The sequence below is a fragment of the Pseudoalteromonas sp. NC201 genome (assembly GCF_002850255.1).
Lineage (GTDB): Bacteria > Pseudomonadota > Gammaproteobacteria > Enterobacterales > Alteromonadaceae > Pseudoalteromonas.
Window position 1 is genome coordinate 746,886 of record NZ_CP022522.1, and the last position, 57,671, is coordinate 804,556.

At 43.8% G+C, this 57,671-nt stretch carries 57 protein-coding genes and 1 tRNA gene (2 of these 58 cut by a window edge); 28 read left to right on the plus strand and 30 right to left on the minus strand.

What is annotated here, in order from left to right:
- Both hflC and PNC201_RS23605 read left to right on the plus strand, forming a co-directional pair.
- Window positions 1–285, plus strand: partial view of a protease modulator HflC gene (gene hflC / locus PNC201_RS03210; RefSeq protein ID WP_010377388.1) — the final stretch only. 594 nt of this gene lie to the left of the window's left edge; the window shows 285 of its 879 coding nt (coding positions 595–879); the start codon falls outside the window, past its left edge; its stop codon occupies window positions 283–285.
- 62 nt (window positions 286–347) lie between these two features.
- On the plus strand, window positions 348–473 hold the full coding sequence (locus tag PNC201_RS23605; protein WP_267895181.1) for a hypothetical protein: 126 nt from the start codon (window positions 348–350) through the stop codon (window positions 471–473).
- A gap of 230 nt (window positions 474–703) precedes the next feature.
- Here the strand turns inward: PNC201_RS23605 and PNC201_RS03215 are convergent, their stop codons facing one another.
- Entirely contained in the window at window positions 704–1,864 is a 1,161-nt protein-coding gene (locus PNC201_RS03215; protein ID WP_102056154.1) for a DcaP family trimeric outer membrane transporter, read from the minus strand.
- Window positions 1,865–2,178: 314 nt separating this feature from the next.
- Between PNC201_RS03215 and acs the strand changes: the two genes are divergently transcribed.
- Together acs and PNC201_RS03225 are read left to right on the plus strand one after the other, a co-directional pair.
- Window positions 2,179–4,119 carry an acetate--CoA ligase gene (gene acs, locus PNC201_RS03220; RefSeq protein WP_102056155.1) on the plus strand — a complete coding sequence of 647 codons (1,941 nt, stop codon included), beginning with the start codon at window positions 2,179–2,181 and terminating at the stop codon, window positions 4,117–4,119.
- 86 nt (window positions 4,120–4,205) lie between these two features.
- Window positions 4,206–4,859: a response regulator transcription factor gene (locus PNC201_RS03225; protein ID WP_010605647.1), complete on the plus strand. Its 654-nt coding sequence runs from the start codon at window positions 4,206–4,208 to the stop codon at window positions 4,857–4,859.
- A gap of 47 nt (window positions 4,860–4,906) precedes the next feature.
- Here the strand turns inward: PNC201_RS03225 and PNC201_RS03230 are convergent, their stop codons facing one another.
- The 3 genes from PNC201_RS03230 to PNC201_RS03240 are packed head-to-tail and all read right to left on the minus strand — an operon-like array spanning window position 4,907 to window position 7,210.
- Window positions 4,907–6,091, minus strand: coding sequence for a vWA domain-containing protein (locus tag PNC201_RS03230; protein ID WP_102056156.1), 1,185 nt, complete (start codon window positions 6,089–6,091; stop codon window positions 4,907–4,909).
- Between the two features lie 2 nt (window positions 6,092–6,093).
- On the minus strand, window positions 6,094–6,927 hold the full coding sequence (locus PNC201_RS03235; RefSeq protein ID WP_010605645.1) for an AAA family ATPase: 834 nt from the start codon (window positions 6,925–6,927) through the stop codon (window positions 6,094–6,096).
- Window positions 6,928–6,973: 46 nt separating this feature from the next.
- Entirely contained in the window at window positions 6,974–7,210 is a 237-nt protein-coding gene (locus PNC201_RS03240) for a DUF1653 domain-containing protein (protein WP_010377401.1), read from the minus strand.
- Between the two features lie 84 nt (window positions 7,211–7,294).
- On the opposite strand from PNC201_RS03240, the gene PNC201_RS03245 reads away from it, so the two are divergent.
- The 10 genes from PNC201_RS03245 to rpoS all read left to right on the plus strand — a co-directional run bounded on the left by PNC201_RS03245 (window position 7,295) and on the right by rpoS (window position 14,418).
- Window positions 7,295–7,765 carry a DUF2947 domain-containing protein gene (locus PNC201_RS03245; RefSeq protein WP_045962078.1) on the plus strand — a complete coding sequence of 157 codons (471 nt, stop codon included), beginning with the start codon at window positions 7,295–7,297 and terminating at the stop codon, window positions 7,763–7,765.
- 84 nt (window positions 7,766–7,849) lie between these two features.
- A complete protein-coding gene (locus PNC201_RS03250) occupies window positions 7,850–8,494 on the plus strand; it encodes a hypothetical protein (RefSeq protein ID WP_199539680.1) in 645 nt (214 codons plus the stop codon).
- A gap of 32 nt (window positions 8,495–8,526) precedes the next feature.
- Complete coding sequence (ftsB, locus tag PNC201_RS03255; protein ID WP_010605642.1) at window positions 8,527–8,820, plus strand: cell division protein FtsB; 294 nt, start codon at window positions 8,527–8,529, stop codon at window positions 8,818–8,820.
- Window positions 8,804–9,502 carry a 2-C-methyl-D-erythritol 4-phosphate cytidylyltransferase gene (ispD, locus tag PNC201_RS03260; RefSeq protein WP_102056157.1) on the plus strand — a complete coding sequence of 233 codons (699 nt, stop codon included), beginning with the start codon at window positions 8,804–8,806 and terminating at the stop codon, window positions 9,500–9,502. Before ftsB ends, ispD begins: the two co-directional genes overlap by 17 nt.
- Window positions 9,495–9,971, plus strand: coding sequence for a 2-C-methyl-D-erythritol 2,4-cyclodiphosphate synthase (ispF, locus tag PNC201_RS03265; RefSeq protein ID WP_102056158.1), 477 nt, complete (start codon window positions 9,495–9,497; stop codon window positions 9,969–9,971). The genes ispD and ispF overlap by 8 nt, the downstream gene beginning before the upstream one ends.
- The gene (gene truD, locus PNC201_RS03270) at window positions 9,968–11,005 is read left to right on the plus strand and encodes a tRNA pseudouridine(13) synthase TruD (protein ID WP_010605638.1); all 1,038 of its coding nucleotides are present in this window, start codon (window positions 9,968–9,970) and stop codon (window positions 11,003–11,005) included. The genes ispF and truD overlap by 4 nt, the downstream gene beginning before the upstream one ends.
- Before the next feature lie 35 nt (window positions 11,006–11,040).
- Complete coding sequence (gene surE, locus PNC201_RS03275; protein WP_010377409.1) at window positions 11,041–11,781, plus strand: 5'/3'-nucleotidase SurE; 741 nt, start codon at window positions 11,041–11,043, stop codon at window positions 11,779–11,781.
- Between the two features lie 9 nt (window positions 11,782–11,790).
- The gene (locus tag PNC201_RS03280) at window positions 11,791–12,429 is read left to right on the plus strand and encodes a protein-L-isoaspartate(D-aspartate) O-methyltransferase (protein WP_010605637.1); all 639 of its coding nucleotides are present in this window, start codon (window positions 11,791–11,793) and stop codon (window positions 12,427–12,429) included.
- A 123-nt stretch (window positions 12,430–12,552) separates the two neighbouring features.
- Window positions 12,553–13,374, plus strand: coding sequence for a peptidoglycan DD-metalloendopeptidase family protein (locus PNC201_RS03285; protein ID WP_102056159.1), 822 nt, complete (start codon window positions 12,553–12,555; stop codon window positions 13,372–13,374).
- A 63-nt stretch (window positions 13,375–13,437) separates the two neighbouring features.
- Window positions 13,438–14,418, plus strand: a complete 981-nt coding sequence (gene rpoS, locus PNC201_RS03290) for an RNA polymerase sigma factor RpoS (RefSeq protein WP_010605635.1) — start codon at window positions 13,438–13,440, stop codon at window positions 14,416–14,418.
- 85 nt (window positions 14,419–14,503) lie between these two features.
- Here the strand turns inward: rpoS and PNC201_RS03295 are convergent, their stop codons facing one another.
- The 3 genes from PNC201_RS03295 to pepA all read right to left on the minus strand — a co-directional run bounded on the left by PNC201_RS03295 (window position 14,504) and on the right by pepA (window position 19,829).
- Window positions 14,504–17,353, minus strand: coding sequence for a valine--tRNA ligase (locus PNC201_RS03295; RefSeq protein ID WP_102056160.1), 2,850 nt, complete (start codon window positions 17,351–17,353; stop codon window positions 14,504–14,506).
- 20 nt (window positions 17,354–17,373) lie between these two features.
- Complete coding sequence (locus PNC201_RS03300) at window positions 17,374–17,820, minus strand: DNA polymerase III subunit chi (protein ID WP_010377414.1); 447 nt, start codon at window positions 17,818–17,820, stop codon at window positions 17,374–17,376.
- 497 nt (window positions 17,821–18,317) lie between these two features.
- Window positions 18,318–19,829 (minus strand): leucyl aminopeptidase, encoded by a 1,512-nt coding sequence (gene pepA / locus PNC201_RS03305; RefSeq protein WP_010605633.1) that lies wholly within the window; start codon window positions 19,827–19,829, stop codon window positions 18,318–18,320.
- Between the two features lie 196 nt (window positions 19,830–20,025).
- Between pepA and lptF the strand changes: the two genes are divergently transcribed.
- Both lptF and lptG read left to right on the plus strand, forming a co-directional pair.
- On the plus strand, window positions 20,026–21,138 hold the full coding sequence (gene lptF / locus PNC201_RS03310; RefSeq protein WP_102056161.1) for an LPS export ABC transporter permease LptF: 1,113 nt from the start codon (window positions 20,026–20,028) through the stop codon (window positions 21,136–21,138).
- Window positions 21,135–22,202, plus strand: a complete 1,068-nt coding sequence (gene lptG / locus PNC201_RS03315; protein WP_102056162.1) for an LPS export ABC transporter permease LptG — start codon at window positions 21,135–21,137, stop codon at window positions 22,200–22,202. Before lptF ends, lptG begins: the two co-directional genes overlap by 4 nt.
- A gap of 93 nt (window positions 22,203–22,295) precedes the next feature.
- Here the strand turns inward: lptG and PNC201_RS03320 are convergent, their stop codons facing one another.
- The gene (locus tag PNC201_RS03320; RefSeq protein WP_102056163.1) at window positions 22,296–22,793 is read right to left on the minus strand and encodes an RDD family protein; all 498 of its coding nucleotides are present in this window, start codon (window positions 22,791–22,793) and stop codon (window positions 22,296–22,298) included.
- Between the two features lie 317 nt (window positions 22,794–23,110).
- On the opposite strand from PNC201_RS03320, the gene PNC201_RS03325 reads away from it, so the two are divergent.
- Window positions 23,111–23,195: transfer RNA gene (locus tag PNC201_RS03325), tRNA-Leu, on the plus strand.
- Between the two features lie 916 nt (window positions 23,196–24,111).
- Here PNC201_RS03325 and PNC201_RS03330 read toward each other — a convergent pair.
- The 6 genes from PNC201_RS03330 to PNC201_RS23445 form a co-directional block, all read right to left on the minus strand.
- A complete protein-coding gene (locus PNC201_RS03330) occupies window positions 24,112–25,719 on the minus strand; it encodes a methyl-accepting chemotaxis protein (RefSeq protein ID WP_102056164.1) in 1,608 nt (535 codons plus the stop codon).
- Window positions 25,720–26,117: 398 nt separating this feature from the next.
- The gene (locus PNC201_RS23440) at window positions 26,118–26,285 is read right to left on the minus strand and encodes a PoNe immunity protein domain-containing protein (RefSeq protein ID WP_233525206.1); all 168 of its coding nucleotides are present in this window, start codon (window positions 26,283–26,285) and stop codon (window positions 26,118–26,120) included.
- Between the two features lie 81 nt (window positions 26,286–26,366).
- A complete protein-coding gene (locus PNC201_RS23610) occupies window positions 26,367–26,492 on the minus strand; it encodes a hypothetical protein (protein WP_267895182.1) in 126 nt (41 codons plus the stop codon).
- Between the two features lie 1,280 nt (window positions 26,493–27,772).
- The gene (locus PNC201_RS03340) at window positions 27,773–28,258 is read right to left on the minus strand and encodes a hypothetical protein (protein ID WP_233525207.1); all 486 of its coding nucleotides are present in this window, start codon (window positions 28,256–28,258) and stop codon (window positions 27,773–27,775) included.
- Between the two features lie 117 nt (window positions 28,259–28,375).
- A complete protein-coding gene (locus tag PNC201_RS03345) occupies window positions 28,376–28,618 on the minus strand; it encodes a hypothetical protein (RefSeq protein WP_102056166.1) in 243 nt (80 codons plus the stop codon).
- Between the two features lie 104 nt (window positions 28,619–28,722).
- Window positions 28,723–28,872, minus strand: a complete 150-nt coding sequence (locus PNC201_RS23445; RefSeq protein WP_233525208.1) for a helix-turn-helix domain-containing protein — start codon at window positions 28,870–28,872, stop codon at window positions 28,723–28,725.
- Between the two features lie 1,214 nt (window positions 28,873–30,086).
- Between PNC201_RS23445 and PNC201_RS03365 the strand changes: the two genes are divergently transcribed.
- Window positions 30,087–31,475 carry a diguanylate cyclase domain-containing protein gene (locus PNC201_RS03365; protein WP_102056168.1) on the plus strand — a complete coding sequence of 463 codons (1,389 nt, stop codon included), beginning with the start codon at window positions 30,087–30,089 and terminating at the stop codon, window positions 31,473–31,475.
- A 44-nt stretch (window positions 31,476–31,519) separates the two neighbouring features.
- Window positions 31,520–33,322, plus strand: a complete 1,803-nt coding sequence (locus tag PNC201_RS03370) for a sensor histidine kinase (RefSeq protein ID WP_102056169.1) — start codon at window positions 31,520–31,522, stop codon at window positions 33,320–33,322.
- A 151-nt stretch (window positions 33,323–33,473) separates the two neighbouring features.
- Here PNC201_RS03370 and PNC201_RS03375 read toward each other — a convergent pair whose 3' ends face one another.
- From PNC201_RS03375 to PNC201_RS03405, 7 genes are all read right to left on the minus strand, one after another.
- On the minus strand, window positions 33,474–35,306 hold the full coding sequence (locus PNC201_RS03375; protein ID WP_102056170.1) for a DUF885 domain-containing protein: 1,833 nt from the start codon (window positions 35,304–35,306) through the stop codon (window positions 33,474–33,476).
- Window positions 35,307–35,385: 79 nt separating this feature from the next.
- On the minus strand, window positions 35,386–36,522 hold the full coding sequence (hemW, locus tag PNC201_RS03380; RefSeq protein WP_102056171.1) for a radical SAM family heme chaperone HemW: 1,137 nt from the start codon (window positions 36,520–36,522) through the stop codon (window positions 35,386–35,388).
- Window positions 36,519–37,112: an XTP/dITP diphosphatase gene (locus PNC201_RS03385; RefSeq protein ID WP_102056172.1), complete on the minus strand. Its 594-nt coding sequence runs from the start codon at window positions 37,110–37,112 to the stop codon at window positions 36,519–36,521. The genes hemW and PNC201_RS03385 overlap by 4 nt, the downstream gene beginning before the upstream one ends.
- Before the next feature lie 7 nt (window positions 37,113–37,119).
- Window positions 37,120–37,554, minus strand: a complete 435-nt coding sequence (locus PNC201_RS03390; protein WP_010607717.1) for a DUF4426 domain-containing protein — start codon at window positions 37,552–37,554, stop codon at window positions 37,120–37,122.
- Between the two features lie 10 nt (window positions 37,555–37,564).
- Complete coding sequence (locus PNC201_RS03395; protein WP_102056173.1) at window positions 37,565–38,098, minus strand: YggT family protein; 534 nt, start codon at window positions 38,096–38,098, stop codon at window positions 37,565–37,567.
- Window positions 38,099–38,107: 9 nt separating this feature from the next.
- Complete coding sequence (gene proC, locus PNC201_RS03400; RefSeq protein WP_010607715.1) at window positions 38,108–38,929, minus strand: pyrroline-5-carboxylate reductase; 822 nt, start codon at window positions 38,927–38,929, stop codon at window positions 38,108–38,110.
- A gap of 13 nt (window positions 38,930–38,942) precedes the next feature.
- Window positions 38,943–39,626: a YggS family pyridoxal phosphate-dependent enzyme gene (locus PNC201_RS03405; RefSeq protein WP_010607714.1), complete on the minus strand. Its 684-nt coding sequence runs from the start codon at window positions 39,624–39,626 to the stop codon at window positions 38,943–38,945.
- A 30-nt stretch (window positions 39,627–39,656) separates the two neighbouring features.
- Between PNC201_RS03405 and PNC201_RS03410 the strand changes: the two genes are divergently transcribed.
- The 3 genes from PNC201_RS03410 to PNC201_RS03420 are packed head-to-tail and all read left to right on the plus strand — an operon-like array spanning window position 39,657 to window position 42,704.
- Window positions 39,657–40,703 carry a type IV pilus twitching motility protein PilT gene (locus PNC201_RS03410; protein ID WP_010379026.1) on the plus strand — a complete coding sequence of 349 codons (1,047 nt, stop codon included), beginning with the start codon at window positions 39,657–39,659 and terminating at the stop codon, window positions 40,701–40,703.
- A 14-nt stretch (window positions 40,704–40,717) separates the two neighbouring features.
- Window positions 40,718–41,839, plus strand: a complete 1,122-nt coding sequence (locus PNC201_RS03415) for a PilT/PilU family type 4a pilus ATPase (RefSeq protein WP_010607713.1) — start codon at window positions 40,718–40,720, stop codon at window positions 41,837–41,839.
- Complete coding sequence (locus tag PNC201_RS03420; protein WP_102056174.1) at window positions 41,817–42,704, plus strand: hypothetical protein; 888 nt, start codon at window positions 41,817–41,819, stop codon at window positions 42,702–42,704. The genes PNC201_RS03415 and PNC201_RS03420 overlap by 23 nt, the downstream gene beginning before the upstream one ends.
- Window positions 42,705–43,012: 308 nt before the next feature.
- Here the strand turns inward: PNC201_RS03420 and ruvX are convergent, their stop codons facing one another.
- The 6 genes from ruvX to PNC201_RS03450 all read right to left on the minus strand — a co-directional run bounded on the left by ruvX (window position 43,013) and on the right by PNC201_RS03450 (window position 47,298).
- Window positions 43,013–43,462, minus strand: coding sequence for a Holliday junction resolvase RuvX (gene ruvX, locus PNC201_RS03425; RefSeq protein WP_102056175.1), 450 nt, complete (start codon window positions 43,460–43,462; stop codon window positions 43,013–43,015).
- Between the two features lie 42 nt (window positions 43,463–43,504).
- Window positions 43,505–44,062 carry a YqgE/AlgH family protein gene (locus PNC201_RS03430; RefSeq protein WP_010607710.1) on the minus strand — a complete coding sequence of 186 codons (558 nt, stop codon included), beginning with the start codon at window positions 44,060–44,062 and terminating at the stop codon, window positions 43,505–43,507.
- Window positions 44,063–44,081: 19 nt separating this feature from the next.
- Window positions 44,082–45,041: a glutathione synthase gene (gshB, locus tag PNC201_RS03435; protein WP_102056176.1), complete on the minus strand. Its 960-nt coding sequence runs from the start codon at window positions 45,039–45,041 to the stop codon at window positions 44,082–44,084.
- 57 nt (window positions 45,042–45,098) lie between these two features.
- The gene (rsmE, locus tag PNC201_RS03440) at window positions 45,099–45,833 is read right to left on the minus strand and encodes a 16S rRNA (uracil(1498)-N(3))-methyltransferase (RefSeq protein WP_102056177.1); all 735 of its coding nucleotides are present in this window, start codon (window positions 45,831–45,833) and stop codon (window positions 45,099–45,101) included.
- Between the two features lie 62 nt (window positions 45,834–45,895).
- Window positions 45,896–46,393, minus strand: a complete 498-nt coding sequence (locus PNC201_RS03445; RefSeq protein WP_010607708.1) for a hypothetical protein — start codon at window positions 46,391–46,393, stop codon at window positions 45,896–45,898.
- 11 nt (window positions 46,394–46,404) lie between these two features.
- A complete protein-coding gene (locus PNC201_RS03450; RefSeq protein ID WP_029215930.1) occupies window positions 46,405–47,298 on the minus strand; it encodes a DUF350 domain-containing protein in 894 nt (297 codons plus the stop codon).
- Window positions 47,299–47,377: 79 nt separating this feature from the next.
- Here PNC201_RS03450 and glnE point away from each other — a divergent pair, with 79 nt between their 5' ends.
- Window positions 47,378–50,173 (plus strand): bifunctional [glutamate--ammonia ligase]-adenylyl-L-tyrosine phosphorylase/[glutamate--ammonia-ligase] adenylyltransferase, encoded by a 2,796-nt coding sequence (glnE, locus tag PNC201_RS03455; protein ID WP_102056178.1) that lies wholly within the window; start codon window positions 47,378–47,380, stop codon window positions 50,171–50,173.
- Here the strand turns inward: glnE and PNC201_RS03460 are convergent.
- From PNC201_RS03460 to tolC, 3 genes are all read right to left on the minus strand, one after another.
- Entirely contained in the window at window positions 50,170–50,778 is a 609-nt protein-coding gene (locus PNC201_RS03460) for a TcpQ domain-containing protein (RefSeq protein WP_017217000.1), read from the minus strand. The two genes, glnE and PNC201_RS03460, sit on opposite strands and share 4 nt — an antisense overlap.
- Window positions 50,779–50,804: 26 nt before the next feature.
- A complete protein-coding gene (lpxL, locus tag PNC201_RS03465; protein WP_102056179.1) occupies window positions 50,805–51,728 on the minus strand; it encodes an LpxL/LpxP family Kdo(2)-lipid IV(A) lauroyl/palmitoleoyl acyltransferase in 924 nt (307 codons plus the stop codon).
- Window positions 51,729–51,833: 105 nt separating this feature from the next.
- Window positions 51,834–53,180: an outer membrane channel protein TolC gene (tolC, locus tag PNC201_RS03470; protein WP_010607703.1), complete on the minus strand. Its 1,347-nt coding sequence runs from the start codon at window positions 53,178–53,180 to the stop codon at window positions 51,834–51,836.
- A gap of 247 nt (window positions 53,181–53,427) precedes the next feature.
- Between tolC and PNC201_RS03475 the strand changes: the two genes are divergently transcribed.
- From PNC201_RS03475 to parE, 5 genes are all read left to right on the plus strand, one after another.
- Window positions 53,428–54,030, plus strand: coding sequence for an NUDIX domain-containing protein (locus PNC201_RS03475; RefSeq protein WP_102056180.1), 603 nt, complete (start codon window positions 53,428–53,430; stop codon window positions 54,028–54,030).
- Window positions 54,031–54,052: 22 nt separating this feature from the next.
- Window positions 54,053–54,508, plus strand: coding sequence for a DUF1249 domain-containing protein (locus PNC201_RS03480; RefSeq protein ID WP_010379051.1), 456 nt, complete (start codon window positions 54,053–54,055; stop codon window positions 54,506–54,508).
- Window positions 54,495–55,271, plus strand: a complete 777-nt coding sequence (locus PNC201_RS03485) for a metallophosphoesterase (RefSeq protein ID WP_102056181.1) — start codon at window positions 54,495–54,497, stop codon at window positions 55,269–55,271. The genes PNC201_RS03480 and PNC201_RS03485 overlap by 14 nt, the downstream gene beginning before the upstream one ends.
- Window positions 55,256–55,819 (plus strand): YqiA/YcfP family alpha/beta fold hydrolase, encoded by a 564-nt coding sequence (locus tag PNC201_RS03490; RefSeq protein WP_102056182.1) that lies wholly within the window; start codon window positions 55,256–55,258, stop codon window positions 55,817–55,819. The genes PNC201_RS03485 and PNC201_RS03490 overlap by 16 nt, the downstream gene beginning before the upstream one ends.
- A gap of 77 nt (window positions 55,820–55,896) precedes the next feature.
- Window positions 55,897–57,671, plus strand: the 5' portion of a protein-coding gene (parE, locus tag PNC201_RS03495) for a DNA topoisomerase IV subunit B (protein ID WP_010607699.1). 115 nt of this gene lie beyond the right edge of the window; the window shows 1,775 of its 1,890 coding nt (coding positions 1–1,775); it begins with the start codon at window positions 55,897–55,899; its stop codon lies beyond the right edge, outside the window.

The window sequence follows — 57,671 nt, forward strand, 5'->3', positions numbered from 1 at the left end:
CGTTCTGAGGGTCAAGAGAAGGCGGAGACCATCCGTGCTAATGTTGATCGTCGAGTGACAGTAATGCTTGCAGATGCTGAGCGTAATGCTCGCGCGGTTCGCGGTCAAGGTGATGCAACGGCGGCAAACATTTACGCTAAAGCATATAATAAAGACCCTGAGTTTTTCGGGTTTGTTCGTTCGCTTGAAGCATATAAAAATACCTTTAAAGATAAGAATGACGTTATGGTGTTATCACCGGATAGCAAGTTCTTTGATTATATGAAGGATGCAAAAGCTCAATAAGATGATGCTTTTGAGATGATTGTAAAACCCCGCCAGCCAGCGGGGTTTTTTATTGGCGCGATATGGTCACAACGTTAGACGATGAAATCCCACGTTTTATGCCGCAAAAACACACTGTAGCAGCGACTTTATGTCGCGAAGAAACACACCGTAGCAGCGACTTTATGTCGCGAAGAAACACATCGTAGCAGCGACTTTATGTCGCGAAGAAACACATCGTAGCAGCGGATTTTATGTAGCGGAAAAACACATCGTAGCAGCGACTTTATGTCGCGAAGAAACACACCGTAGCAGCGACTTTATATCGCGAAAAAATACATCGTAGCAGCGACTTTATGTCGCGACCAACAATAAAAAAGCGGCCAATAGGCCGCAGTTAGGAAGTGAATTGGTACTAGCCTATTAAAATTACAAAACCTTAAAACACGTACTTCACTGAAAGTTGCAGTCTGTCTAAATCACCTTCGAGGCCACTTTCTGTTTCCCGAGTGCCCATCTTATATTCAGCACCAAAGGTAAGCTTTTTAACGGGTGAATAAAGTAGGTTTGCGCTGTAACTCATACTTGATTTTGTCGGATCGCCAGTTACCGCCAGCAAATCGCTTTCGTTATCAGCATTAAAGAATGAGTATAAGAATGTTGAGCGGAACTGATCATTCCAGCTATGTTGGTAAGCAATAAAGCCCGACGTCGAGTCAATTGCATGTAACGAGTTACCGTCGTATACCGCACCATTAGCAACGTTCAGTCCTACATAACGACCAAGCCCTTGACCTTGGGTCAGCATAAACTTCAAGTTATTGTTGCCAAAATTAACACGACCAGATGCACTGACCCCAAATGAGCTTTCAGACTCATCAGCTCCACCGACTTTATAGGTTATTTGGCGCGCAAGTGCCGCTACCGCAATATGACCCCAATCTGCATTGTGTGTGTAACGTGCAGTGAAATCAGGCATGCTAGCGTCATCAGTGACGACACGGCCACTATCTGCAGTGGTAACCGTGCTTTCTGGGTTTTCAATAGAGAAAGACCAGTTTCCCGTGGTGTATTTAGCCATGGCTTGGCGCACGAAAACGGTACCTTCAGCTGGGCCGACGAAGTCTAGAGTCTCTGGTAGCGCACTAACATTTTGGAAGTTTGACCAAGCCTGACCGAACAAGAAGCCCTTGTAGCTCACAAAGGCTTGGCGAATACGAGGTGAGTAGGAGTTACTAACACGCTCATTGCCTCCAGATGTAGAAATAAAGTCTAGCTCGATTTTAGTTTTGATACTGCTGCCATCATCAAGCTTAGTATCGGTCCCGAAGCTAAAGCGAGATTGACGAGTGTGCATATCAAATACAGCGTCGCTATCTGAGTTAACCCCGACAGGAGTCGTACCAGGAACGTAAAAATCTCGACCTATATTTTGTGCACCCAACGCGCCGTCAGAAAAGTCACTCCAAATGGCATCAAGCTTGATATAACCACCATAGTTAACTTTAGTATCGCCAATCTCAGCCGCAGTGGCAGGGAGAGCGCAGAGGCTACTGATAGCAACTGCGAGCAGTTTTTTATTAATGTTATTCGTTGTCATAATCCAGTTCCTCAATAGCTGTGCTTTGCAGTTGGCAGCAGCCGATATTCATATTAATCATCACTAACTGTTGTTTAAGGTTGGTTTTTACTCAATTACCTATTGGTCTATTAGACTAAGGTGGCATACAGTAAATGAGCGGAGGATAAGGCGATCATAACGTTTGAATTAGGTACAGTCGGTAAGTTGTATGAAACTTTTACGTTTGCAGCTGTTCTACAACTAAGGTCTAATACTTAAACACCCAAGGCTGGGTGATCCTTAGGAAAAGCGTGTCTAGCAGACCTAGACCTCTAAATATAATGGAGATGACTATGTCACAGAGCATTTATCCAGTTCCTGAAAAAATCAAGAACGCAGCATTAATCAACGACGAGCAATATCAAGAACTATATCAAAAGTCGATTGATGACCCCGCAGAGTTTTGGAAAGAGCACGGTCAACGTTTAGATTGGTTCAAACCTTATAGTAAAGTTAAAAATACCTCATTTGATAAAGGCCATATCAATATTAAATGGTATGAAGACGGCGTACTAAATGCCTCTTATAACTGTATCGATAGACACCTCGAAAAGCGCGCCGATAAAGTTGCGTTGATTTGGGAAGGTGATAACCCAGAACAAACGGAAAATATTACCTACCAACAACTACACGATGAAGTCGCAAAGCTTGCCAATGGCCTCAAGAGCCTAGGAGTTGCAAAGGGTGACCGCGTCGCTATCTACATGCCGATGACTCCACAAGCAATTTATGCCATGCAGGCCTGTGCAAGAATTGGTGCTATCCATTCCGTTGTGTTTGGGGGCTTTTCACCTTCTGCGATTGCAGACCGTATTAAAGATTCTGGCGCCAAAGTTGTCATCACCTCAGATGAAGGTCGTCGCGGTGGTAATTGTGTGCCGCTTAAGGCAAATGTTGATGAAGCGGTAGCGCAAGCAGGCGTCACCACTATCGAGCATGTGGTTGTACATCAATTAACAGGAGGCGATGTTGAATGGAATGCTCACGATGTCTGGTGGCATGAATTAGTTGCTGATAAGCCAGCCGAATGTGAACCTGAAATGATGAATGCGGAAGATCCGCTCTTTATTCTTTATACCTCGGGCTCTACCGGTCAGCCGAAAGGGGTAGTGCATACTACGGGTGGATACCTAGTGTATGCATCAATGACCCATGAGTATGTATTCGACCTTCAAGAAGATGATATTTACTGGTGTAGCGCGGATGTGGGTTGGATCACAGGTCATAGTTATATTGCTTATGGTCCACTTGTGAATGGTTGTACTCAAGTTGTATTCGAAGGCGTGCCGACCTATCCGACGTCTGGTCGCATGGGTGAAATCGTTGATAAACATGGTGTTACTATCCTTTATACAGCACCTACCGCGATCCGTGCTTTGATGGCGAAAGGTGACGAGCCAACAGCAAGTTCTAAGCGTGATAGTTTACGTATTTTGGGTTCGGTCGGTGAGCCAATTAATCCAGAGGCTTGGTCTTGGTATTACGAGCAAATTGGTAATAGCGATTGTCCTATCGTAGATACTTGGTGGCAAACCGAAACGGGCGGCATCATGATCACGCCACTACCTGGCGCTACTGCACTTAAGCCGGGCTCTGCGACCCGTCCATTCTTTGGTATTGCTCCTGCACTGTTTGACGCGGAAGGTAATACGCTGACAGGCGCGACCGAAGGTAATCTGGTGATCTTGGATAGTTGGCCTTCACAAGCCCGTACGGTTTATGGCGACCATGAGCGTTTTGAACAAACGTACTTCTCGGCTTATCCGGGCGTTTATTTTACGGGCGATGGTTGTCGCCGTGATGAAGACGGTTACTACTGGATCACCGGTCGCGTGGATGATGTACTTAACGTTTCAGGTCACCGCCTCGGTACTGCTGAAATCGAAAGTGCGTTAGTCGCTCACGAAGCGGTTGCTGAGGCGGCTGTGGTAGGCTATCCACACGACATTAAAGGTCAAGGGATCTATGTCTATATCACGCCAAATGAAGGGGTAACGGTATCTGACGAGTTAACTAAAGAGGTGAGAAATTGGGTGCGTAAAGAGCTAAGCCCAATTGCAACCCCTGACATGATCCAATGGTCTCCAGGTTTACCTAAAACCCGTTCTGGTAAAATCATGCGCCGTATTTTGCGTAAGATTGCAGCCAACGAGTATCAACAGTTAGGGGATACTTCTACACTTGCCGATCCAAGTGTGGTTGATGAATTAATCGAGAATAGATTGAATCGTTAACTGAATAACTTGAATTGCGACCTAATATAAACATACTATAACGGCTGTTATCTTTACGATAACAGCCGATTTTTTAGGAGCATAGCATGTATCAGTTTTTAATCGCGGATGATCATCCTCTATTTCGAGAGGCGCTTAAGGGGGCTCTAAAAGCGCAGTTTGAAGGACTAGAGGTATTCGAATCTGAAAACTTTGACACTACGCTCTCGGTCTTACAACAACAAGAAGAACTAGACCTACTCCTGCTCGATTTACATATGCCGGGCAATGGTGATTTATATGGACTAATTCGGATCCGTGAGGATCACCCAAGTCTTCCAGTTGTTGTGGTTTCGGGAAGCGAAGACCTTTCTATCATTTCTAAAGTGATGGGATACGGCGCGATGGGTTTTATCCCAAAAGCGGCGTCAGTAGAACAAATTACCGAAGCCATAGAGCAAGTGCTCGAAGGTGACACGTGGTTGCCTGAAGGCATGAAAGACAAAGTGGCTGAACTTGAAGGGGAGGACAAAGAGCTTGCCCAACAAGTGGCCTCGCTCACGCCGCAGCAATATAAAGTGCTGCAATATTTACACGAAGGTTTGCTGAATAAGCAAATTGCCTACGAGCTAAATATTTCAGAGGCAACGGTGAAAGCACATATCACCGCTATCTTCAGAAAGTTGGGTGTCTATAATCGTACTCAAGCCGTATTGATTGCTTCAAAACTACAACTAGAACCTATCGAAGCGAGTGACTAATTTCGCATCATTGCTTGCAAGGTGCTTACCTTGCAAGCAGCACTGCTTTAGCTTAACTCTTTAAACGCCTGACTTAGTCCCTCTATTGTTAGCGGATACATTCTGTCTTGCATTAATTGATTTATTAGCTCTATCGAATGGTAATAAGACCAATAGCTTTGCGGCTGAGGGTTAAGCCAAGCCACCTTACTAAAGTGATTGGTTAAACGATTCAGCCAAGTAGCACCTGCTTCTTGATTCCAATGCTCTACGCTACCGCCGGGATAGGTGATTTCATAGGGGCCCATTGTCGCGTCACCAACAAATATTAGTCGATAGTCTGAGCCGTATCGATTAATTAGCTGATAAGTATCAAGCAATTCGCTGTCACGACGGTCATTATCGTGCCAAACATGTTCGTACACACAATTATGAAAGTAAAAAAACTCGAGGTGCTTAAATTCACTGTGTGCGGCACTGAAGAGTTGTTCACAAAGCTGGATATAGTCATCCATAGAGCCGCCAATATCAAACAGCATCAATACCTTCACTGAGTTATGTCGCTCAGGAGCCATTTTCACATCCAGCATGCCGCCTTGTCTTGCGGTAGCGCGAATGGTTTCATTAAGATCGAGCTGATCGCTTGCTCCGCTGCGCGCAAATTTACGCAATTGCTTGAGTGCAAGCTTAATATTGCGGCTGCTGATGTCGGTATTACTGTCAAGATTGCGATACTGCCGTTTATCCCAGACTTTTACTGCTCTGCGATGGCGATTTCCATCTTGGCCAATGCGGATCCCTTCAGGATTATAGCCGTAAGCGCCAAAAGGCGAAGTGCCTCCTGTACCAACCCATTTATTGCCGCCTGCGTGACGTTTTTGTTGCTCTGCCAAGCGTGCTTTTAACGTTTCAAGGAGCTTATCGAGTCCACCCATGGCGTTCAGTTTGGCTTTTTCTTCTTCAGACAGCGATTTCTCAAACTCTTTACGCAACCAATCCTCAGGCAATTGCTGCTGTTGAAGTTGTGAGAAGAGATCAATTGACTCTATTCCCTCAAAGTAATCAGCAAACGCACGGTCGAATTTATCAAACAAGGTTTCATCTTTCACGAAGATGGTTTTTGCCAAAAAGTAAAAGCCGTCCAGATCGGCAAAGCAAACTTCTTTATCCAGCGCCTCTAAACAGTCTAGTAATTCGCGCAGGCTCGCTTTGATACCGTAACGTCTAAGCGTGAGTACAAAATCGATGAGCATGATCAGCGGCGGCTCATAAAGGCGAGTTTCTCAACCAAAGAAACATCTTGCTCGTTTTTAAGTAGCGCACCAAATAACGGCATTAGGCCACCTTGGTTAGATTTGTCATGCAACGCGTCAGGGGAAATATCTTCCGCTAATAATAGTTTTAGCCAGTCGAGTAATTCACTCGTGCTTGGCTTTTTCTTTAGGTTTGGTGTGTCGCGTAATTGGAAAAAGCTTTCGAGTGCTCGTTGTACTAAATTTGCTTTAATATGTGGAAAATGCACGTCTACAATCTGCTGCATCTCTTCTTTGCTCGGAAAGTCGATGTAGTGGAAAAAGCAGCGGCGTAAAAAGGCATCTGGTAGCTCTTTTTCATTGTTTGAAGTGATAATAACGATGGGGCGCACCTTTGCCTTTATTTGCTCGTTAGTTTCGTAGACATGAAACTCCATTTTATCGAGTTCTAACAGCAGATCATTGGGGAATTCAATATCGGCTTTGTCGATTTCATCAATCAGCAGAACGGGGCGCTTTGTGGCGCTAAATGCCTGCCACAGCTTACCTTTGATGATGTAATTGCCAACGTCATTAACGCGAGGATCGCCAAGTTGACTGTCGCGTAAACGCGAGACTGCATCGTATTCGTACAGGCCTTGCTGGGCTTTGGTGGTTGACTTTATATGCCATTGAATTAGTTCGGTATCTAAACTTTTTGCCAATTCTTCGGCGAGTAAGGTCTTGCCAGTACCAGGTTCACCTTTAATGAGGAGTGGTTTTTCTAAAACGATGGCCGCATTCACGGCCTGTTGTAGAGCAGAGGTAGCAATATATTGATCAGTACCTTTAAACATAGTTCAACTTCTTGTGGTCAGATGAGATAGGCTCATCTTGCCACAATCAGCTTTTCGCTGCCAACCCTGCTTCGGTTTCGATTAAGGTGAAGCGAGGCACCGCTTCGCCTTCGACCATAACGTCTTCTAAAAACATTTCAAGTGGTCGAACCCAAAAGCTCATATCTCCATATAGGGTTTGATAAACCACTTGCTTCTCTTGCGTTTCACTGTGCGTTGCCAAGGCGTGCACTCGATATAATTTTCCTTTGTAGTGGCGGTAAATTCCAGGTGTGATATCCACTAATTCAAGCTCCAAAAAATAAAAGCCGTACGTGACGGGCTGAAATGTTATAATCCGTGCCATTAAGACTGAAGGTGTTTAAAGATGAATTATATTGCGCTGGACGATTATAAGAAAGCTTGGGTTTTCAAACATAAAGATCTTCCAATCGAAGAATCCGACCTGGCATTGATAAAACCAATGTCAGCGGCGCGCGCTGCGGTGCTTTGGAGCACTATGGTAAGCAACGAAAAAGATCACCCTGATTTCTTTGATAAAACTGACTGGGTTGGTAAAGCGGACTCATGGCAAGAAACCCTCAATTGGGAGCAGCCGTGGGAAGCTGGAGAAGCATTTCCTGAAACTATCGAGCAATTTCTTGATTGGCAAGCTAATACTACCGTGTATTTTTGTCTCTCTCGAGATGATGTGATCGAGACCCGCTTTGACGTGTTTAAGCGATGTTGGCAGAACTTTATGTTTTTGACTGATGGTAGTTTCTTAATAGGAAAAAAACGCAGTTCGGTAGTACAATTTATGGCTGAGGGGCAAGCAAAATTAGGAACCAAGCCGTAAGCAAGTACAACTGAGCAGTTTGCTTTGATTTGAAACATGGCTAGTGTATAAAGGATGTACACCAGTCTACTAAAGTAGATTGCATTGACGGGAGGCGTTTTGGAGCAACAGCAAAATACAATCTGGTATGACGAAGCATCTCGCCTTGTATTTGCCGAGCTTGTAAACGTATTTTATGCCAGAGAGTTGCCGAAACTTGCTGAACTCTCCGATCATACTCGCCTTCAGCGTTTGTTAAACAGCCTGCCGTATTATGTTGAGCGCGCGGCCACACATATTATTCATGGTGATGTCCCGCTTGAGCTAGATAGTTTCAATGGATGTTGGTTAGCAAAGCAAAAATCACAGCCTAAATGTGATGACGCTGCCAACGCAGCATTTTTTACTACTAAGGTGAAAGTGGGGCTAGTGGTTCCCGTGCTATATGCAGACTCGACGGGGACAACCGTGAGGCTCGACAGTGTTGACCAAGTGGGTGAAGCTGACAAATTGCACTGCAACCAATTTGGCTGGTTTAGTGTTAGTGGCAATAGCTTACAAGCAAGTGATGAAGCGCGTGTACAACTGCTAAAACCGACGAAAGCGTTAATGACAGCTGCCTGTTGTGGCCATACTTGGTATTTTGGCAAGGCGGTAGTACCACGAAGGCTGACGCTAAGGGAAATGCTACTTGCCAGTGCAATCAATTGGCCACAAGTACAAAAAACAAAAACGAGTCAACGATCCTAATCGACTCAAAAAACAGAAGTTTGGATTAAGCAATGCGATTTTTTCAGTTAGCGCTGTTGGTTTTAGCGCTATTTATTCAGTACAGACTTTGGTTCGGCCACAACGGCGTGGAGGACTACACTCGGATAAAATCCGTGGTTAAATCGCACCAAGAAACCAATGCCAACCTCAGTAAACGAAATAAACTATTAAAAGCGGATATCGAAGATTTAAAACTCGGCCTTGAAGGTGTTGAGGAGCGCGCTCGTCATGAGCTTGGCATGATTAAGCCTGGCGAAACTTTTATCCGTGTATTACCGAAAGTACCTCATGAAAAGAAACGATAAACTTGCAGTCGTCATCCCCGCAGCTGGGGTTGGCAGTCGTATGCAGGCGCAGATGCCTAAACAATATATTCCACTATTAGGTAAACCGATCTTAGTACATACACTGGAAAAACTAGCCGGACTTGAGTGCGTCAATCAATTTATGGTTGCCGTTTCCAAAGAAGATGGATATTTTTCATCGGCGTTACTACCTGATAGCCGTTTTAGCTACTGTGAAGGTGGACAAGAACGTGCCGACTCCGTTTTATTGGCGCTAAAAGCGTTAGCACCAAGTTGCCCTGACTGGGTGTTAGTTCATGATGCGGCTCGACCTTTAGTTGCGCTGGACGATATTCATCAGCTGATTTTACAATGTATAGATCAACAGCAAGGTGGCATACTGGCTGCCAAGGTTAAAGATACCATCAAACGCGGTGCGGAGTTGGTACAGGAGACCGTACCTAGAGCGTCGTTATGGCAGGCTTTTACGCCTCAAATGTTTAGGTATGAAGAGTTATTGGCTGCGCTGGAGCTTGGACTTTCTCAAGGTGCAAATATCACAGATGAAGCATCAGCGATGGAATTACAAAATCAGCCAGTCCAACTCATTGCCGCGCGTACAGATAACATTAAGATCACAACGCCGGAGGATTTACCTCTGGCGGAGTTTATAATTCAACAACAAGGTAAACAGCATGATTAGAATTGGCCACGGATTTGATGTTCATAAATTTGGTGGAGCTGGCCCATTGACGATTTGTGGGGAAAAAATTCCTTACGAACAGGGGTTTATTGCTCACTCCGATGGTGATGTGGCAATTCATGCATTGTGTGATGCCTTGTTGGGAGCGCTTGCGCTGGGAGATATTGGTAAGCACTTTCCTGATACCGCGAGTGAATTTGAAAATATCGACAGTCGTATTTTATTACGCCGCGTGATGGAACAAGTGAAAGCGCTTGGCTATCAAATAGGCAATATCGATATCACGATTGTCGCGCAAGCACCAAAAATGCGACCACATATTGATGCGATGCGCGGTAAAATCGCAAACGACTGTGAAGCGCAGCTGGAGCAAGTTAATGTTAAAGCAACCACTACTGAAAAGCTGGGTTTTGAGGGACGTAAGGAAGGGATCTCAAGCCATGCTGTGGTGCTATTGGTAAAAGCATGAAGACACTAAATTATCTTTACGGCAAACCGTTATCTGATGGCGATTATAAGTCACAACCAGAAGACTTTAGAGTCGAAGAAATTTTAGATATTCCTTTTACTGGCGAAGGTGAGCACGTTTGCTTGCAGATCATAAAAAAGGGAGAAAACACTGCATTTGTCGCTAAAAAGCTTGCAGAATTTGCTCAAATTTCACCGCGAGATGTCAGTTATGCAGGAATTAAAGACAGACACGGCGTATGTACGCAGTGGTTTAGTGTGCCGGTGCCAATTAAAAAGTCGGTAGATTTTAGTGCATTAAATAGTGACTCTATTTTTGTGGTGCAACAAATACGGCACAATCGAAAGTTAAAAACAGGCTGTCATAAGGGCAATCGCTTTGCCATTACCCTCAGAAACGTGACTGCTCCACTTGATATTCTGTCGCGTATTAATGCCGTACGCCAAGGGGTTCCTAATTATTTTGGAGAACAACGTTTTGGTCATGATGGCCACAACTTAGCCATGGCAGATAGGTTATTTGACGGCGAAAAGATCCGCGATAAAAAGCTCAGAGGGCTGGTGCTTTCAGCCGCCCGCTCTCATCTGTTTAACGAAGTCGTCAGTCGCCGCGTGGCAGAGCATGGTTTGGCAACGACTTGGCATCGTGAAATCTTTTTACTGAGCGGTAGTAACGCCTTTTTTGATTCAGAAATTGATTGCGAGCTCATCGAACGGTTACTGAATGGCGACATTTTGCTTTCGGCGCCATTGGTTGGCAAAGGTGAAAAGGGCTTGTTGCCGCAAGAGCGTGAATGGTTGGCTCCTTTCGCTAAATGGCACGAAGGGTTGGCTGAATTTGGGATGAAAAATGAGCGTAGAGCGCTTAGATTAATACCCGAAGCACTTAAAGTGAGTATGGCTGACAACAGTACGCTCACCCTAGAATTCAGTTTACCAAAAGGAACTTTTGCCACGGCGCTGCTCAGAGAGCTTGTTAATCATAAAGATGCCAGTAAAAAGTTTAATAAACATGAAGAGTCGATACAGCAGTGAGATACTCATTGTCTAACAAGAAAAAGAGGTGAAATATGAAGATCCTATTGAGTAATGACGATGGTGTTCACGCCAAGGGTATTGCTATCTTGTATCAAGCGTTATCACAAATCGCGGACGTAACCGTCATTGGTCCAGATAGAAACTGTAGCGGTGCGAGTAACTCGTTAACCTTATTAAACCCGCTCAGAGCGACTACGCTAGATAATGGTTTTATCTCCGTGAATGGCACGCCCACCGACTGTGTTCACCTTGGAGTGAACAAACTGATGGATGAATTGCCGGATTTAGTCGTTGCAGGGATCAACAATGGCGCTAACCTTGGCGATGATACGCTGTACTCTGGCACTGTTGCGGCGGCCACTGAAGGTCGACATGTGGGCTTGCCTGCGATTGCCGTTTCTCTTTGCTCTAAAAATGAAGCCCACTACGAAACTGCAGCGCATGTCACGGTAGAGATCATTAAAAAGCTTGCAAACCACCCGCTACCAAAAGACCAAATCATTAATATCAACGTCCCTGATATTCCATTAAGTGACTTAAAAGGGATTAAAGTCACTCGACTAGGCTCACGTCATAAAGCGGATACCATGACCGAACAAATCGACCCATGGGGCCGAAGTGTGTACTGGTATGGCACGTTAGGTCATGAAAGTGACGCTGGTGAAGGCACGGATTTTCATGCTGTAAACAATGGTTATGCCGCTATCACACCGCTCAAGGTGGATATGACGGCTTACGAGAGCTTAGATGCTGTGGCGAGCTGGTTATCTTAAGAGGCGTATGTGCTGAATAATTATCAGGGCAGTGCCAACGCGCTGGTGGAACTGCTAACACAGCAAGGCGTAGAAGATAAAATGGTACTCAATGCCATCGCTAACACGCCTAGACACTTGTTTGTCGATGAAGTGCTTAAACATAAGTCATATGAAAATACTGCACTTCCTATCGGTCAAGGGCAAACGATATCACAACCTTTTATCGTCGCTAAAATGACTGAAGTGTTAAAACAAGTGGGTGTTAAAGGGCGCATTTTGGAAGTGGGGACGGGCTCTGGTTATCAGACCGCCATACTGGCACAAGTGTTTGAACAGGTTTTTAGCATCGAGCGGATCAAGTCGCTGCAGTGGCAAGCGCGCAGAAGGCTGCATTTGCTGGATTTATACAATGTTACCATGAAACATGGTGACGGTTGGAAGGGCTGGGCTTCAAAAGCGCCCTTTGCGGGGATCATTGTTACAGCCGCTGCACAATCAGTTCCAGATGATTTGTTGACGCAACTAGAAGATGGCGGTGCCATGGTCATTCCAATTGGGATTGAAGAGCAAATACTCACGTTATTTGTTAAACAAGGTGAGCAGTTTATTCGCCATGCTCTAGCTCCCGTGCGCTTTGTGCCTTTAATCGCTGGCGAAGTCGGTTAATTTGCTGGTTTTAAAAACAACTCCATAAAATATAACTATTTTTCCAGTAGAATGTGAAAACCAAGCAAAATTAAGTTAGATTGATATGATAGTCGTTGATAGTAGCACTGGAAAATATAAGTAATGCGCAAGTCTCAGGTCATCATATCGATTTATTTAAGCGGCCTGCTTGTTGCCTGTTCGTCGAATCATACGCCTGCACCTGTAACAACTTTATACTCTGGTAAGACCACCTCGTCACATAAAATTAATATTAACGGAAGCAGTTACAAAGTAAAAAAAGGCGATACTTTATTTGCAATTGCATTTAGCGCGAACAAAGATGTAAGAACACTTGCGAAAATCAATAAAATTAAGCCTCCGTACACGATCTATCCCAATCAGATCATTCGTCTAGAATATCCCAGAAATAAAAACAAAAAGAACATAAAATACACGAAAGTAAACCACAAGTCTCAGTCTTTAAAACAAAAAAGTAACAAAACCTCCAAAAAAGAGCTTGATAAGCCAAATCAACGAGAGTATGTTCAAAGACAAGCCACACAAAAATCTAGTAGTACCAAGGCTTTGTATAATAATAAGGTACTATGGAAATGGCCTGCTGAAGGCAAGGTGACTCGTCACTTCTCTGTTAAAGAGAATGGTTATAAGGGATTGGAGATCTCAAATAAACTGGGCACTTCAGTTAAGGCTGCTGCTGGCGGTGTAGTTGTATATGCAGGGAGTGCGTTGCGTGGGTATGGCAATTTAATCATTCTGAAACATACAGATGATTATCTAAGTGCGTATGCCCACAACGCTAAGTTACTCGTCAGAGAACAGCAAAAAGTTAAAGTTGGGGAAAAAATTGCCGAAATGGGTAGTACAGATGCTTCTAAGACGGCGCTTAGGTTTGAGATCCGTTTTAAAGGTCAAGCTGTAAACCCGGCAAAATACTTGCCATAAAGTAATGCGAGTACATCGATTGGTTCGAGTACCCTTACTTTTATTCGCTTGGGGAGAATACTTATGGCTCACACTGCAAAATTACCTACAAAATCTACTCCTGAGTTAGACAAGCTCGAAGATGATAATATTGACGAACCGAAAGACGAATTACTTGAAGACCTCGAAGACGACGAAGAAGTTTTTGCCAAAGAAGAAGTGGTTAAAAACTTAGATGCCACTCAACTCTATTTAGGTGAAATTGGATTTTCCCCACTGCTCAGTGCAGAAGAAGAAGTTTACTTTGCGCGTAAAGCGTTAAAGGGGTGTGAAGCCTCACGTAAACGGATGATAGAGAGTAACTTGAGATTAGTGGTTAAAATCGCTCGTCGTTATAACAACCGTGGTTTGGCATTACTTGACCTCATTGAAGAAGGTAACTTAGGTCTGATAAGAGCTGTAGAAAAGTTTGATCCGGAACGTGGATTTAGATTTTCTACTTATGCAACTTGGTGGATCCGTCAAACCATCGAACGCGCTATCATGAACCAAACTCGTACCATTCGTTTGCCAATTCATGTTGTCAAAGAGCTCAACGTTTACCTACGTACAGCACGTGAATTGACGCAAAAGTTGGATCATGAACCTACCGCAGAAGAAATCGCTGAATGTCTCGACAAACCTGTCGAAGAGGTCAGCAAGATGCTGCGTCTGAACGAAAAGATCACTTCGGTTGATACGCCTATTGGTGGTGAAAATGACAAAGCACTGCTCGATATAATCGCGGATGAAAAGGGCGGTGGTCCAGAAACCGAAGTGCAGAGCAACGATATTAATAAGCACATTGTTGATTGGCTTGGAGAGTTAAATCCAAAACAGCGAGAAGTGCTAGCGAGACGCTTTGGTCTGCTCGGTTATGAGCCGTCTACGCTTGAAGATGTTGGCCGCGAAATCGGGCTAACGAGAGAGCGTGTAAGGCAAATTCAAGTTGAGGCATTGAGACGCTTGAAGGATATTTTACAACATGAAGGGTTAAGTACCGACAGCCTATTCGAGCAACAGTAATACTTTAATCAGTTAATGAAAAAGCCGCAATATGCGGCTTTTTTAATTTTTGCAGTGGTATAAAACCAACCAAGATAGAAAGCGATTACAAGCTTTCTATCTTTGCTTTTTGTTCAAGTAGCTTCGTTTTTGCATCGCTAAACTCAGCTAATTTTGCTTTCTCTTTAGCAAGTACCGCTTCAGGCGCATTACTTACAAACTTTTCGTTTGCGAGTTTCTTTTCGACCTGCTCAAGACCTTTTTCTGCTTTTTCAAGCTGTTTGGCAATACGTGCAAGTTCAGCTTCTACATCAATCAGACCTGCCATTGGGATCATGATTTCAAGGTCGCCGATAAACGCAGTCGCACAAGCTGGTGCTTCGTCTTTGCTTGCAAGCAAATCTACCGTTTCCAGTTTTGCCAGAGCACTTAAGAAAGCTTGGTTTTCTTCTAGACGACGTTTGTCATCTTCGCTTGCACCAGTAAGTAACACGTTTAGCGGCTTGCTTGGACTGATGTCCATTTCACCACGAATGTTACGGATAGCAATAATAAACTGCTTCACCCACTCAAGGTCTGCCATCGCTTGCGCATCAACTTTGCTTTCGTCGAATACTGGGAACGCTTCAAGCATAATTGTCTTCGCTTCGACACCTGCGATTGGTGCTACACGTTGCCAAATTGTCTCTGTGATATAAGGCATTAGTGGGTGCATCAAACGAAGTAAGCCTTCCAATACGGTGATAAGCGTATGACGTGTACCACGTTGCTGCGCTTCATTGCCTTTAAATAGAATTGGCTTAGTTAGCTCTAGATACCAGTCACAGAATTGGTTCCATGTGAACTCATAAATGGTATTTGCCGCAAGGTCAAAACGATAGTTATCTAAGTGCTCAGAGAACACCTTAACTGTATTTTGGAATTGGCCTAAAATCCAACGATCCGCTAGAGAATACACTTTTTCGTTATCGTTGAAGCCACAGTCTTGTTCTTCTGTGTTCATCAATACATAACGGCTAGCATTCCACAGCTTGTTACAGAAGTTACGGTACCCTTCAAGACGGTTCATATCCCAGTTGATATCACGTCCCGTTGATGCCATTGCTGCAAGAGTGAAACGCAATGCATCAGTACCGTGTGCTTCAATACCATCGACAAATGTTTTGCGCGTATTCTTCTCGATTTTTGCCGCAAGCTGTGGCTGCATCATGTTGCCAGTACGTTTTGTCACTAGGCTCTCAAGATCGATACCGTCAATCATGTCTAGTGGATCTAACACGTTACCTTTTGACTTAGACATCTTATCGCCATTTTCGTCGCGAATAAGGCCAGTCACATAAACGGTCTTAAATGGAACTTGAGGTTTACCATCTTCATCTTTGATGAAATGCATGGTCATCATGATCATGCGAGCTACCCAGAAGAAGATAATATCGAAACCAGTAACCAAGGTATCTGAAGGGTGGAATACCTTTAGATCTTCCGTGTTTTCAGGCCAACCTAACGTTGAGAAAGTCCACAGTGCAGAAGAGAACCAAGTGTCTAGTACGTCTTCATCTTGTGTCAGCGTTACACTCGCATCTAGGTTATGGTTTTGACGAGCTTCTGCTTCGTCACGACCAACATATACATTACCTTCGCTGTCATACCATGCCGGGATCCTGTGGCCCCACCAAAGTTGACGGGAAATACACCAGTCTTGAACATCACGCATCCAAGAGAAGTACATGTTCTCGTATTGCTTAGGTACAAATTGAATATCGCCATCTTCTACCGCTTTTACCGCAGGCTCAGCAAGAGGAGCAACGCGAACATACCACTGATCGGTAAGTAATGGCTCGATAACTACGCCAGAGCGGTCGCCGTAAGGAACGGTTAGACTGTGATCGTCGATTTTCTCGAGTAGACCAAGCTGCTCAAACTCGTCAACGATTTGCTTACGCGCATCGAAACGGTCAAGGCCGTGGAAACGCTCTGGAATTGGTGCATCCATCGCTTCAAGTGGTTTACCATCAAAAGTAAAGCACTCACCCGTATTTAGAACAGCCGCGTCTTTGTTGAACACGTTGATCATTGGCAGCTCATGGCGCTTACCAACTTCGTTATCGTTAAAGTCGTGTGCTGGCGTGATTTTTACGCAGCCCGTGCCTTTTTCCATATCTGCATGTTCATCGGCAACGATAGGAATGCGACGGTTGACGATAGGAAGTAGAATTTCTTTGCCAATTAAGTCTTGGTAACGTTCATCATCCGGGTTTACCGCAACGCCAGTGTCACCAAGCATGGTTTCTGGACGAGTGGTTGCTACGATAATGTAGTCTTTACCATCTTTTGTGGTTACGCCATCCGCAAGTGGATAGCGTAAATTCCACATATGGCCCTGCTTGTCTTTATTCTCAACTTCTAAATCAGAAATTGCAGTGTGTAATTTAGGATCCCAGTTAACTAGACGCTTACCACGGTAAATTAAGTCATCTTGATATAGACGAACGAATACTTCTTTTACTGCTTCAGACAAGCCGTCATCCATCGTAAAACGTTCTCTATCCCAATCTACAGACGCGCCTAAACGGCGTAACTGTTTGGTGATTGTGCCACCTGATTGCTCTTTCCATTCCCAGATTTTATTGATGAATTCGTCACGGCCTAAATCATGGCGTGATTTACTTTCTTCAGCTGCAAGCTTACGCTCAACTACCATCTGAGTGGCGATACCTGCGTGGTCGGTACCCACTTGCCATAGTGTGTTTTTGCCTTTCATACGCTGATAGCGGATCAAAGTGTCCATGATAGTGTCTTGGAACGCGTGGCCCATGTGTAGACTACCTGTGACATTCGGCGGTGGGATCATAATCGAGTATGCGTCACCATTGCCTGATGGCTTAAAGTAGCCATTTGACTCCCAGTCTTGATACAAAGACTGTTCAATATCTTGTGGATTGTAGGTTTTATCCATTACACAGAACCCTAAAAATGCTATTTCTCAATGTCTTCAGTGGAAATTGTTGCGCCAAGTGCACGAAGTTGCTTAAAGCGTTCTCGTGCGGCTTGCTTAGCGCTGGCTTCAACAGGCACAAAGTCTATCACCTGTTCAAAGCGACGAATAAAGTCAGGGACGACCCGAGCCAGATTAATCAGCACGGGGCGACGAGCAGCAGGAGGCATAGTGCCAATTTCCACTGGTGCGCCGCCTTTGGGGCCTTCGCCTTGTAAGTTGTGGGGCACAAACCTGTCTGCGTCAAAACACCAAAGGTGCTCATCGAATAAATGAGCGTCGTCAGTATTATCGACGTTAACAAAGATACGGTGTCCAGCTTGATATAAGCTCGCCGCAGTTTGTGCTGCCAGATCAAAATGAGCCGGAACGCTAATCCCCGGCTCATCGTTTTGTTTTAACACGTAAAAGCGCGCTTTGATAGTCATGATAATAATACCAATTGCGAGGAGTACTGAGGTTTGCCACAGGCTCCACAGCTGCTCAATATCTGTAATCTTGTTTACCGTGATAGCGTAGACGAAGAAAATCAGTATGCGCGGCTTAGTTTAAAACTAATTATAGCGCCACTTAAATGCACATAAATAAGCCTGTATTCTGCCATATAAAGGCAATACCATCAATCAAGAACCAAGAGAAGAAGAATAAAATATGGCAAGTGGTGAGGCGCGCTTGCTGAGATGGTTTAGTTGCTTTGTAGGCTTAATTTGGCGCGGGATATAGTCGCGGGGTAAACCCGCTGCTACATCATGTCGCGGGATAAACCTGCTGCTACGTGTCGCGGGATAAACCCGCTGCTACATGTCGCGGGATAAATCCGATGCTACATGTCGCGGGATAAACCCGCTGCTACGGTTTGGATTAACCTTGTGTAGCAGCGACTTTATGTCGCGACTTATGCTTGTTAAGTATCGCGACTAGACTATTAGTCTTGCTGCGCGTCCGTGATATTGGCGCGGTTAAGTAAGTATTGCATCAGCATAGGCACAGGACGACCTGTAGCGCCTTTGTTCTTGCCGCTGCGCCATGCTGTACCTGCGATGTCTAAATGCGCCCAGTTGTACTTTTTAGTAAATTTAGACAAGAAACACGCGGCTGTAATTGTGCCAGCTGCGCGACCACCTAAGTTCGTAAAGTCTGCAAATGGGCTCTCAAGTTGTTCTTGATAATCATCCCAAAGCGGTAGTTGCCACGCTCTGTCGCCGCTTTGCTCTGACGCTTTTAGCAAATCATGGGCAAGCGGGTTATGGTTCGATAATAAACCTGTTGCATGGCTACCAAGCGCAACAATACATGCCCCCGTTAAAGTCGCAACATCAACAACGGTTTCAGGCTCGAATGCTTCAACGTAAGTTAGTGCATCGCACAGTACTAAGCGGCCTTCGGCATCTGTGTTGAGTACTTCAACGGTCTGGCCGGACATAGTGGTTAAAATATCGCCCGGACGGTAAGCATCGCCTCCAGGCATATTTTCGCAGCCAGCTAAAACGCCAATCACGTTAAGTGGCAGTTGCATTTGTACGACAGCTCGCATCAAGCCAAGCACGCCCGCGGCTCCGCCCATGTCGTATTTCATTTCATCCATCGCTTCGCCAGGTTTGATAGAAATACCACCTGAGTCAAATGTTAAGCCTTTACCCACAAACACGATTGGTGCTTGGCCTTCGTCACCACCGTTATAGTGGATAACTGACATCACTGATTCGTTGCGACTGCCACGGCCAACCGCTAGGTATGAGTGCATACCCAGCTCTTCCATTTCTTGTTCGCCAACAAGGTTAACGGTAACGTTATCAAAGTCTTCAACCAACTGTTGTGCTTGCTCGCCCAAATAACGAGGGTTGCAGATGTTTGGCGGCATATTAGCAACGTCTTTACACAGCTTACTACCTGCTGCGATAGCAAGACCGTGCTCAATCGCGCTTTCACCGATTGTTAATTCACGACGCGTTGGTACGTTAAAGACGATTTTACGTAGCGGGCGTCTAGCCTCACTCTTTTTGCTTTTTAGTTGATTAAAGGTATACAGGCAATCTTGCGTGGTTTCGACCGCTTGGCGAACTTTCCAGTAAGTATCACGGCCCTTAACATGTTGCTCGGTCAGAAAACATACCGCTTCCATTGAGCCAGTTTCATTTAACGTATTGATGGTCTTAGAGATGATTTGTTTGTATTGTTTATCGTCGAGCTCTCTTTCCTTACCACAACCCACCAACAAAACGCGTTCGCTGAGTACATTTGGTACATGATGAAGAAGTAGAACTTGTCCTGGTTTGCCTTCAAGATCACCACGTCTAAGTAAATTTGAGATATAGCCTTCGCTTATTTTATCCAGCTGTTCACCAATTGGTGAGAGACGGCGTGGCTCGTATACACCTACAACAATACATGCGCTACGCTGTTTCTCTGGACTACCACTTTTAACGCTGAATTCCATTGCGACTCCTGAGTCTTTGTCATGTCATTTTGAACTTTTTATGCCAGCACACTTTCCTACATTAAAGTCATGAATATGCTTTAACCTTAGGTAGGATATTCCGGCGCATTGACATATAATAAAGTGACTAAAATAATCAGTTTACTCAATTTTTCCCACTATTCCAGTGAAACAAGACGTTTTATAGGGACGAACATTGCTTATTTTCCGCTATTTAACGGGTGAAGTACTAAAATCTCAGGTTGCGGTTTTTCTCACCTTAATGACAATATTTTTGTCACAAAAGTTTGTACTCATTCTGAGCTCAGCGTCTGAAGGGAGTATACCGGGTAAGTTAGTACTTGCTATGCTTGCGTTGAAACTGCCACAGTTGGCCGGATATATTTTACCGCTTAGTCTCTTTCTAGGGATCATTTTAGCCTATAGTCGCATCTACGCCGACAGTGAAATGACGGTACTGCGCGCTTGCGGGGTCAGTGAGTGGTATGTGGTTAGGGTGACTTTAGTCTCTAGTGTGTTTTTTGCATTACTGGCCGCTTGTGTGAGTATGTATATTGCACCTTGGGCGAGCGAAAAAGAGTACCAATTAAGAGAGCAAGCCGATGCGGAGTCGGGGCTTTCTACTCTCAGAGCCGGTAGATTTCAGCAAACGGGCAATGAAAAAGCGGTGGTATTTGTTCACGGCATTAGCGAACAAGGCCGCGAATTAGACAAAGTGTTTGTCGCGCAATTGCCCGAGAAGGACTCAAATCAAGCCGCTCGTTTAGTGTATGCGCAAAAAGGTGAAGTGATTGAGCTTGATAGTGGTGAGCAGCAACTACTCCTTCATGAAGGTAAGCGTTACGAGACTGATGGCTTCAGCCAAGCACTTAATCGCACTGAATTTGGTACTTATCAAGTGCAAATTAAAGAACAAGAAATTGAACACCAGCGCCGTAAATTAGAGGCTATTCCAAGCTTACAGTTACTTGAAATGGATACGCCAGAAGCAAAAGCGCAATTTCAGTTGCGATTGTCGGTGCCTATTTCCATTTTGTTACTCACTCTATTGGCTGTGCCTCTGAGTGTGGTTAACCCAAGACAAGGCAAGTTCGCTAAGCTCGTGCCAGCAATTACCCTGTATTTGGGTTATTTCATTTTACTCAATGCAGGCAAGTTTTTGTTAGCTGAAGAAAAAGTACCAGCCTCAGTCGGTCTCTGGTGGATCCACTTAAGTGTGCTCTTTATTGGCGTTTATTTAATTGCTAAAGGAAGACCTTTTGGTGTGTGGGTTCGCTCGGTATTTATGAAACGGGAGACGACGGTATGATGAAGACGCTAGATTGGTATTTAGGGCGTAGCATCTTACAAACCACAGGTTTCGCGCTATTAGTTTTTGTTGGGATCAATACGCTTATTAAGTTTATTGAGCAACTGCGCTCGGTTGGTCGTGGCAGCTATGATTTACTCGGTGCCATGCTCTATACCATTTACAGCATGCCAAGCGATATCGTGGTATTTTTCCCGATGGCTGCGCTGATAGGTGGCCTGATTGGGCTTGGTGCACTTGCCTCAAGCAGTGAACTAATTGTGATGCAAGCGGCTGGGTGGTCGCGTTTTCAAATTATTATGTCGGTGATGAAAACGGCAGTGGTGCTTGCACTACTGATGATGGCGCTTGGGGAGTGGGGCGCACCAAAAGCGGAGCAAACCGCAAAACGGTTAAAAAACGAAGCAATTTATGGCGGTGAAGTCTACAGCGCTCAGCGTGGTGTTTGGGCGAAAGATGGCGGCAATTTTATTAACATTGGTAATGTTGAAAAAAACGGTAAGCTTAAAGATATCGCGATTTATTATTTCGATGATTCACTAACACTGGCAAAAATAGTACGTGCTCAGTCGGCGCAAAGTATGTCTAACGGCTGGCAATTGCAAGACGTGGAAGAAGTACATATCGATCAACAGCAAATTACAACGCATTATTCAAAATCAATGCTCTATGAGTCTGAATTAAGCGAAGACAGATTGGGTGTCGTGTCGGTAGAGCCTGATGCTTTGTCTTTTACGGGGTTATGGTCATTTCTCGCTTATCTAAAGCAAAATGAGCAAGATTCAAGTAGCTATGAACTCGCGCTGTGGCGTAAGGTGATGCAGCCGCTGACGATTGGGGTTATGCTACTAGTGGCTTTGTCATTTATCTTCGGGCCACTGAGGACGGTGAGTATGGGCGCGCGGATTATTATGGGCGTGGTAACAGGCTTAGCCTTCCACCTGAGTAATGAAATTTTTGGCCCTATTGTGATGGTATATCAAGTTCCACCGGTGGTTGGCGCGTTAATGCCAAGCTTGTTATTTATTGGATTGGCTATCCATCTGCTGAAGAAACAAAATTAACGTTTTGAATTAAATAAAGAAATAGGCCTCATGTTGAGGCCTATATTTTTTATGGACATGGCTAATGGAATAGGCTGCTATTTGAAGCTTAGATTAATCTAAGCTGTTATAAACCTTTTTATTTTCCTCTTTGCTGAGTACTACCACTTCAGTGCCACACAGCATATCCTGGAGCGATCTTTTCTTTTTAAAGTCTAACAACACTATCAGATTACCCAGCCCAAGTAGTGCGCATAGGCTACGAGCGATTGCTTTTGGCCAAGTTAACAGTGCTCCGTCGGGGTTTTGCACTTTTAGGCGCCATGCGCGCATGCCGATAGTTTGACCGCTCTTAGTCCAAAAATAGGCAAAAAACAGCACTGAAACCAACACTAATAAAGTGGCTCTAAGTGTATATAAAATGGGATCCGCTTGGATCAGCGCCGATACGTCTTCATGATTACCAAGCGTGAGCACGTTAAATGAAATTAAGGCATTGATAGTTAGTAAAAATAACACGGTAGTCAGCATTGCGAACGCGACGACCACTAAGCTGTCGTATATAAGTGAAGCCAAGCGACGGCTGAAATTCGCTGGAGCAAAATGTGACATAACAACTCTCATAATTACAAGGTTGCGGGGTATTTTACACATAAACCGATAAAACGTTTACTGAATTACGTTAACTAATGGATTAGTAATGCCCTGTCTTTATAGCTTTGACATGAATAAAGTTGAATTTAGAGCAATATTTAACTACTTGTGTGCAAATAACAAGCAGTTAACGCCTTATTGCAAAAAAATTACTTGCCGTTCTTAATCGCCTTTGTATAATGCAAAGCATAGAGACGAAGGCAAATAAAAAAAGCCTGAGCTCAAAGTGGTTTTTCTTTATTTTCTCTTGTTTTAGAAGATGAAAGAAAAATTATGCCAGTGTGATGGAATTGGTAGACATGACGGATTCAAAATCCGTTGCCTTCGGGCGTGGCGGTTCAAGTCCGCCCACTGGTACCACTTTTTATAACCCTTGCTTTTTAGCAGGGGTTTTTTTATGCCTCAAATTTATGCTTTGAAATTATGATATCGGACTTGGACGCCACGCGGGTGGCGCTAATACAGGTTAAGAGCCCGCCCACTGGTACCACTTTTTATAACCCTTGCTTTTTAGCAGGGGTTTTTTTATGCCTCAAATTTATGCTTTGAAATTATGATATCGGACTTGGACGCCACGCGGGTGGCGCTAATACAGGTTAAGAGCCCGCCCACTGGTACCACTTTATAAGCGGGTCGCTTTAGCAGGGGTTTTGTCGCTCCAAATTTATGCTTTGAAATTATGATATCGGAATCTCGACGCCAAGATGGTGGCGCTAATACAGGTTAAGAGCCCGCCCACTGGTACCACTTTATAACCCTTGCTTTTCTTAGCAGGGGTTTTATGCCTCAAATTTATGCTTTGAAATTATGATATCGACTTGGACGCCACGCGGTGGCGCTAATACAGGTTAAGAGCCCGCCCACTGGTACCACTTTTTATAACCCTTGCTTTTTAGCAGGGGTTTTTTTATGCCTCAAATTTATGCTTTGAAATTATGATATCGGACTTGGACGCCACGCGGGTGGCGCTAATACAGGTTAAGAGCCCGCCCACTGGTACCACTTTTTATAACCCTTGCTTTTTAGCAGGGTTTTTTTTATGCCTCAAATTTATGCTTTGAAATTATGATATCGGACTTGGACGCCACGCGGGTGGCGCTAATACAGGTTAAGAGTCCGCCCACTGGTACCACTTTTTATAACCCTTGCTTTTTAGCAAGGGTTTTTTATGCCTGAATTGTAGGTCGAGATTTATCTCGACAAATTGGCTTTATCTCAATGGATTGGCTCGCTAGACTGCAGTGGCCTTTTCAGATTTAAAGCATACCCAAAAACCTTATGATCGTAATGTGAATCTTTGCACTAATTGTGCAAGCGCTGTGGCTTGTTCACGCAACTCCTCACTTGAATGCGCTGCAACTTGGGTATCTTGCAATGAGCTACGACTAGACTCTTCAATATGTGATACATCACGGGCCATTTCACTCGCAACTACGGACTGCTCCTCTGTTGCTGTTGCAATGGACTGGATCATAGTCGCGATTTCTGATGCACTTTTGACAATTTCTTCAAGCTGAGTTCCAGCTTCTTCCGCCATTAATACACTCTGCTCAACTTGATTCACGCTGCTTTGCATAGAAGTGACCGCATGCTCTGTTTGTAATTGAATTGATTGTACTGTTGATACAACTTCTTCTGTGGCTTTTGAGGTGCGTTCAGCCAGTGTTCTTACTTCGTCGGCTACAACGGCAAACCCTCGGCCTTGTTCGCCAGCTCTTGCAGCCTCAATTGCTGCGTTAAGCGCTAGTAAGTTTGTTTGTTCCGCAATACTGCCAATAACGCTTATTACATTGCCTATTTGACTACTTAGCTCGCCCAAGTTGGTTACGTTGCTAGCGGTACTTTGCACATCTTTTGAAGCTGCACGGATTTTTTCTATGGTTTCGCCGACCGACTTACCACCTTGACTTGCTAGAGATCTTGCTTGATCTGCATGGCCCGCGGCGACTTGACTCTGTGCTGCAACTTCAGAAACAGTTGCGCTCATTTCTTCTATCGCCGTAGCAACTTGAGTTGATTGATCTGAAGACGATTGGCTACGTACGGCAATTTGGTTATTTGTAGCGGCGATATTACTGCTTGATGTGCGGACTTCTCCAACGACCTTACTGATTTCTTTGAGCAGGTTATTCAATGAAGCTGCCATTTTATTTGTTGACGAGGCAAGACTATCTATTTCATCTTTGTCTTGATGGACGATATCGGGACGAGAAATATCGCCATTACTCACTCGCTCTGCAACTTCAAGTACTTGATTCAGGCGATTTATGATGGACTTATTCATTGAGTAAGCCACAATCACCCCTAATATTGCTGCAACGATACAAATGATAATTATAACTAAGAGCGTTGAGTTGAGGCCATTGACTAAATTATCAAGAGACCTGATGGCGTCTTCTCTTTCTTCGTTGGCAGACACAGTTAAGAGCTTATTTAGCGGATCAAGGTAAGTGTCATCCGCAGATTTTAAAGTCCGGTTACTATTTTCTAGACTTATATTTTGAACATTGAACAACTCAGTTTGAATGCGCTTTTGGTATTGAGATATCAAGTTCATTATTTCAGCCATCTTTTCGCGGTCTGAAGCTTTACTTGATTCGTAGATATAAAGCGTTTTATGTGTTTCTTTGAATTCTTCAAATAGCTTATCGAATAGCTGCTTTTTGCTTTTATCACCGTTTGCATATTCGAGCGCTGAGGCTTCCAATTTATGACCAATATCTAACAGTTGGTTGTAGTAGATCATGCCTGGAAGATCATCATTTTTGATCTCAAAAGCACGAGCGGTTTCTGATAAGACCTTGAACCATACTAGGATGCTCGAGAATGTCATCAGTAGTATTAGCGTACCAAAGGCAAGGTAGAGTTTTTTACTTAACTTCATTGTTACCACCTGAATATCAAATTTTGATTAAATCATATCCTTGATACGTATTCTACGGGCTGACTACTAATAATACATATTAGCAGGTTCCTGTAGCGAGGGCGTGTTGACTGTCATGCATATATGCATATTTTTTAAGAATGGTTATGTTGTTCAATTTGAATACCAATTTAGAGCTGAATCGTTTTAACATTGATACTTTAATTAGGTCGGGTATGGTTATTATTGCATTTAATTGAATTTTTTATGACAAATCTCTTGTGCTGCTTAGATGCTATCTTGAGAGAATATTAGTCTTTTAGTTTGGTGGCTGAGGTTGTGAAGTTTGCAGCGAGCCCAAAAATACTATTGATTCGCTTTTGCAGGCTCTGATGTTGATTTAGTTTAAAGATTAAGCGTTAATTTTTAATTAAATCAACCGTTACATAAACGCTATCTGCCAAGGACTTTTTTGATATTTCTAGAACATTAGCGACTAAAGCCAATTCAAAGCACCAATAACCAGCATAATAATCCGTGTACTCGAATTCGCATTCACAGTTGTGATTATCAAACCAGTCCGCCAAGCCCTCTAACTTGCTGTATCAATTTTTTGCAAATTGCTTGAGTAATTCTGGCTGTTGCTCATTGGGTACTGCAAAGGCGAGTTAAAGATCTTGATAGATTTCAGGGTAGTAGAGTGTGGGCGAAATAGGTCTATCGGTATCACCGAGTGCAATGGCTATATTATCAAGTAAGGTGTCTTTGCTGGGGTTGCCGATAACGGCTTGCACTTCCTGAATATGAGCTGGAGCGATATCAAAGGATTGAGGAAATCAAACAATGGTAGCTACGAATAATGGTGGGTGTCGGCGTTTTACTTCTTAGCAAAATAAACTTCCATGTTTAATATCAAAGCGCATCCATGCGCTCCTCGTTCATTCTTTTGAAACGACGCGATCGAGCGAACCAAGAAAACGTCGCCCCAGCATCACACTTAGTCCTCAAATCCTAAGCCGATTATAGTGCAACCGCCTTTTTAGGCACGTCCGTGTGCCAGACAAGACTTGGTCGACATCCTGTCGGCACATTGCATATCGGCTGATGCTTTTCGGGTGTGATGAAGGGGGAAATAAGTTGTCTGTTAGCTGTCCACAAAGCCATCAGAAACATAGTTGCTTGCAAGCACCACAAGAATTTATCAGCGCCTTGTGTCTCCCTCATCACACCCGAAAGTAAATTGCCAATGAGTCATTTCAACGCATGGATGCGTGAAAAGCGGTGACAGGGCCAAGGATGGCCCTTACACCGAGGTGACGTTCATATTGGCAATTTACTTGAGGAGTCAGTGTGATGTTGGGAGTGCCTTTTCTTTTGCTTACTTGTTCTTTGGGCATCAAAGAAAAGTATGTCGTAGCCCATGGATGGGTGTCGAAATCCGTCAGGAGGACGGGCTGACTTTACGGTAAATTTCGAGCTACCAGTCGTTAGCAACATAAACCTCCATGTTTAATATCAAAGCGCATCCATGCGCTTCTCGTTCATTCTTTTTAAACGACGAAAAAGAACGAACCAAGAAAACGTCGCCCCAGCATCACACTCAATCCTCAAACCCTAAACTGATATAGTGCAACCGTCTTGTAAGGCACGTCCATGTGCCAGACAATACTTAGCCGACATCCTGTCGGCACATTGCATATCAGCTTATGTTTTTCGGGTGTGATGAAGGGGGAAATAAGTCGCTTGTGAGATCTTCTAAGGTTTTAGCAGTAAAGTTGCTTGAAAGTATTGAAAAAACTATCAGCGTAGAGTGTTCTTAGTCCACGGTGCAAATAGTTTTGTGGGAGGCGGTTCACCCGCCGAGAAGTTATGCTTTTGTGATGAAATAGAGAGGGTACAGTGTGATGTTGGAAGTGCCTTTTCATTTGCGCAACGATTCTTTGGGCATCAAAGAATCGTAAGTCGTGGCACTTGGATGGGCGTTAAAACCTATCATCAGAGCATAGAGGTTCTACTTACTACAGCTTGTGAATACAAAAGCAAAAAAACCAGAGAGAAATCTGGTTTTTACGGCTCATGAAAGTTCAGATTCTTGTGGGGTGTATGATTTTGCTCCGCAAATCATCATGGTTAACACTGTACCACAACATATTGACCATGCGACATAAATCAGCCCCTCAAAATTGTCGTATATAAATGTCCAAGATTTCATTTCAAAGTATGACCATGCAATGTTTTCTAGCATAGCTAATAGGTTCATTAAGCCCATGTAAAGAAAAAACCAATGAAATATTCCATCAAAATATGTCAATGCAACATCTTTGGACTGAGATATTGAGCGCGAAAACTGTACTCTAAAAATCAAAAGTAGAGCTGTAACTATATTAAATAAAAGCTGAGCTCCATAGATTATTGTTCCTTGTAAGAGTTGATTCTCAGATGGTACTGTGTAGTTTATCAAGCCAAATTCGAATATTACATGACTCAATGCTGTAAAAGTAAACATAATACCTGAAATATGAATCATGTTAATTTCTTTTATGCAAGAGCCATATATCATGCAAGTTCCAAGTATCATTAGGCAAAGGGGGATAACGATCCGGTGATCCCAAAGTTGAATGTAAAAAATGGCAATAGAAACAATGCTAAGCAAAATCAAATGTGAGAGTTTCATTACTTACCCTATAAAGCTGTCTATTGGAATAATTTCAGCATTACTGGAGTCAACGGTATTTTTTCTGCGAGGCTTTACGGCGCTATTTCCGCCGACTACAGATTGTATACTTTCTGAATGTAGCAAGTTTTGATTAGTCACAACGCTAGCAGTTGCTAATTTTTTAAACTCTGCTGTATTGACGCCAACTCTAAATAAAAAAAAGTAAATGCGGCTTATCAAATCAAGAAGTTTAACCTTTTTCATTATTCATCATCCTGTATTTTTGTCTTTGCAGAACTATTCAAATCACTGCTAATTTGCTTGACCTGATTAAGTAAAGATTTAGCATCTATTTTGCAGAACATAAATCACTGAAAAAGTTGCTTTGATCTTATATCGCTTACGTCTAGCTCATAGTTACTAATGGTTTTACGATCGCATCCAAGCTTTTTTGCCATTTGCTCTTGAGAGATACCGGCCTTTCTTCTCATTGCTTTTAAATCATCGCCATTAATCACGTCCTTTTCCTTTTTTCTATGATGCGGAGACTTTTGCGCATCTAATTAAACATAATGTTAACAATAAAGTTGAAACATTAAAACAGAAAATGAACATGCTAAGTTTACTAAAAATTGATGAAGTTGTAGTCACAGCCGTGCCGGGCTAAGGGTTACACGATATTTCTAAATATACCAAAGGTCAACAGGTGGTTTACATAAAACATGTTTTTGTATCCAAAATTCATTCGCTAGTGAAACCAAATATAACTGCGGAAGAAATAGACTTTTTGCGTAGGCTCGATCAGGCACATCAACACTGTTACTTTTTAGTTTATGTAAAGAGTAAAACTACAGGGCGATACGATTCTGCCTTTTTTATGGATGATATAGAGGCTATAAAGGGACTTGAAGTGATCGAGGTAGAACCACGCTTGAAGAATCTAGATACTATCTCACAAGTGATTAGGAGCGTTTTGGTGTGAAGTTGCTTTAGCGTCTGCAATTTTCCTTGTTCTGATTTGTGCAGCTAAGGTTTTGTGTGGTATTTGGCACCGTATCTTAATGGATTTGTTTTATTGTTAGGTAGGCGCTTGCACGCAGAAAGCGATTTCTACATACTTTAATTCGTTTACATACAGGATGCTTGGTTACATTTTCAAAGGATATGATTTTGATTTATAAAATTATTGGCGGAGTGGCAGTCTTTCTTTCTATCGTTGCACATTATCCAAGCATGCAGCCCGGTGCGCCGTCTGTTATTGGGTTTTACCTCACTTTACTTTCAATGTTTATCTCTGCACTCGCGAGTCAAAGGCAGCAGCCTTACTATTTTTATTGCGCGGCCTTATTTTCATTATCTAATGTTGTATTTTTAAACGACGGAACCCGGCTTAGCTTATTGTTCACTCAAGGTGACTGGACCTATATTTACTCTATGTACAGTCTTTTTTTGGTGGTGCTATGTATTGGTGTTTTATTGGTAAGGTATAGATGAACGGAAATTCAGTTGTTGCGTTACACTTACGATGACTCGATTGTGGGCGGATAAATGATAGCTAATCTTTTAACAACATAACGGATCTATGCTTAGCTCTACTCTTCGAGTTTCAATTTTTTGAAGGGCTTTTTCTTCCTCACAAAACTGGCGGTTTTCGGTAAATTGCCTATGCTTTTGTAATTAAATTGGTTTATTGTAGATTTAAGCAGCTAAATTTTATTGGGCAAGAGAGGCGATGAAGGTAACTGTAGAAAAGCAAACCATAGTGATGTTATCGCTGTTTACTGCTGTATTCTGGGGTTTGACTTTCTACGCGGTAAAGCTTATTTCTCACTCTATTGTGGTTCAGGAAGTAAGCGAAAGAACCGAAACGGTAAGGTCTAACATTTCACTTGTCCGCGCTAAAATTGAAAACGCCATATTTATGGACACCTATCTGGCTGAGAGTTTAGCGACCTTTGTTACAATTGATCCTGACTTTGCAATTGAGCATTGGTCTCATGTGGTTGCTAAAGCCGTTGAAAAGTCGACGCTGATTCGCCATGTCGGTCTCGCACCAAATAATATCATTAGTCATGTCTATCCAGTTGAAGGGAACCGAGCGGCTATCGGTTTCGATTTTCGCACTAACCCTGAACAATTTCGCACTGTTGAAATTGCAAGAACCTCTCAAAAGGTATTTATCGCCGGTCCATTACAGCTAGTGCAAGGCGGTGAAGCGTTGATAGCGAGGTTTCCTGTGTTTTCGGATTATCCGAGGAATGAAAACTACTGGGGCGCGATTAGTGTGGTTCTAGATTATCAGAAGCTGCTTGAATACAGTGGCATTAACGAATTGGACAGTGCCACTTTAGCGATTCGAGGTCGAGATGGACTCGGTGAACAGGGGGATGCCTTTTATGGCTCTGCTACCTTGTTTGAAACACCAGATTTAGTCATCCCAATCAACTTACCATCTGGTGAGTGGCAGCTTGTGGCTGATTATCAAATTGACGAGAGCACTTATGCAAAAGCAAGGCAACAAGCACAGATTTTGGTTACTGCTGTTGCCTCAATATTGTTTCTCTCGTTATTAGTGCTCTATCGATCGTATCACTTAGCACATACCGCCTCGTTGCAAGATGATTTAACTAAGTTGCCCAACCGTCGCTATGCGATTAGACAACTCAATACGTTACTTGGTCGTTCAGAGCAACCGTCATTTGTGCTGCTTAACCTCGATCTAAATAATTTTAAACAAGTAAACGATAAGTTTGGTCATGAAGTGGGAGATAAGCTGTTACTCCATGTCTCGTCAATTTTGATGAACTCAGTGCGTGTGTATGATTTTATCGCGCGATTGGGGGGGGACGAGTTTGTTATTATTTTGCACAGAGTGTCAGAGGACGCTTTGGTTAACTCAATTATAAAAAATATTAAGGAGCAGGTTGAAAAGCAACCGCTACAAATTGATAGGCACACTATTCAAGCGACGGTAAGCGTTGGCTATGCTTTCCCTTCAGCAAATCAAGATAGTGTTTCGGAACTCATGGCTCGCGCCGATCACAGTATGTATTACGATAAAAACCTGTCGCAACGACAACAAGAAAGTGAGTTTTTGGAAACAAATCAGGAAACCCAATAGAACTATACTAAGCTTACAGAGTATCAATTAAGTGAGAATGTGCCGTGCAGCTAAAGCAGTCAGTTCTATTTTTCAAAATTGCCGCGTTGACTTCTGCGATTGTGATCATTTTTGTCAGCTGGTTTTTGTATTACGAAGTGAGTCGTAGTGCCCGCCTTACCGCACAACTTACTCAGCTGCAAACCGCTCTACAACGAACCATGGATCAAGAAGAGCATATTCTTATTCGAGCACAAAAAGATGATGTTTCTGCCATCCCGCAATTAAAGTACAGCTATCAGGATAGCTTTAGTAGCTTGCTTAACTCTATGGCCAATGAAGAGGCCTTGCTGCCTTTGCTATTACAACTCGATGAACTGTCAAAAACCTACTTTAGTAAACTAGACGAACTTATCCGTTTGCATGAGCAACTCGGCTATGACGAAAATGCAGGTATTTATGGTGATTTCAGACGTAGCGCCCATGCTTTGCAGGAGCGAATTTCTGGTAAGGCTATGCCTCAGTTGGAAATTGCCATATTGGAGTTAAGGCGTCGAGAAAAAGACTTTTTGTTAAGAGCTGACTTAAGTTATTTACAGCAGCATGAACAACTTGTCATGCATGCTGAGCAACTAATCAAAGACAGTGCGCTTAGTGAAGAGATAAGCAACTTGCTTAAACGTTATGAAGCGGGTTTTGCAAGCTATGTTGCTATTTTGCGAAAGCTAGGTTTGCACGATGGTGAAGGCGTACGTGCGGAGCTATTCACCGAGAAGCAAAAATTAAGAAGCCAGTTTGAACTGGTATCAATCCGTACCCAAGCCGTTACGCAAGAACGTAAAGAAAGTATCATTTTATATGGCCTCATTTTAATTGTACTGATGAATATTGCTGTGCTTATCTTACTGAATTATCAAAATAGCAAAGTCACACGGCATATACTGGCTATCAATAAAGTACTCGTAAAAGTTGCTAAGCTTGAAGACTTTAGCTTAAGGGTGAATATTGACGGTAACGATGAGATTGCACAAATTGCTCATCAACTCGATGACCTATTAGCATTTATTGAAACCTTGCTTGCGCGCCTAAGCGCAGCGCAGCAACGCTTAATCGAAGAAGCCAAAATGGCGAGTTTAGGAAATATGGTGAGTGGCTTTGCTCATGAGCTTAATACGCCGCTTGGTGTTGCTATTACCAGTCAATCGCATTTAAAAGAGCAAGTCGCGACACTAAAATCGCAACTTGAACTTGGGAAGTTACAGCGGCAAACCTTGACGACACTAATTACTGAGGCAGAAGCCGCGCTATATTTATTAGAAAATAACCTCCACCGCACAGCCTCGTTAGTAGATGATTTTAAGCTAGTGGCAGTGAATCGAGAGTTTGAAGAAAAGAGTACGTTCAACCTTAAGCATTTAGTTAAAAATGTCTTTGATTGCTACCAATCAGAATTAAACCAAGAAGACTATGCCATTGAACTCGAAATCCCCGAAAACTTAACTTTAATAAGCTACCCGTCGGTGTTTAGCCAAGTTGTTGGGTACAGTATTAACAACTGCATCAAGCACGCCAAGATTGACGGGCAAAAGCTCAATATTGTGGTATCTACCGTGTTAATTAATGACTATATCCATTTTTATTTTAAAGATGATGGTGCCGGTATAGATAAAGAGTTATTGCCCGCTATATTTGAGCCTTTCGTTACTTCAAAGCGTTTTTCGGGGGGGACAGGGCTTGGCTTGAGTATTGTATATAACTTAGTAACACAGAAGTTGAAGGGCGAAATCAAAATGCAAAGCCCTGCGCATGGCGGTGCCTGCTTGCATATTATTTTAACTGGAACAGAGTTTAATTTTATAGAAGAGTAATCTCAGCATGGAATAACAACTTGCGCTCTAGCGGTCGTTATTTCTTATACCGATTTGCTTATCTGAATACAGCTTATATAAGGTAAATAAAGTAAAAAAAGCCAGCATGACTAATCATGCTGGCTTTTATTCGGTTCATTGGCAGTAGGAGTTAGTCTTTTTTGCTCGCGACCCACTCATCAACAAATGATTCAAGCACGTTTAGTGGAACTGGGCCATTTTTCAGTACGACGTCGTGGAACTCACGAATATCAAACTTATCGCCTAGTTCTTTCTTAGCGGCTTCACGAAGTTCTAGGATCTTCAACATCCCCACTTTGTACGCAGTGGCTTGTGAAGGCATAACAATATGGCGCTCTACCATCTTCACTGCATCTGACTTAGCATTTGGTGTGTTGTTTACGTAGTAATCAATACCTTCTTGACGTGTCCACTTCATTGCGTGGATCCCTGTATCTACAACTAAGCGGCATGCACGCCATAATTCCATCGCTAAGCGACCAAAGTCTGAATAGGGGTCTTCGTATAAACCCATTTCTTTTGGTACAAGTTCAGAATATAAGCCCCAACCTTCGATGTATGCAGTGTAGCCACCAAACTTACGGAATTTAGGCATATCTTCTAGCTCTTGAGCAATCGCGATCTGCATGTGGTGACCCGGAATACCTTCGTGATAAGCCAAGGCTTCCATTTGGTAAGTTGGCATCGCTTCCATGTCGTAAAGGTTTGCATAGTAAACACCAGGACGTGAGCCGTCAGGCGCGGGTTGCTGGTAGAAAGCTTTACCTGCAGATTTTTCGCGGAATGCCTCTACGCGTTTTACTATCATGTCCGCTTTTGGCTTAACGATAAACAGCTCATCCAAGCGTGACTTCATATTATCGATCATCGCTTTGGCTTCGGCTAAATATTGTGCCTTACCAGCTTCTGTATTGGGAAGGTAAAACTGTTTGTCGGTTTTCATGAACTCCATAAAGGCTTTTAAATCGCCTTTGAAGCCCACTTTTTCTTTGATTGCTCGCATTTCGTCATGAATACGCGCCACTTCAGATAAACCGATTTCGTGAATTTCTTCAGCGCTTAATGCTGTGGTTGTCGTACGTGCTAGGGCGTTATTATAAAATTTTTCGCCGTTAGGAAATTTCCACGCACCGTCACGTTTGTCTGCTTTTTTCTCAAGTTTATGTAGGTAACCAATCAACTTGTTATAAGCAGGCTTTACTGCTGTTGTTAGCGCATCTGTTGCTTCTTTTACCAGCGCTGATTTCTCGTCTTCACTGATTTCAAGTGTTGCTACTTTGCGTTTGAAGTCAGCCAGTAACGTTGAGTCGTCACCCGCAGCAAATGGCGCACCTTTAATGATATTTTCACTTGATTCAATGACGTGAGGGAAAACGAATTTTGGTGCAATAATACCTTTATCCGCACGCGCTTTTAAGTCAACGATGAGCTGATCAAATACAGCCGGTACGCCGTTTAAACGTGAAATATACGCTTTGGCATCTTTGACATCGGTAATTTGGTGCTGGTTGATTAAAAATGCAGGCACCATTGAGTGCGTACCATACATCTGATTTACCGGATATGAGTGATAACGCCATTTAAAATCTGCAATGGTGTTTTCAAGACCTTGCTTGAATAAGTCGTAGCTCACTTGCGTATTGGCATCTAGCTTATTTCGATCAATTGCATTAAGCGCAGCTAAGTCTTGTTTCGTCAGTTCAAGATCTTCAAGTTGGCGCGCTTCGCTGCCGTCATCCCACTTGTCGTAGTCTTGTTTGATACCCATATAAGTTTGGTAAACTGGGCTACGCATTACGCCACGGGTAAACGACGCTTCAAAAAGTGCGTTCGCCTTTTCTACTTCACTTTTTACGACTTGTTGTTCAGCTTTTGGAGCAGGTGCTGGAGAGTGTGTGGTTTGTTGACAGCCAGCAAAAAGCGCGACGCTTACCGCTGCTGCTAAAATGGTTAATTTACGCATTTTATACCCTTTTATTATATGTTGCCGAATGGCGGTTTTCATGCGGGTTGCAGTGAATATCACCCGCATAATTTCTATATTAAACAAATAACTCTAGCAGATCGTTGAGGTATCGGTGGCCTTTATTTGTAACTAGCCATGAATCGTTGGTTTCCTCAATCAAACCCTTATCTACGGCCTCAGCAATTTGCGTTGCAATAGCGCTAAGTTCAAGACCAGTGTAGTCAATAAACTGTTGTTTTGATGCGGCAGTTTTTAAACGGAACACATTCATAAAAAACTCAAATGGTCTGTCATCGCTTACAACATGCCACTGCTCATACAAATAGGGTTTACTCAGATCCATATAGCCACGAGGGTGTTTTACCTTTACGGTTCTTAAGATCTGTTGCTGCTCAGGCAAAGTGATTTTGCCATGCGCACCACAGCCGATCCCAAGATAATCGCCAAATTGCCAATAATTCAAGTTATGTCGACATTGAAATCCCGCTTTGGCATAGCCTGAGATCTCATATTGCTGGTAGCCGTGCTCCGCAAGTAATGCCTGACCTTGTTCTTGGATGTCCCACAGTGTTTCATCCTCAGGTAAAACCGGAGGCTTAGAGGCAAACTGCGTATTTGGCTCAATGGTTAATTGATACCAAGAAAGGTGTGGCGGTGCCATCGCAATGGCTTTTTCTAAATCACTTAAGGCATCGCTAACCGATTGATTGGGAAGGCCATGCATCAAATCAAGATTAAAGCTATTTAACCCTGCTTGATGGGCTTCTTGTGCGGCGTTGAGCGCTTCTTGTTCGCCATGAATACGACCAAGTTGAGTGAGCTTTTCCTGTTGTAAGCTTTGCACGCCTATCGAAATACGATTGATGCCAGCCGCAACATAATGCTTAAAACGATCTGTCTCAACTGTGCCTGGATTTGCTTCTAAAGTGACTTCAATGTCATCCTCAAAACCAATTAGCGCCTCAATTTCACTGAGTAAATAGCGGTACGCTTCACCTGAAAGCAGGCTAGGGGTGCCACCGCCAATAAAAATACTACTGAGTTTGCGGCCCTGAACATAGTGAAGATCGGCTTTGATATCGTGGAGCAAATGTTGAATATATTCCGTTTCAGGAATATCGCCCTTTTTACCATGGCTGTTGAAATCACAGTAAGGACACTTTTGCACGCACCAAGGTACGTGCACATAAAGACTTAATGGAGGTAGTTTCACGCGAGGCCTTGAAAGTGACTGACGAGTTGTTTAAGTGCCTGTCCTCTATGGCTGATTGCGTTTTTTTCTTCCTTGGTTAGCTCTGCTGATGTGCAGTCTAAACCTTGTACCTTAAAGATTGGGTCGTAACCAAACCCTTCTCGGCCTTGTTGCGTTGTGGTGATTTCACCTTCCCAACTTGCCTGACAAATAATCGGCGTAGGGTCGTCAGCGTGGCGCATATAAACTAGAACGCACCAAAAACGGGCGCTGCGCTCAGTTTGTTCACCAAGCGCTGCGAGTAAGTGCTCAATATTTTTTTGGTCGTCGGCGTTTGCGCCAGCATAACGCGCTGAATATACTCCAGGTGCGCCGTTTAACGCGTCTACCTCAAGGCCTGAGTCATCGGCAATGGCAGGCAAGCCAGAAACCTTAGCTGCATGACGTGCCTTGATAATGGCGTTTTCCACAAAGGTAGTGCCGGTTTCTGCAACCTCTGGCACCTTGAAATCACTTTGCGGTAATACCTCAATGTCATACTGATTTAGCATCGCGCTAAGCTCTTTGACTTTACCTTGGTTACCCGTGGCAAGTACCACTTTATTTGACATATTTTCTCTACTCTACATAAAACTTTTGTGAGAACGTGAGTTTGCGGCTTTGCTTACCTTCACTGATCTCAATGTCGAAACGAAAAATATCTTCATCGTCGTAATCTAATTGGGCAAGATAGTATATTGCCTCACCTTCTACGACTTCTTTAAACTCTAGCTGTACGGTTTTACCAAGTAAGTTTTTGGCGCTACCTGCAACGCGTGCCTTAACTGCTGGTTTTCCTGGCTTGTCGGCCAAGACCGAGATATTCACAATCGCTTTGTTACCACTACGAATTAAGCCATACGCTTTTGCAATTGTGGGCTGAACAAAGGTAGACGGGAAGGCGATATAATGCACTTCCCAAGGACCTAAGTCTTTAAATTGGCCGCCTTGTTCATCTTGAGCGAATACGCCCGGTGCAAGCAGCATCATTAACACAATAATAAATGGTTTCATTGGGATGCTCCTATCTCAGTAAATCCATCATTAGGATCTGCAAAAATTGCATGCCGATAATTAGGACTAAAATAGATAAGTCCAGTCCGCCTAGCGGTGGGATCACTTTACGAATAGGTCTTAGCATCGGCTCTGTTAATTGCTCGAACACGGCGGCAACTGGATTGTAGCCTTGCGCTACCCAACTTAAAATGGCACGAATAATAAGGATCCAGAACACCAGACTAAATGCTTCTTTTACTACCGTAATAGCGCCACCAATCAGCGCGCCTAAAGCGTCAAAGTAACCACCGAATAACACCATCAGCGTCGCCATTTTGGCAAAACCAATAATGAATGCCAGCACCAAAGAGGCAAGATCTAAACCGCCCACGCCCGGAATGATTTTTCTCAGTGGGTTCACGGCAAAAGAGGTTGCTTTAACAACCGCTTGGCTTAGCGGGTTATAAAAGTCCGCTTTGACAAGCTGCAACCAGAATCGTAGTAATACGACCATTAAAAATAGATCAAATACGATCCCGACTAAAAATTGCATGGCATTCATTGGTCACCTTTAGATTTCTTTTTCCATTGCTTCAGCGCGCGCGATACATGCATCCATCGCGTCCGCTACGGTTTTTGGTAATTGCTGTGCTTTTAAATGCTCAACGGCTGCGTGGGTTGTGCCACCTTTAGAGGTGACGTTAGCGCGTAGCTGAGCAATGCTAATTTCAGGTTGCGATAATGCCATTTCAGCCGCGCCTAGCGCAGTTTGCTGCACAAGCTTTCTGGCTTCCTCAGGACTAAAACCTAGGGCTTTAGCCTTTTCTTCAATGGCTTCCATAAATAAGAAGAAATACGCTGGAGACGAACCTGTTACCGCAATAACGTCGTTGATTTTCGACTCTTCATCAAGCCACAGGGCAATACCTGTGGATGAAAATACTTGCTCAACATAGTCTTTTTCTTCATCGCTGATGTCGACGCCATACAAGCCAGACACACCGCGTCCAAGCAACGATGGCGTGTTAGGCATACAGCGCACCATTTTTACCGGTTGGCCGAGCATTTCTCTCAGTCGTGCAACGGTAATTCCGGCGGCGACAGAGATAAACAGTTTATTGCTAATATCAATATCTGCATCTTGAAAGGTCTGACACAGCTCGGCCATCATCTGTGGTTTTACAGACAAGACAATGACGTCAGCCGCGGCGACTGCTTCTAGATTATCTTGTGTTGTTTTTACCGATAATTGCTCTGCGACTTTGGCAAGTTTCTCTGCATTGCGGTTGGTGGCAATAATAGACTGCGCGTCAAAGCCACTTTTGATCATGCCACCGATAATGGCATAGCTCATATTTCCCGTTCCAATAAATGCAATTGTCTTGTTTGACATTGTGTTATTCACCTCACTGTCGTTTGCCAAAAATATCAGTACCAATGCGAACCATAGTGGAACCTGCTGCAATCGCAGTGTCTAAATCGCCACTCATTCCCATCGATAAGGTATCTAGCTGTTGATATTGGTCCTTTAGTCTATCAAAGCAAGCGCGCATTTGCTGGAAATATTGTAATTGCTTTTGTTTATCATCGGTTTGCTCAGTGATAGTCATCAAGCCACGAAGCTCCAATTGACGACAGTCATTAATAAACTGCGCGAGCGTATCAACCTCATTGGGATGACAACCTGATTTGTTGTCATCACCGCTAATATTGACCTGCAATAGCACCTTGAGTGGCTTTAAGTTTGTTGGTCTTTGCTCATTTAGCCTGCGTGCGATTTTCTCTCTATCCACGCTTTGTACCCAATGGAAGTTTTCGGCGACTAATCTTGATTTATTGGACTGGATTGGACCAATAAAGTGCCATTCAAGCGCTTTGTTTTGTTTAAAATAGGCAACTTTATCAACCGCTTCTTGTACGTAAGATTCACCGAATTGGGTTTGACCTGCCGCAATTGCAGCCTCAATATCGGCGATAGGTTTGGTTTTAGAAACCGCGAGTAATTGTACTGTTTCGCTGAATTGACAGTTTTGTTTGGCTTTTTCTATCCTGCCGTAGGCGTTATCTAAGCGTTCTGCTATTGTAACCATATAGTACTAGTGCTCATTGTGGAGTTATAAATGGATATTACAGAATTATTGGCTTTTAGTGTTCAACACAAAGCATCTGACTTACACCTTTCTTCAGGTGTTTCCCCTATGATCCGCGTTGACGGGGACGTACGTCGGGTGAATATCCCGCCGTTAGAAGCAAAAGACGTCAGCAGCCTCATCTACGATATTATGAATGATAATCAACGTCGTGACTATGAGCAAAACCTTGAGGTAGATTTCTCGTTCGAAGTGCCAAATCTGGCGCGTTTTCGTGTTAACGCCTTTAATTCAAATCGTGGTCCTGCTGCGGTGTTCCGTACCATTCCAAATCAAGTGCTGAGCTTAGATGATTTGGGGGCACCAGACATTTTTACCAAAATTTCCGACAACCCACGTGGCTTAGTATTGGTAACCGGCCCGACAGGTTCTGGTAAATCAACCACCCTGGCTGCGATGGTGGATTATATTAATAACAACAAACATCACCATATTCTAACCATCGAAGACCCGATAGAATTTGTTCACGACAACAAGCAAAGCCTTATTAACCAACGTGAAGTACATAGAGACACACACAGCTTTAACGCGGCGCTGAGAAGTGCACTCCGTGAAGACCCTGACGTTATTTTAGTTGGTGAATTACGTGATCTTGAGACCATTCGTTTAGCGCTAACTGCCGCGGAAACAGGCCACTTAGTATTTGGTACTTTGCATACTACCTCAGCACCTAAAACCATCGACCGTATTGTGGATGTGTTCCCAGGTGAAGAAAAAGACATGGTGCGATCTATGCTGTCAGAGTCGCTACAAGCGGTGATTTCACAAACACTGGTGAAAAAAGTTGGCGGCGGGCGCATAGCAGCGCATGAAATCATGCTCGGGATCCCTGCTATTCGTAACCTTATTCGTGAAGACAAGATTGCACAGATGTATTCGGCAATTCAAACCGGTGCAATGCACGGTATGCAGACCATGGATCAATGCCTTACAAATTTATTAAACCGTGGTTTGATCACACAGCAAGATGCGCGTGCAAAAGCGCATGACAAAAATCAGTTTAATAGCGGCTATTAAGTAGTGGTGTAGCGATGAATATAGAACCGTTTTTGCAAACGATGGCAAATCAGCAAGCATCCGACTTATTCGTCTCGGCAGGGCTTGCGGTGAGCGCCAAAATTGATGGCGAACTTAGAGCGTTAAGTGAAGAAAGCTTAGATGCCGAGCAGTCACTGAATCTTGTTACCTCGATTATGAGCGACAAGCAAAAGCAAGAATTCTTTAACACTAAAGAGTGCAACTTTGCGATTGCTAACGATATCGGGCGTTTTCGTGTTTCAGCATTTTGGCAACGGGATTGTGCGGGCATGGTTATCCGCCGTATCGTTACTGCTATTCCTGATGTCAACGAGCTAGGTTTGCCGTCGGTACTGACCGATGTGATCATGTCCAAACGTGGCTTGGTGTTATTTGTAGGTGGTACGGGCACGGGTAAGTCAACTTCGCTTGCAGCACTGCTCGGTTATCGTAATCGTAACCAACGTGGCCACATTTTGACCATTGAAGATCCCATCGAATTTGTGCATCAACACCAAAAAAGCATCATTACTCAGCGTGAGGTGGGCATTGATACTGACAGTTTTGAATCTGCCTTAAAAAGCTCATTACGCCAAGCGCCAGATGTTATTTTAATTGGTGAAATTCGCTCGCAAGAAACCATGGAGTATGCACTGAGCTTTGCTGAAACGGGGCATTTATGCGTTGCAACCTTGCACGCCAATAATGCCAATCAGGCCATTGACCGTATCATGCACTTAGTCCCTAAAGAAAAGCACGATAAACTGAAGTACGATTTGGCGCTGAACTTACGTGCTATTGTGGCGCAACAACTTGTGCCTTCTTCAAAGGGCGAAGGCCGAGAAGCCGCCATTGAAGTACTACTTAACTCCCCACTCGTTGCCGAGCTTATTAAAAAAGGCGATATTGGCTCAATTAAAGAGGCAATGGCAAAATCGAAAGACATGGGCATGCAAACCTTTGATCAAGCATTGTTTGAGCTTTATAAGCAGCAGCGGATCAACTATGCCGATGCCCTGCATCATGCTGACTCGCCAAACGATCTGCGCCTGATGATCAAGCTGCAAAATAATGAACAAAAAGGTGCGGGCTTCCTACAAGGGGTTACGGTAGATGGGTTGGATTCGAAGAACTAAACGTAGCTACCTATTCTTCACTTTCGTGCTGAGCTTTGCTGGTGTACTTAATGCCAGCGAAGCACTTAATGTTTTTATTAGAGATGATGTCCTCGCTGATTATCAACGTTTTGTTGGTGAACGCGACGTCACAAAAATTACCGATTTTAGTGGCCAGTATTTACGCCGTGATGTTGTCGATATGGTGGTAGCACAGCAAGCCTTGCAAAAAGGTGGCTTCGATAAAACGTTTATCTTTACTCCAGGTTTCGTCAGTTTTCGTGAATCCAATTTGCTTGAAAAAGGAGAGCAACTGCTTCACTTTGATAGCTATTGGAAAGCAGACCTTGAAAATAAAGGTCGGCTGCTTTTTATCAGTGAGCCGGTTATTCAAAAAGGTCAGTATTTTGCTGGTATTTATCACGGGATAGATAATCAAAAAGTAAAGCAGCTAAAAGAGGAGCAAGGGCTCACCCAGCTAACTTCGGTATCCAACCCTAAATGGCAGACCGACTGGCAAACCTTGGAGTTACTTCCGCTTAAACAACTTCATGCTGAATCCGATTGGATGTCACAAGCGCGTATGGTGAGCAAAGGTTGGGTCGACTTTATGTTGATGCCGCTTATGCCGAAGCTAGATAATCGTTTTGTTTTGGAAGATGTTGAGCTCATTGCTAATGAGCATCTAGTCGTGCTGTTAAACGACAGCAGGCACTTTGCGGTGTCTCGGCTTCATCCAGAAGGTGAACGAGCGTTTGCTGCATTACAAAAAGGTCTTGCAATACTTCGTGAGCAAGGCCGGATCACTAACGCATATCAGCAAGCTGGGTTAATACCTGATTTGGATAAGTACCAAGTCGTAAACCCCGTACAGGAGAGCCGCTAGTCATTCATACTCCTGCTCGTGGCTAGAGTTGCTCTGCTAGGTGTACAAAAATGGCGACTTCACCATAGTGTTTAGAGGAATAAGAGTTGCCTTACTGCTGGTGATTGAAAGCGTTGAGAGTCCGTTAAATATGATGGACTTTTACAGACAGTTAGCCGTACCTTTAATATCAGTACTGAATTTTTGATATTAAAGGTCGGCGCTAGATTGATATTTTTAGTGTGTTATTGCTACACCGACTATGCCGTGTATGAATATCAATTCACTTGGTGGAAAATAAAGCTCAACAGGCCCAAGAGTTAGGCAGGCTATTCCCACATTGCCTCAAAGTAGCTTTCGAGAATGATACAAGCGGACATGCCGTCTACCTTACCTTTTGCGAGATTCTTATAGCCACCTTGTTCAAATAAACGTGCTCTGGCATCAGCTGTCGTCAAGCGCTCATCTTGTGTTTCTACCGGCAACCGGAAGTGGTTATGCAAGCGGTTAGCAAACTTTTTTGCTCTGAATGTTAAATCTTGATTGGTACCATCCATATTCAGTGGTAAGCCAACCACTAATAAATCAGGTTGCCACTCGTTAATGAATACCGCGATGTCATCCCAATTTGGAATACCATCGTTTGCCTTAACTGCACCTAAGCTTGATGCGGTTGCGGTGATTTCTTGGCCGATAGCCAAGCCGATACTTTTAGTGCCAAAGTCAAAACCGATGATGCTACGTTTACCTTTAGGCACTTTTTCTTTTTTGATTTCCATGAATACTTCGTTTATTAACCTAAGCTCAAAATGACAGGCTAGTTACGCATGACCCGCTTGCGAGCTTAATTGTGCAACGTCGAAACCAAGCATTTGCACTGCTTTTTCCCAACGCTTTTCGGGTGGCGTATTAAATATGATTTCGGGGTCAGCCTCGACGACTAACCAAGTGTTTTCTTTCAGTTCTTTCTCTAGCTGACCACTTACCCATCCGGCGTAGCCCAAGGTGATGATAAATCCTTCGGGAGAGTGTGATGACGTTAAAGAGGCTAAAACATCTTTTGATGTGGTGATCATAATTTCGGAACTAAGCTCTTGGCTTGAGGCGTAACCAAACTTTGGCGTATGTAATACAAAGCCTCTGTCGGTATGAACAGGCCCACCTGCGTAGATATTTACCTTAGCCGCTTGGCTAGATTTGTCGTTATCGATATCAATTTGATCAAGCAATTCGCCCACGGTGATATCGATAGGGTGGTTTACCACCAACCCCATCGCGCCATCTTCGCTGTGTTCACAAAGATAGGTTACCGTATGATTGAAAAAAGGGTCGTCCATGCTGGGCATTGCCACTAAAAAGTGATTAGCGAGTGATTTCATAACCAGACCCCCTTAATGGTTAGTTTTTAGTATGGTCGAGTTTTCGCTCGATCGCATCATAAAACTTATCCATAATTGAAATGTCATACGCCGCTTCAATTTCTTTTACGCAAGTTGGTGCGGTGACGTTGATTTCGGTGAGCTTATCGCCAATGATATCTAGGCCAACGAATATTAGGCCCTTTGCCTTTAACGTTGGGGCAATGGCTTCGGCAATTTTACGGTCCGATTCGCTAATAGGTCTTGCTTCACCACGGCCGCCTGCCGCGAGATTACCACGAGTTTCACCGCCTTGTGGAATGCGAGCCAAGCAGTACGGCATCACTTTACCATCTACCACTAACACGCGCTTATCACCGTCTTTAATGGCTGGAATATAGTTTTGCGCCATCGCATAGCGAGAGCCATGCTCGGTAAGCGTTTCGCAGATCACGCCAATATTTGCATCATCTTGTTTCACTCTAAAAATAGACGCGCCGCCCATCCCATCTAAAGGCTTGAGAATGATATCGCCATGTTTAGCTAAAAACTCGCGAATTTGTGATTGATTACGCGTAACCAAAGTATCTGGAGTATGCTCACTAAACCACGCCGTAAAGAGCTTTTCATTGGCGTCGCGCAGACTTTGTGGTTTATTTACCACAAGCGAACCCGCAAGTTCAGCGCGCTCAAGAATATAAGTGGCGTAAATATATTCAGTATCAAAAGGTGGATCTTTACGCATTAAAATAACGTCAAGGTCGCCTAAATCGATTTCTTGTTTCTCAGCTAGTTCATACCAATGGGAAGTATCGTCAAATACCTGCGCTTTTGCCGCGGTCGCTTTGGCAACGCCTTGGTACAAGAAAAGGTCATTCATTTCCATGTAATACAATTCATAGCCGCGCTGCTGTGCCGCCAGCATCATGGCAAACCCGGTGTCTTTTTTAATGTTAAAGCCACTGATTGGATCGGAAATGATCCCTAATTTAATCGTCATAGACGCTCCCATTGCGCTTGCTGAGTTTACCCATGATATGGGGGTTGCTCTGTGTATTTAAAGTGCTAAATCGCCAAATTGCAGCTGTAGTGCGCTCAGTACTGTTAGCGCTGCGGTTTCTGTACGAAGTACACGTGGGCCTAAACGGACATCAACAAACCGCTGTTGAGCGGTAGCATCGAGCTCTTCATCGGTAAAGCCGCCTTCAGGCCCCACTAAAAAGCGGATCCCAGACTGACTATACGGCAGTGTTTTTATTGAATGTTCGGCGCGAGGGTGTAGTGTGACTTTTAACTCGTCGCTTTGCTGTGCAAGCCATTCAGACAACTCCATCGGTGGGTTAATAACAGTGATGGTATTACGTCCGGATTGCTCGGCCGCGGCAATTGCTATCTTTTGCCATTGCTGGTGTTTTTTTGCTAGACGCTCACCACTTAATTTAACGCCGCAGCGTGTGGTAAACAAAGGGGTAATTTCGCTCACTCCCAGCTCTACCGACTTTTGAATTGTGAAGTCCATTTTATCACCGCGAGAAATCCCTTGCCCAAGATGTATGGCAAGTGGAGATTCTACATTTTTGTCTTCAAATGATTCAGGTACAGCAACAACTTTCTTTTTCCCAACTTCACTTAATTGACATAGGTACTCGCCGCCTTGTCCGTTGAACAGGCTGACTTTATCTTTGGTTGTCATTCTAAGCACTCGGCCTATGTGTCCTGCGGCGTCATCATCCAAAGTAACTGGCACACCAATGGCCAAAGGCGAGTCTTGATAAATATGTGGAATACGCATAATTCGATTATTCAGTTGCTGTTTTGTGGCAATGGTAAGCGCTCGCGCACGGTTAGTCTACATCATCCTGCCACTTTAGCTTTACCGCATAGTAACCCGGTGAGCTTGGCAAGCATCAAGTCAGGGTCGGGGAGGCCAGCGGTATCCGGATGACAAGATAAGTGATTGATTAATGCTTGTGAGTGCTGTTTAGTGATCTGAAAACCTTGCGGGGTTTGTTCGATTAAAAACCGGTGTGGGTGAAGAGAATCAAAAATAAAGCGCTGCTCCTCGGTAGCTAAATGATAGTCCAGAGAATAGAGCAGCACAGCATTAATGTTATGATGACGGTGCAAATAGCTGGCAAGTTCAGAGACGCTGATTTCATTGTCAAAGTCACAATAACAGTAGTCTTTTATTTGCTCTTTAAACATCATCTTTAGCATTTGTTTGGTGTTGTCACCTGCGATAATTATATTACTGGCTTGGCTAGAGCGCACATTTTGCAAATGCTCGACGAGTTCTTGGCTAAAATCCCAATTGCTATCTACCAGTAAAAGTCCATCACTTAAAGCATTCATGCAGTATTGCGTTACACCGAAAACAAGTTAATAAGTAAATAGCCTATTGAGCAGAAAACCGCAAACTCCAGACATGCGATGCCAACGTTATCTTGGTGGTCTACCTCTAGACCAATATTGACCTTAGGTAAGGATAAATGCAGCAATACGTAACTACCAATGTAAAGAAAAAGCCACATTACACCGCAATGCATGACAACCGAAAACAAGTTTTCTACCACTTTTGCTCCATGGTAGGGAGCGCTGTGCAGCCCCGCATACATGGCTAAAGAGAGGCCGATGGATTTGCCTGCATACCGAATACCAATCGAAGTGTTTCTGAGATTAAAATTTTGTTGTAAAGAAGCCCCTTGATTGAACTTGGCAAAGCGACTTTCTCTGATTTTACTATCTAGCGTATAAAGCAGCTGCAATAGCATAAAGCCGAGGGCTACGACTAATAGATCGCTCCAGCCTTTCGGGTGCACCCAATGATATAAACCAAGCACCAATATGGTGTTACCGAGTAACATGCCGGAGTCCACCATCGCGGCGCAGATATTTTGCTTTAAAATCGCTTCTTCTTCGTCAAACTGATACAGAATCCATTTGCGATGGATCCATTGGCCGAAGTATACAAAGGCAATGATCAACCCTATATGTAAGGCCACTTGCAGAGGGTGTGCCTGTGCCCTCACCACGCCTAAGTCATTGAATAAGTATGCAACACAAATACACAGCATCGTCACTTGACTGGCATAGCTGATCCCAAGTGCAAAGTTGTCACGTTGTGCGAGCTCGTCATCCAGGAGATTGTTGGCGCTACGTTGGATCATTAAGCGCAGCAAAATAGTTAAACCGCAGACAATGACAAAGCAAATCAAAATCGCTAAAAAGTTGATATTGTTTAAAGACAAATAACTCATACTCGGTGTAAGGTTGTGTTTTAGATAGAGTTACTATAACACTGCTCACAAAGAGAGCCAGTCTACCGTGGAGTTTTTTATGTCGGAATTGTTTGTTCAAGCAGCGCTAAATACGCTTGCTCAAGAGCGTTACCAAATGATTTATGGTGATGCGCCGATGGAGCCCAAACTGGCACGGTTACTGGCGTTGAGTGATTTTGCCGAGCGTACACTTGCACGATTTCCTGAGTGGGGAGCTTGGTTGCTCGATGATACGCAGATGCAAATGCGCGACTGTCCTGATGTGTTTGACTTTTCCGCGCCATTGGTTGAAGAAAAACAAGCTTGGCAGCAGCTGCGTCACTATCGCTTAAAGTATTGGCTTAAAGTGATGTGGCTGGATTTGGTTGCAGGCAATGAGATTGATGACAGTATTCGCTATGTTTCACAGCTGTCCGATACCTTGATTTCAAATGCGTACCGATGGGCGTACTTAAGCGTAGAAGCGCAATCAGGCTCACCAAAAGATGAGGCTGGTAACTCGATACCTATGACGGTATTAGGCATGGGAAAGCTTGGTGGTAAGGAGCTGAATTTTTCCTCTGATATCGATTTGATCTTTGCCTATCCGAGAAGTGTCGACACATCCGGTGGCCGGCGTAGTATTGAGGCGCAAGTTTTTTACACTAGAGTGGCACAAAAACTTATTTCAGCGCTTAATCAAGTTACCATTGATGGCCAAGTATTCAGAGTCGATATGCGTTTAAGACCATTTGGGGATAGTGGTCCTTTGGTAATGAGCTATGCCGCGATGGAAGATTATTACCAAGATCAAGGTCGAGAATGGGAGCGCTATGCGATGTTAAAGGCGCGGCCAATTGGTGAGCCGTCGCCGTATTGGCAAGAGTTTTACGACCTAATTCGGCCGTTCGTCTATCGCCGTTATATCGACTTTTCTGTGATAGATTCACTGCGAAAGATGAAAAACATGATTGCCCAAGAGGTGAGACGCAAAGGCTTAACGAATAACATAAAGCTGGGCGCTGGTGGCATTCGAGAAGTAGAGTTTATTGTGCAGGCTTTGCAACTGATACGCGGCGGTCGCGAAACGCCATTACAAACCCCTTCATTGTTACAGGCATTAGAAGAGCTTGAAACGCTTGATATTGTCCCTGTCGAGGTCAAAAACCGTCTGCATGAGAACTATTTAGTGCTGCGTAAAGTTGAGCAATATCTACAAGCATTTGACGACAAACAAACGCAAACTTTACCCGACAACAACTTAGATTGTCTGCGCCTGAGCCACTTATTGCAATGTAACGATTACGCCGAAGTCGAGCAAATGCTAAAGGTTGTGACGCAGCATATCCGGGCTGAGTTTAGCCAAGTCATTGGTGAACCGCCTGAAGAAGAATTAGATGAAGACGATAGCGCGGTTTACGCGTGGCAAACGGGAGAAATTGCTCAGCTAGGCCAGTGCCGAGCTGCACCGTGTTTTGAGACTTGGCAAACTGACTTGATGGAGTTTAAACAAGGGCTAAGTAAAAAGCAGGCGGGCACTCGTGGTCGCGATATTCTCGATAAGTTAATGCCAGCCTTGCTACGAGAGCTTAGTAAACAAAACATGGAGCCGGCACTTGCTCGCGTGCTCAGTGTGATCAATCAAGTAGCGTCTCGTACTGCATATTTGGAGCTACTTTACGAAAATCACGGTGCGTTGACTCAACTTATCAAGCTTTGTTGTCATAGCGCGTGGATTGCTGAGCATATTGCGAAATACCCGATCCTCCTTGATGAGCTTATCGACCCACAAACTCTCTACAAACCTTTGCCATTAACGGCCTATAAAAACGAGATCCAGCAAGCATTTTTACGTATAGATGAGCAAGATGTTGAGCTACAGATGGAAGCGCTGCGACAATTTAAACAAACGCATCAGCTAAAAGTCGCGGCTGCAGACGCCACTGGCGTGTTGGATATTATGAAGGTGAGCGATCATCTAACCGCGCTTGCTGAGGCGATTATTGCAAAGGCCGTCGATATTGCCTGGGGGCATATGGTGGCGCGTTTTGGTGCGCCTGAAGGTGCAACAATAGAAGAAAAAGGCTTTGCTGTAATAGCGTATGGCAAGGCGGGGGGATACGAGCTCGGTTACAACTCAGATCTAGACTTAGTGTTTGTACATAATCGTGACGGCGAAAGTCAAACTCAGGGTGATAAAGCTATCTCTTCAAGACAGTTTTATATGAAGCTGGCACAGCGTTTAATGCATTTGTTCAATACCAAAACGCTCTCTGGCATGCTTTACGAATTAGATACTCGACTTCGCCCTGAAGGAAACTCGGGCTTACTCGCTATCAATCTAGAAAGCTTTTACCAATACCAGTTAGAGCAAGCTTGGACATGGGAGCATCAGGCGCTAGTGAGAGCTCGTATGGTGTTAGGTGAGTCGAAAATGGCCGCACGATTTGAGGAAATACGTCATGCAATACTAATGCAGCAGCGAGACGTGCCTAAATTAGCGGAAGATGTTCGCAATATGCGTGAAAAAATGCGAGCCCACCTTAACCAAGATAGTGACAGTCACTTTGACTTAAAGCAGGGAATTGGCGGCATGACGGATATTGAATTTATCAGTCAGTACATTGTGTTGCGATATAGCAGTCAGTATCCAGCACTTTGTACTTATCCAGATAATATACGTATTTTAGAACAAGCGGGTGAAGTTGAAGTGATTGATAGTGATGAAATGAAGCACTTAATCTCTGCATATTGTTTGTTTAGAGATCAATATCATTTTAATAGCTTAAACCAATTAGGTAGGGTTGTTGGGCGTGAAGCGTTTGATCAACACGCACAACAAGTCACTCAAGTTTGGCAGCGGGTACTTGCTTAACCCGCTAGCTTACGGCAGTTTTCACGTACATAGATTGGTGGGTTTTCTGTGATAACCGCAGCACGCTCTCGCGGGCAGAAAAATGTGTAGACTTGAAATTCAAAGTCGTCGTTTATCGCCGTTCCAACCTGATAGAGTGCAGAAACAAAGTCAGTATCGAGACGGAAGTTATACTTCACCACATAGTCACGCTCTAGATACCAAAACAGTTCCACACCTTCTTCTTTGGCTTGCTTTGTAAGTACATCTTTTAAAGTATCGCCTGTGTCAAAGCGTCTTGGTTGTTTTTCACCGGTCCATTTAGGGTTAGATGGTTTAACTGCGAGCGCTCTTTGTGCTAGCGCATCGTCAAGAGGGTAGGTGGGCTTTCCGAGTGTGATAACATACTTTTCACGATCGGTATCACGATTGCTCATGCTATTTCGAAAGCTTTCGTAAAATTGCGACAGGCCTTGCGCTGCAACATTGGTGGTTTCCCTAAAGTTCATATCTTTAGAGGCACCAAAAAGAAAATAGTAGGCAGCCCAAATGAGTAACACACCTAGTGATAGGTGTTTAGTCCAAAACCAGATTGACGATAATTTATTTTTTTTCTTCTTAGCCATTTCAAACTACTCCAAGACTCTAGGCCCTAATAAAACGAAGGTGCCTTTTCATCAGGTCGCGTTTTAAAGCGACGATGCACCCACATATATTGATCCGGCGCACAATTGATTGCTTGCTCCATTCTCTCGTTGACGCGAGTAACATCTGCAAGATCATTGCCACTTGGGAATGCTTCTAAAATAGGTTGTATGTCTAAATGATACATCCCTTTTGCGTCTCTCGTACAGTGTAAGCTTAAAGTCTCAGCCTTTTTGCTTGAAGAAAATAATAAAGTACCAGTTGTTGTTGCTGCATCAGGAACCGCAAAGAAAGGGGCAAACTCACAGCGCTTGCGGCCATAATCTTGATCTGGCAAGTAATAACACACGCGTTTGCTTGAGAGTGTTTTCAATAAGCCTTTGACGTCTCGCTTAGTGACTAAATACTCATTTGAGCGTAGTCGCCCACGGGTCATAAAAAACTCCATAAGTGGATTATTGTGTGGGCGATAAAAGCCAACACCTTGCACTTTAGTGCCTAGCACTCGGCTTGCCATCTCAAGATGCAACATATGGGGAACCAGCATAAGTACCCCTTTTCCTTGCTTTTGCACGGCTTCAATATGCTCTAATCCGTTAATAGAGCCCACCACTTGATTGATGCGCCACTCTGGCCACCACCATGCCATCCCCGTTTCAAGAGTTGCTATGCCGGTATTTTCCATATTTTTTAGTAGCATAGCTTTGTGTTCTGCTTCACTTAGCTGTGGAAAGCAAAGTTTCAAATTGACATCAGCAATATGACGGCGGCGTTTCATATATTTATGAACTAGACGTCCAAGGCCTCTACCCAGTGTAAATTGAACACCTTGTGGGAGCCATGAGATCAAATACAGGGCGAAAACACCAAGCCAAGTCAGCCAAAATTTAGGTGCTAAGAATGACCATCTGAAAGGTGAGTGAGTAACCAAAGTAATATACCTGAGACTTAATTGAAGAGGCTAGTTTATCTATATTGCTGTAAAAATACAAAAAGCCAGCATAGCTGGCCTTTTCAGAGGTGATAATCGAAGTACTTAGCCTTCAATCAAACCTTGGTTAATTGCTTCAAGATCGGTACGAGATAGTGTACCTGCTGCTTGTTTTAAGCGTAGCGATGATAGTACGTAGCGATAACGGATATCAGCTAAGTTACGTTTCGCGTTATACAGGTTTTGCGTGCTTACGAGTACGTCAACGATGGTACGAGTACCTACATCAAAACCCGCTTCAGTTGCTTGTAATGCACTTTCTGCTGAAACAACCGCTTGCTCTAGCGCACGGTAAGTTGCAACGTCTGAAACCACTTGGTTATAAGACGTGATCACTGAGCGTGTCATGTTACGCATTGCCGCTTCCATATCTTCGCTGCTAGCAACAAAGTTTGCGCGAGCTTGATCTGTTGCTGCAACTGTACGGCCACCTGTGTAAATTGGTACGTCTAACGTTAAGCCTACCGAAGTTCTGTCGCTACGTGGTGCATGTTGTCTACCTGCACTGTCAGCTAAAGAATCAGAGTAAGTAGCGTTTAAGTTTAGTGTTGGGTAATGCCCAGATTGAGCTAAATCAATTTGATCTTTTGCGATGTCTACCGCAGATTTTGCAACTTGAAGGTCTAAATTCTTCGCTTTTGCAATTTCGATAAAATCGTTCGTATTCTGCGTAGGCTTAACTGTTGAGAACTTTTCAGTGTTTAACTTATCTAGCTTAGCGTGGTACTTACCAGTAATCGTACGTAATGTTTCACGTGCTGTTTCAACTGCATTACTTGCTATGATTTCGTCTGCAACTGCACGGTCAAATTGTGCTCTTGCTTCATGCACGTCTGTAATTGCTGTCAAACCTACTTCGTAGCGCTGTTTTGTCTGCTCTAGTTGACGTTCAATAGCGCGCTTCTCGGCTTGTACAAACTCTAGGCTATCTAACGCACTTAGCACATTAAAGTAACCTTCAGCGATACGGACAATCAAAGTTTGCTTTTGCTGCTCATATTGAGTCGATGCTTGCATTGCACGTTTTTCTGCAATTGAAAGACCCTGCCAAGATGCCATATCAAAAATGGTTTGGCTTAGAGAGATTGAACGCTGAAAGGTGTCAGTGTCAGACTCAAACATGGTGTAGCCTGTCGAGTCATTTTGCTGGCTCGATGGACCTTCAGAGTTAACGTCTGTATAACTCATTTGAAAGCCAAGCTGAGGTAGCAATACGCCTAATGCTTGGTCTTGTGCATATTTTTGCGCATCAGCCTGCGCTTTAGCCTTTAATACGGTAGGATCGTTAGCCGTTGCAATGTCGTATACTTGCAGTAGGTCTTCCGCGTGGGACAGGCTGCTTGAAAGTGCGCACGACAACCCAACAACTAATGATAGTAGAGTTTTTTTCATTTTTCGCTCAGTCCTTAGACAATTTTTATACTGTCAGCATGTTACCCTGTTTTTGCGGCCCAATTAAAGACCAAATGCGTAAAACATCGCCAACAAGTGTAACAGAATATATTAATACCACTTGGGTATTGTAAAGTGGAAAAAGTTAAAGGTAAACGACTTCGTTTACTTATTCAGGTATGACCCTACTATAAGGGCGATTGGTTAGCTTTTAAACCGTTGCTATTAAAAAATACAGGATTATTTTATGAAACCTTTGAGTCAGTTCAACAAAGTCGACGTCAATGTTTCTTCAATAGAAACAATCTTCAATGGTTTTTTTACCATTCACAAGTACCAATTTACCCATGCCTTATTTAATGGCGGTGTATCAGAGTTGATAACTCGCGAGATATTAGAGCGTGGTCATGCGGTTGCAATATTGCCGTATGATCCTGTTACAGACAGTGTGTTGCTTATTGAGCAAATTCGCATTGGAGCGTTGGCTTCAAGACACTCTCCTTGGCTTTTGGAATGCATTGCAGGGATGGCAGAAGGGAGCGAAGACTATGAGAGTGTTGCAAGAAAAGAAGCCAAAGAAGAAGCTGGACTTGAGCTTGATAAGCTCATTTATATGCGCTCTTATTTATCAAGCCCAGGTGGTACAACAGAGCGACTATATTTGTATCTAGCGCTTGCTGATTTATCTAAAGCGAGTGGGGTTTATGGACTGGCTGAAGAAGGTGAAGATATTAAAGTGCATGTGATGCCACTTGATGAAGCCCTTGCACGTCTTGATAATGAGGAAATCGATAACGCTGCCACTGTTATTAGTCTACAATGGTTGGCATTAAATAAAGCGCGGATATAGAAGCAGTTTAGGAGTCGTATTTTTGTCACAAGTGCTGAGCTCAAAGCAGTATATTCAATCTCTGCCCCGTTACATCACGCTGTGCGAACGTAATTATTTACGGGCGCTAAAATTGCTACCTGAAGAAGTGGTCGGTGAGAGTCGAGTGATTGACTTAGCCTCTGCGCGATACAGTTTGAGCGTAGCTGGAGTCAGTAAATACACAACGGACATTCACATCGAGCAGATGGCGACAGTAAGCGCCCATTTGCCACACTTTTCGTTGTCTGTGCGCCTCTACCATGATGCTAAAGTGGCTGAAGTAATTCACCGTGATTATCATCGTCGAATAAAGCCATCCTATGGTTACCCAAATCCTGATATGCACCAAAAAGATGAAAAGTATCAAATAAATGCGTTTTTAGCTGATTGGCTTATGGTGTGTTTAGAAAAAGGCCGCGTGCATTTAAACTGGGATGTAAACAATGGCTTGGTTTGATCTCGAGCTGCAATTCGATAAAGCGCAAATTCGTATTGGTCATTTTACGGATTGCCATTTGTTTGCCACGCCCTCTGGGGAATATTTTGCGGTAAATACCGCCGCTAACCTTGAACGCACTTTCGCCGCGATGGCAAAAGAGCATTTCGATTGTGTGGTGTTTGGCGGTGATTTAACACAAGATCACAGTGCGGCTTCTTATCATGAGTTTGCTCGTATAGTGAGGGAGAGTGAGTTGCAATGTCCGGTGCTTTGGGTGCCGGGTAACCACGACGAGCTAGCTTTACTCGAAGAAATAAGTGCTGGGCAAATCGTCCGTCATAAATGCATCACAGGTCCGTTTGGGCAGGTGTTACTGTTAAACTCAAAGGGTGAAACACCCGCCGGATGGTGTGCTAAGTCACATTTAGGTGCGCTCAAAGACAAGCTTAACAATAGTATCAACAACAATACGATTGCTTTTGCTCACCACCATCCTAGGCCGATAGATGGCTATTTAGATAAACATATGCTCGAAAATGGTCCTGCACTGTTAAACCTGTTGGTGGATTCAGAGCAAGTCTTAGGGCTATTTCATGGTCATGTGCATAATGAATATCAACAACAATTTCGCACTTTACCTATCTACGCTACGCCTGCAACATCAATCCAATTTGATAAGCACACAAAGGACTGGTATCAGTCTGATTTGGGTCCCGCTTATCGTGTCATCGTATTTAGTAAAAGCGCTATAACAACAGAGGTAAAATGGCTCGGAAAGTAGTTTATATTCACGGCTTTAATAGCTCTGAGCTATCCTATAAAGCGACGGCGTTTGGTGAATATATGATGGATAAAAAAACGCCATACCTTGTCCCAAGACTACATTATGACCCGAGAGTCGCATTGGCACAGTTGGATAGCGTCATTGATTCTGATACTGTGTTATTAGGTAGCTCGTTAGGCGGCTATTACGCCACCTACTTTTCGCAACATCTTGGCTGTAAAGCGGTGGTGATAAACCCTGCAGTTAGGCCTTTTTCATTATTAAATGACTACCTTGGACCACAATACAATCCTTATCAGGACTGTCATTATGAGCTGCAGTATGAACATATTGATGCGTTAAAATCCATGTATGTCGAGCAGCTGAGTAATCCAGAAAACTTGCTATTATTGCAACAAACGGGCGACGAGGTGCTGCCTTTTGCAGAGGCGGTGCGTTATTATAGTCATTGTCGTCAAATTATTGAGTTTGGTGGGGATCATAGCTTTGTTGAATTTCCACGCTATTTTGACACCATCACCAAATTTTTAACTATCAAAAATTAGAATTTATGCACAAAGCTCTGCTCAAAACTGTATGTTGTGCATATACTAGCGGATAAAAAGATAACTAGAACTAGCCTATGAGTCAGCAAAACTATAATGCCGAAGCTATTGAGGTACTCAATGGCTTAGAGCCAGTTAAGCGCCGTCCTGGCATGTATACCGATACCACCAGACCTAATCATTTAGGCCAAGAGGTTATCGATAACAGTGTCGATGAAGCCTTAGCCGGACATGCCACCAAGATTGACGTGATCTTGCATGAAGACAACTCCTTTGAAGTCATCGATGACGGTCGAGGAATGCCTGTGGATATTCACCCAGAAGAGGGCGTGCCTGGGGTTGAATTGATCCTGACCAAACTTCATGCCGGGGGCAAGTTTTCCAATAAAAACTACCAGTTCTCCGGTGGTCTTCATGGGGTGGGTATATCGGTTGTTAATGCGTTGTCGACTCGGGTCGAAATTACCGTTAAACGCGATGCGCAAATCTATGAAATGGCATTTGAAAACGGCGATAAAGTCGAAGACTTAAGAGTGACCGGCAGCGTTGGTAAGCGTAATACCGGCACCTCAGTACACTTTTGGCCCGACGCGAGTTATTTTGACTCAGCTAACTTCTCAATTACTAAGTTAAACCACTTGCTCAAAGCTAAGGCTGTATTGTGTCCAGGGCTTAGAATTCGTTTTGTAAATAAACAGACGAAAGAAACGCAAGAATGGCACTACGAGGCAGGTCTTGAGGATTACCTAAAAGACAGCGCTGAAGGCTACGAAGTGCTGCCGAAATCCCCATTTACAGGCAGTTTCAGTGGCTCAACCGAAGGGGTTGATTGGGCGCTTCATTGGTTGCCTGAGGGCGGGGAATCCATCGCTGAAAGCTACGTAAACCTTATTCCAACGGCACAAGGCGGAACCCATGTAAATGGGTTACGCCAGGGCTTACTTGAAGCGATGCGTGAGTTTTGTGAATTCAGAAACCTGATCCCGCGTGGCGTGAAACTGACGCCTGATGATGTTTGGGACCGCTGTAGTTATGTCTTGTCGGTTAAAATGCAAGACCCACAATTTGCCGGTCAAACCAAAGAAAAGCTGTCATCACGTTCGTGCGCTACCTTTGTGTCTGGCATTGTCAAAGACGCCTTTAGTTTATGGTTAAACGAACACACTGAAACTGCAGAGTTACTTGCTGAGCTGTGTATCAGCAATGCGCAAAAACGTTTGCGTGCTGCAAAAAAAGTGGTTCGTAAAAAGGTCACTTCGGGTCCTGCTTTACCGGGTAAATTAACCGATTGTTCTGGAAGTGAAACTGAACGCTCAGAAATCTTTTTGGTGGAAGGGGACTCAGCAGGTGGCTCGGCAAAACAAGCACGAGACCGTGAGTTTCAAGCAATCATGCCGCTGCGCGGTAAAATCCTCAATACCTGGGAAGTGGAATCTGGACAGATCTTAGCCTCACAAGAAGTACATGATATTTCTGTTGCCTTAGGTATTGACCCAGACTCTGAAGATTTATCAGGCCTGCGCTATGGCAAAGTATGTATCCTCGCGGATGCGGATTCTGACGGACTTCACATTGCAACTTTATTATGTGCACTTTTTGTGAAGCACTTCCCAGAGCTTGTTCGTAAGGGCCATGTTTTTGTTGCCATGCCGCCGCTATTTCGTATTGATGTTGGTAAAGAGGTTTACTACGCCCTTGATGAAGATGAGAAAAAGGGCATTTTAGACCGTATTGAGGCCGAAAAGAAACGCGGTAAAGTCAACGTACAGCGCTTTAAAGGATTGGGTGAAATGAACCCGTTGCAATTGCGTGAAACCACTATGGATCCAAATACTAGACGTTTAGTTCAGCT

Bases quoted from the DNA above. Each gene is read 5' to 3' on its own strand.
- PNC201_RS03450 (WP_029215930.1), bottom strand. From the start codon at position 47,298: ATGAGTTATTTGTCTTTAAACAATATCAACTTTTTAGCGATTTTGATT.
- PNC201_RS23605 (WP_267895181.1), top strand. From the start codon at position 348: ATGGTCACAACGTTAGACGATGAAATCCCACGTTTTATGCCGCAAAAA.
- tolC (WP_010607703.1), bottom strand. From the start codon at position 53,180: ATGAAAAAAACTCTACTATCATTAGTTGTTGGGTTGTCGTGCGCACTT.
- pepA (WP_010605633.1), bottom strand. From the start codon at position 19,829: ATGGAATTCAGCGTTAAAAGTGGTAGTCCAGAGAAACAGCGTAGCGCA.
- PNC201_RS03390 (WP_010607717.1), bottom strand. From the start codon at position 37,554: ATGAAACCATTTATTATTGTGTTAATGATGCTGCTTGCACCGGGCGTA.
- PNC201_RS03410 (WP_010379026.1), top strand. From the start codon at position 39,657: ATGGATATTACAGAATTATTGGCTTTTAGTGTTCAACACAAAGCATCT.
- gshB (WP_102056176.1), bottom strand. From the start codon at position 45,041: ATGACGATTAAATTAGGGATCATTTCCGATCCAATCAGTGGCTTTAAC.
- PNC201_RS03235 (WP_010605645.1), bottom strand. From the start codon at position 6,927: ATGTTTAAAGGTACTGATCAATATATTGCTACCTCTGCTCTACAACAG.
- PNC201_RS03385 (WP_102056172.1), bottom strand. From the start codon at position 37,112: ATGTCAAATAAAGTGGTACTTGCCACGGGTAACCAAGGTAAAGTCAAA.
- PNC201_RS03330 (WP_102056164.1), bottom strand. From the start codon at position 25,719: ATGAAGTTAAGTAAAAAACTCTACCTTGCCTTTGGTACGCTAATACTA.
- PNC201_RS03460 (WP_017217000.1), bottom strand. From the start codon at position 50,778: ATGGCTAAGAAGAAAAAAAATAAATTATCGTCAATCTGGTTTTGGACT.
- PNC201_RS03420 (WP_102056174.1), top strand. From the start codon at position 41,817: ATGGGTTGGATTCGAAGAACTAAACGTAGCTACCTATTCTTCACTTTC.
- PNC201_RS03225 (WP_010605647.1), top strand. From the start codon at position 4,206: ATGTATCAGTTTTTAATCGCGGATGATCATCCTCTATTTCGAGAGGCG.
- ispD (WP_102056157.1), top strand. From the start codon at position 8,804: ATGAAAAGAAACGATAAACTTGCAGTCGTCATCCCCGCAGCTGGGGTT.
- PNC201_RS03375 (WP_102056170.1), bottom strand. From the start codon at position 35,306: ATGCGTAAATTAACCATTTTAGCAGCAGCGGTAAGCGTCGCGCTTTTT.
- PNC201_RS03215 (WP_102056154.1), bottom strand. From the start codon at position 1,864: ATGACAACGAATAACATTAATAAAAAACTGCTCGCAGTTGCTATCAGT.
- PNC201_RS03445 (WP_010607708.1), bottom strand. From the start codon at position 46,393: ATGAATGCTTTAAGTGATGGACTTTTACTGGTAGATAGCAATTGGGAT.
- PNC201_RS03285 (WP_102056159.1), top strand. From the start codon at position 12,553: ATGCGCAAGTCTCAGGTCATCATATCGATTTATTTAAGCGGCCTGCTT.
- glnE (WP_102056178.1), top strand. From the start codon at position 47,378: ATGTCGGAATTGTTTGTTCAAGCAGCGCTAAATACGCTTGCTCAAGAG.
- lptG (WP_102056162.1), top strand. From the start codon at position 21,135: ATGATGAAGACGCTAGATTGGTATTTAGGGCGTAGCATCTTACAAACC.
- surE (WP_010377409.1), top strand. From the start codon at position 11,041: ATGAAGATCCTATTGAGTAATGACGATGGTGTTCACGCCAAGGGTATT.
- PNC201_RS03490 (WP_102056182.1), top strand. From the start codon at position 55,256: ATGGCTCGGAAAGTAGTTTATATTCACGGCTTTAATAGCTCTGAGCTA.
- PNC201_RS03345 (WP_102056166.1), bottom strand. From the start codon at position 28,618: ATGAAAAAGGTTAAACTTCTTGATTTGATAAGCCGCATTTACTTTTTT.
- rsmE (WP_102056177.1), bottom strand. From the start codon at position 45,833: ATGCGTATTCCACATATTTATCAAGACTCGCCTTTGGCCATTGGTGTG.
- PNC201_RS03395 (WP_102056173.1), bottom strand. From the start codon at position 38,098: ATGAATGCCATGCAATTTTTAGTCGGGATCGTATTTGATCTATTTTTA.
- PNC201_RS03430 (WP_010607710.1), bottom strand. From the start codon at position 44,062: ATGAAATCACTCGCTAATCACTTTTTAGTGGCAATGCCCAGCATGGAC.
- ftsB (WP_010605642.1), top strand. From the start codon at position 8,527: ATGCGATTTTTTCAGTTAGCGCTGTTGGTTTTAGCGCTATTTATTCAG.
- PNC201_RS03245 (WP_045962078.1), top strand. From the start codon at position 7,295: ATGAATTATATTGCGCTGGACGATTATAAGAAAGCTTGGGTTTTCAAA.
- PNC201_RS03475 (WP_102056180.1), top strand. From the start codon at position 53,428: ATGAAACCTTTGAGTCAGTTCAACAAAGTCGACGTCAATGTTTCTTCA.
- PNC201_RS03230 (WP_102056156.1), bottom strand. From the start codon at position 6,091: ATGCTCATCGATTTTGTACTCACGCTTAGACGTTACGGTATCAAAGCG.
- acs (WP_102056155.1), top strand. From the start codon at position 2,179: ATGTCACAGAGCATTTATCCAGTTCCTGAAAAAATCAAGAACGCAGCA.
- PNC201_RS03340 (WP_233525207.1), bottom strand. From the start codon at position 28,258: ATGATATATGGCTCTTGCATAAAAGAAATTAACATGATTCATATTTCA.
- PNC201_RS03405 (WP_010607714.1), bottom strand. From the start codon at position 39,626: ATGGTTACAATAGCAGAACGCTTAGATAACGCCTACGGCAGGATAGAA.
- PNC201_RS03365 (WP_102056168.1), top strand. From the start codon at position 30,087: ATGAAGGTAACTGTAGAAAAGCAAACCATAGTGATGTTATCGCTGTTT.
- rpoS (WP_010605635.1), top strand. From the start codon at position 13,438: ATGGCTCACACTGCAAAATTACCTACAAAATCTACTCCTGAGTTAGAC.
- PNC201_RS03300 (WP_010377414.1), bottom strand. From the start codon at position 17,820: ATGACTATCAAAGCGCGCTTTTACGTGTTAAAACAAAACGATGAGCCG.
- PNC201_RS03485 (WP_102056181.1), top strand. From the start codon at position 54,495: ATGGCTTGGTTTGATCTCGAGCTGCAATTCGATAAAGCGCAAATTCGT.
- ruvX (WP_102056175.1), bottom strand. From the start codon at position 43,462: ATGGAAATCAAAAAAGAAAAAGTGCCTAAAGGTAAACGTAGCATCATC.
- PNC201_RS03295 (WP_102056160.1), bottom strand. From the start codon at position 17,353: ATGGATAAAACCTACAATCCACAAGATATTGAACAGTCTTTGTATCAA.
- PNC201_RS03415 (WP_010607713.1), top strand. From the start codon at position 40,718: ATGAATATAGAACCGTTTTTGCAAACGATGGCAAATCAGCAAGCATCC.
- PNC201_RS03320 (WP_102056163.1), bottom strand. From the start codon at position 22,793: ATGTCACATTTTGCTCCAGCGAATTTCAGCCGTCGCTTGGCTTCACTT.
- proC (WP_010607715.1), bottom strand. From the start codon at position 38,929: ATGTCAAACAAGACAATTGCATTTATTGGAACGGGAAATATGAGCTAT.
- ispF (WP_102056158.1), top strand. From the start codon at position 9,495: ATGATTAGAATTGGCCACGGATTTGATGTTCATAAATTTGGTGGAGCT.
- truD (WP_010605638.1), top strand. From the start codon at position 9,968: ATGAAGACACTAAATTATCTTTACGGCAAACCGTTATCTGATGGCGAT.